A 57,406-nucleotide genomic window follows, 5' to 3' on the forward strand; every position below is an offset into this window, starting at 1 on the left:
GCCCCGAACGGACGGCCCGGCGGTGACGCCCGGCCTCCGTCCGGTCGGCCGTCCGGCCGGAAAGTGCGGACGATCGGAGCGGGTGCCGAGCGCCTCCCCGGGACGGGTTCGTCACATCGCCCCGAACGGACGGCCCGGCGGTGACGCCCGGCCTCCGTCCGGTCGGCCGTCCGGAGAACCGGAGAACGTGAGCAGCGCCACGGCGGGCACCGCGGACAACCGCGGACTCGGAGGAGAGCAGCGCCGCCCCGTGTCCGACGCGCAGGGGCGCGGCGGCTCGGTCGTCAGGAGCGGCCCGGACGTCTCCGCGGACACGCGGAAGGCGGAAGCCACCGGGTCGGCGGCGCCACCGGGGTGGAACCGGTCGTCGGCGAGGCACGGCCCCGGCCCGGGGGAAGCCGAACAGGAGACCCGGTTCGACGGCCTGACCAGCGGAGTTGCCGTGTTCGAGGGCTGGGCCGTCCAGGGGGCCGGGCAGGGCCGGAGGTCGCGTAGCACGCCACGGCGAGCGGGCGGCCGGCCGGAAACGGAACCGGTCCGCGCCGGCGAGCCCCCCACCGGCCGCCGCGAGGCCCGCCGACCGGCGTCCTCAGGGCAGGCACCGCTGGATCAGCCGCCGGATCAGGCGCCCCCGCCCTCGCCGACGGGCAGCAGGAAGCCCTCCTCCACGAGGAGCCGGATCGCCTGGGGGGTGCGGTCCCGCAGCAGCACCGGGTCCTCGCCCGTCAACTGCCCGATCGCGTCCAGGATCCGGCCCGCGCTGAGCGAACCGTCGCAGACGCCCGCGAAGCCGGCCCCGACGTGGTCCACCCTGGTCGCGCGCCGCATGCCGCGGTTCTGACGCAGCACCACGTGCTCCGGGTCCTCCGCGCCCGGAAGCCCGACCTGCTCCTGCACGACCTCGGGGGCGAGGACGAAGTGCTCGGCGAGCAGGGCGGCGTCGTCCCGGGTCCGCAGATAGTCCCGGCGCTCGAAGTGGGCCCGTACGGCGTCGCCCAGCGGCTGCTCGACCGGGTGCGGCCATTCCTCCAGCACGATCGACGGCTCCACGGCGCCGGAGGCCACGGCGGCGTTCTTGCGCAGGGTGATCCAGCCGAAGCCGACGGCCTTGGTCCCGCGGGCCTCGAACTCGTCCAGCCACGCCTCGTACAGCTCGGTGTACCGCCGCGGATCCTCGCGGTGGTCGCCGCTGTCCCGCAGCCACAGCTCGGCGTACTGGGTGATGTCCTGGACCTCGCGCTGCACGATCCACGCGTCACAGCCGCGCGGCACCCAGGATCGCAGCCGGTCCTGCCACTCCTCCCCCTCGACGTGCTGCCAGTTGGCGAGGAACTGGGCGTATCCCCCGTCGTTGAGGCGCTCCCCGGCCTCCTGCACGAGCGTGCGGCACAGGTCGTCGCCGCCCATCCCGCCGTCGCGGTAGGTCAGCCGGGCGCCGGGGGAGATGACGAACGGCGGGTTGGAGACGATCAGGTCGTACGTGTCGCCGTCGACGGGCTCGAAGAGGGAGCCCTGGAGCAGTTCGGCCTCGCGCGCGCCGGAGAGGGCGAGCGTGAGCCGGGTGAAGTCGAGGGCGCGCGGGTTCAGGTCGGTCGCGGTGACCAGGGTGGCGTGCTGGGAGGCGTGCAGGGCCTGGATCCCGGAGCCGGTACCGAGGTCGAGCGCGGAGGCGACCGGCGTACGGACGGTGATTCCGGCGAGCGTCGTGGAGGCGCCGCCGACGCCGAGGACGACCCCTTCGTCCTTCCTGCCGATGCCGCCGGCGCCGCCGACCGCGCAGCCCAGGTCGGAGACGATGAACCAGTCCTCGCCCTCGGGCCCGCCGTACGGCCGTACGTCGACGGTCGCCCGGATCCCGCCGTCCGCCTCCTCGATCCAGCCGTCGGCCAGCGCCTCCTTCAGCGGCAGCGCGGCGGCGGCCCGCTCGCCGGGGACGGAGCCCTGGAGCAGGAAGAGCCGCACGAGCGTCTCCAGCGGGGAGTCGCCGCGGGTGGCGCGCAGCGCGGGCACGGTCTCGCTGCGGGCGAGGGCGGCGTAGGCGGGGGCGCCGAGGAGCTCGAGCAGCCCGTCGGCGGTGAAGTCGGCGGCGAGCAGCGCCTCGCGCAGTCGGGCGGCGTGCGCGGGCACCGGAAGGCTGGTGGTCAGGCTGGTCGTACTCACCCGCCCATTGTGACCGCCCCCACCGACAATCCTCACGCCCGGCGGCACGCGCGTGGCGCTTCCCGGTCCCTGACTCGCGGCCGACGACCGGGGGCGGGAGCCGCTCGGGACCGCCGGTCGCGGTGGCACCCGGGAGAACGGCCGGGCGCGGCACCGGACATGCGGGAGCCGATCCGGAACGGAGCCGGTACCGGCCCGGACATGAGCGAGCCGGGCCGGAACGGGGCGGGTACAGCCCCCGCGTTCCGGCCCGGCTCGACTCCGTCGGACCTCCGCGCTGCCGGACCTCCGCGCCGCCGGGCCTCCGCGCTGCCGGACCTTCGGACATCTGCGGTCCTTCGCGCTGCCGGACCTTCGAACGTCACCGGTCCTCCGCGCTCGGCTCCCCGCTCTCGCCGCTCCCCGCTCTCGCCGCTCCGCGCTCTCGCTACTCCGCGCTCTTGCTCGCGGTCGCCGACGGCTTGGCCGTCGTCGCCGCCGTGGCGGCCGGCTTCGAGGGCTTCGAGCCTGGCTTCGCGGCCGGCGTCGAGGGCTTCGCCTTCTGGCAGCCGGGCTGCTTCGCCATCGCCGTGCCCAGCTCACCGCCCTGCAGCTTCGCCAGCGCGTCCTGGTCCATCTTCTCGATCTTCTTCAGACCGTCGGCGACGCCCTGCAGCCCGTCCGCGAACTTCTGCTGGTTGTTCGGGTCGAGCGCGTCGACCTGCTTCTTCAGTCCCTCGTACGCCACCGCGGTCGCGTTGAGTTCCTTGATCGCGTCCTGCTGGACCTTCTCGCCGTTGTCGACGGGCGGCGCACCGGCCCCTTCGATGGCCTTGGCGAGCGCCCGGTCGGCGTCGGCGATGTCCTGGAACGCCTTCGAGTCGGCGGCCTGGATGTCGGCGGGCTTTCCGTCCGCCGCCGTCGAGATGATCAGCTGCTGGGCGTCGGCCCGCTTCTGGATCTGGGGCTTCGCCTGGTCGCAGACCGTCTTGGCCCAGTCGTTTACCTTGTCGCCGTCGTCGCTGCACCCGGACAGCGCGAGTACCAGTACCGCGCCGCCGGACAGTGCGGCCGCAAGCTTCTTGTTCACCGGATCGGTCCCTTCCAAGGCTCTCGGCCCCGGAACATACACGCCAAGCGGGCGACATCCACCTTTCGTGGTACCGGTTCATCCCGTATTGCAGCCTTTTGCACCAAGGGAGACACGCCTCACGTCCGCACGCCAAAAGGCGGACGGCACGTCAGGACATGCCGCCCGCCTTCTCCTTGACCAGGTATTACGGAACGAGGGGCGCGCTCGAAGGGGTGTCCGACCGGTCTCCGGCGTTGTCTTCGTCACCCATCGCCACCGAACGCCGCTTGGAGACGTAGACCGCGCCGACGATGACGGCGATCGCGAGGACCGCGATCAGCGTCCGCAGTCCGGCGCTCGCGTCGTCGCCGAAGCTGAACTGCACCACGGCCGGCGCGATCAGCAGGGCGACCAGGTTCATCACCTTCAGCAGGGGATTGATCGCAGGTCCCGCGGTGTCCTTGAACGGGTCGCCGACGGTGTCCCCGATGACGGTCGCGGCATGGGCGTCGCTGCCCTTGCCGCCGTGGTGGCCGTCCTCGACGAGTTTCTTGGCGTTGTCCCACGCCCCGCCGGAGTTGGCCAGGAAGACGGCCATCAGCGCACCCGTGCTGATGGCCCCCGCGAGGTAGGCGCCGAGGGCGCCGACGCCGAGGGAGAAGCCGACCGCGATCGGGGCCAGCACGGCGAGCAGCCCGGGCGTGGCGAGTTCGCGCAGCGCGTCCTTGGTGCAGATGTCGACGACGCGCCCGTACTCGGGCTGCTCGGAGTAGTCCATGATCCCCGGGTGTTCGCGGAACTGCCTCCGCACCTCGTAGACGACCGCTCCCGCCGACCTGGACACGGCGTTGATCGCGAGTCCGGAGAACAGGAACACGACCGCGGCACCGAGGATCAGCCCGAAGAGGTTGTTGGGCTGGGAGATGTCCATGACGAGGTTCGTCTCGGTGGCCCTGGCCCCGACCTCGGCGACCGACGTGGCGATCGCGTCCCGGTAGGAGCCGAAGAGGGCGGCGGCCGCCAGGACGGCGGTCGCGATGGCGATGCCCTTGGTGATCGCCTTGGTGGTGTTGCCGACGGCGTCGAGGTCGGTGAGGACCTGCGCGCCCGCGCCCTGGACGTCGCCGGACATCTCGGCGATGCCCTGGGCGTTGTCCGAGACCGGGCCGAAGGTGTCCATGGCGACGATCACGCCGACGGTCGTGAGCAGCCCGGTGCCGGCCAGGGCGACCGCGAAGAGCGCCAGCATGATGGAGGTGCCGCCGAGCAGGAAGGCGCCGTAGACGCCGAGCCCGATGAGCAGGGCGGTGTAGACGGCGGACTCCAGACCGATGGAGACGCCCGCGAGGACGACGGTGGCGGGGCCGGTCAGCGAGGACTTGCCGATGTCCCTGACGGGGCGCCGGGAGGTCTCGGTGAAGTAGCCGGTGAGCTGCTGGATGAGCGCGGCCAGGACGATGCCGATGGCGACGGCGACGAGCGCGAGGACCCGCGGGTCGCCTTCGTGGGCCTGGATCCCGGGCTCCGTGACGCCCTTGAGGTCGGCGTAGGAGGAGGGCAGGTAGACGAAGACGGCGACGGCGACGAGTGCGAGGGAGATCACCGCGGAGATGAAGAATCCGCGGTTGATGGCGCTCATTCCGCTGCGGTCGGCGCGCCGCGGGGCGACCGCGAAGATGCCGATCATCGCGGTTACCACGCCGATCGCCGGGACGATCAGCGGAAAGGCGAGGCCGAGGTCGCCGAAGGCCGCCTTGCCGAGGATGAGGGCGGCGACCAGCGTCACCGCGTACGACTCGAAGAGGTCGGCGGCCATGCCGGCGCAGTCTCCGACGTTGTCGCCCACGTTGTCGGCGATGGTGGCGGCGTTGCGCGGGTCGTCCTCGGGGATGCCCTGCTCGACCTTGCCGACGAGGTCGGCGCCGACGTCGGCGGCCTTGGTGAAGATGCCGCCGCCGACACGCATGAACATGGCGATGAGGGCGGCGCCCAGGCCGAAGCCCTCCAGGACCTTGGGCGCGTCGGCGGCGTAGACCAGGACGACGCAGGAGGCGCCGAGCAGGCCGAGGCCCACGGTGAACATGCCGACCACTCCGCCCGTACGGAAAGCGATCTTCATCGCCTTGTGCGAGACGGCCGTCAGATCCTTTTCCGGTTCGCCCGGCGCCGGGGTGGCCTCACGCGCGGCGGCGGCCACGCGCACATTCGCCCGTACGGCGAGCCGCATACCGATGTATCCGGTGGTCGCGGAGAAAAGCGCACCCACCAGGAAGAAGAGGGAGCGCCCGGCGCGCTGCGACCAGTCGTCGGCCGGGAGCAGCATCAGCAGGAAGAACACGACGACGGCGAAGATCGCCAGAGTGCGCAGCTGCCGCGCGAGATAGGCATTCGCGCCTTCCTGTACGGCGGCCGCGATCTTCTTCATCGCGTCGGTGCCCTCACCTGCGGAGAGCACCTGGCGGACCAGGAGCTGGGCGACGAGCAGGGCCGCGAGCGCGACGGCCGCGATGACGATCACGATCGTCCGGTTTCCGTCGGTGAGTACCGCTGCGGCGAGAGAAGTGGGGTGTCCGGCCAGTTCTGGGTTGAAGAGCCCCGCCATTCGTCCTCCTTGACGTTGCGAGCTCAAGATGTGGACGGATTGTAGGGAGCGGAACCCGATCAAAACAGGGCGCCGCAAATGGAATTCCCCATTGCCTCACTCTTCCCCACCGGAAGCAGTAATGGGGCAAAAGCATGAACACATGATCCATGATCTAGAGAAATGAAAAGAGGCCCTGCTCAGCAGGGCCTCTTTTTCGGTTCTCGCCGCTTCAGGGAAGCACGGCCGTCGCGGTCGTCGGCCAGCTCATGCGGATCACTCCGCCCTGCTCGCCGGCGCTCACCTCGACGTCGTCGACGAGCCCGCGGATGACCGCGAGGCCCATCTCGTCCTCGCCGTCCGGGTCCTCGAACTCCTCGACCGGCGCCTCCGACCGCGCGCCGGGGACACCGGCGGCGTCGGCCGCCGCCACCCCCGCGCCCGGCACCTCGTCGCCGACCTCGATGGAGAAGCTCTTCTCCTCCTCGGTCAGCACGACGCGGACGGGGGTGGTCACACCATGGCCGCGGTGCAGCCCGACCGCCCGGGAGCACGCCTCGCCGACGGCGAGTCTGACCTCGTCGAGAACCGCCTCGTCGACCCCGGCCCGGCGCGCCACCGCGGCCGCCACCAAGCGGGCCGTGCGGACGTGCTCGGGCTGGGCGCTGAAGCGGAGTTCAACGGTGGCCATGCGGTCCCCCTAGGAACGATGGACGGGCAACTCGGAGGACCGGGCCTGGCCGGCCCGGCTCTCCTCGACCTTCTTCCGACCTCAGTCGGTGGCGTTGACGGCCTCGTCGACCGTGGTGTGGATGGGGAACACCTTGGTCAGGCCGGTGATCCGGAAAATCTTGAGAATGCGCTCCTGGTTGCAGACCAGGCGCAGCGAGCCCTCATGCGCGCGCACGCGCTTCAGGCCACCCACCAGCACGCCGAGGCCGGTCGAGTCGAGGAAGTCCACGCCCTCCATGTCGACAACCAGGTGGTAGCTGCCGTCGTTCACCAACTCGACCAACTGCTCGCGCAGCTTGGGCGCGGTATACACATCAATCTCGCCACCGACCTCGACGACCGTACGGTCGCCACTCGGGCCGGACACATTGCGAGTCGACAGGGACAGGTCCACGGATCCTCCAGCACCTTGCTATCGAGCGGTCGCCCCTCGGGTCTCCCGGGCGGAGTCGGGGGACGGATCGCCAGCCGCGATGGCATTCAATCACTTACCAGCAGCCATGCACGACGCCTTGGGAGCATTGTCCGTCACGCCAGTGACACACTCGGTGCCGATGGCCAAGAATCACCGCCCCAGTGGACCCGCTGAAAGCACGGGCAGTCGCCCGTCTCCCGGCGTGGTCCTCGACCGGCTCACCCAGGGCGAGAGCCGGGCAGCGCGCATCACTCATACGGAGCACTTGCCCGCCCGGGCGGGTCGCCATGCCGTCTGGCCGCATCGCATCCGTACGGAAGTGATCAGCGCGATCCAGGCGGCCGGCATCGAGCACCCCTGGGCCCACCAGGCAGAGGCCGCCGAGCGGGCCCTGGACGGCGAATCCGTGGTGATCGCCACCGGCACGGCGTCGGGCAAGTCCCTGGCCTACCTCACCCCGGTCCTCTCCGCCCTCCTGGACGGCTCCGAGGCCGCGAACGGGCGCGGCACCACCGCCCTCTACCTCGCCCCCACCAAGGCCCTCGCAGCCGACCAGCGGCGCGCCGTACGAGAGCTGGCCGCCCCGCTCGGCAACCGGATCCGGCCTGCCGTCTACGACGGCGACACGCCGGTCGAGGAACGCGAGTGGGTCCGCCAGTACGCGAACTACGTCCTGACCAACCCCGACATGCTGCACCGGGGCATACTTCCCGGCCACCCCAGGTGGTCCTCCTTCCTGCGCTCCCTGCGCTACGTCGTGATCGACGAGTGCCACACCTACCGGGGCGTCTTCGGCTCCCACGTCGCCCAGGTGCTGCGCCGGCTGCGCCGCGTCTGCGCCCGCTACGGCGCGGACCCCGTCTTCCTCCTCGCCTCCGCGACCTCCGCCGAGCCCGCCGTGGCGGCCGGACGGCTGACCGGACTGCCGGTCTCGGAGGTCTCCGACGACGCCTCCCCGCGCGGCGAGCTGGTCTTCGCCCTCTGGGAGCCCCCGCTGACGGAGCTCCACGGCGAACAGGGCGCCCCGGTGCGCCGCACGGCCACCGCCGAGACGGCGGACCTGCTGACCGACCTGGCCGTGCAGGGCGTCCGCTCCGTCGCCTTCGTCCGCTCCCGGCGCGGCGCGGAGCTGATCTCCGTCATCGCCCAGGAACGCCTCGCCGAGGTCGACCGCTCCCTGGCCCGCCGGGTGGCCGCCTACCGGGGCGGCTACCTGCCCGAGGAGCGCCGTGCCCTGGAACGCGCCCTGCACTCCGGGGAGCTCCTCGGCCTGGCCGCCACGACCGCCCTGGAGCTCGGCGTGGACGTCTCCGGCCTCGACGCCGTCCTGATCGCCGGCTACCCCGGCACCCGCGCCTCCCTGTGGCAGCAGGCGGGCCGGGCCGGGCGCTCCGGGGAAGGCGCCCTGGCGATCCTTGTCGCCCGCGACGACCCGCTGGACACCTTCCTGGTCCACCACCCCGAGGCGCTCTTCCGGCAGCCGGTCGAGTCGACCGTCCTGGACCCCGACAACCCCTACGTGCTCGCCCCCCATCTGTGCGCGGCCGCCGCGGAGCTTCCGCTGACCGACTCCGACCTGGCGCTCTTCGGTCCGGCCGCCCCCGACCTGCTGCCCCAGCTGGAGGCCGCCGGGCTGCTGCGCCGGCGTACCGGCGGCTGGTACTGGACCCGCAGGGAGCGGGCCGCCGATCTGACCGACATCCGCGGCGGCGGCGGCAGCCCGGTGCAGATCGTGGAGGCCGCCACCGGCCGCCTCCTCGGCACGGTCGACGAGGCCGCCTCCCACACCGCCGTCCACGACGGCGCCGTCCACCTCCACCAGGGCCGCACCTACCTGGTGAAGCACCTGGACCTGAAGGACTCGGTGGCGCTGGTCGAGGAGGCCTCCCCGCCGTACTCGACGACCGCCCGCGACACCACCGCCATCTCCGTCCTGGAGACCGACACCGAGATCCCCTGGGGCGCGGGCCGGCTCTGCTTCGGCTCCGTCGAAGTCACCAACCAGGTCGTCTCCTTCCTGCGCCGCCGTCTGATCACCGGCGAGGTGCTCGGCGAGACCAAGCTCGACCTGCCGCCCCGCACCCTGCGCACCCGGGCCGTGTGGTGGACGGTCACCGAGGACCAGCTCGACGCCGCCCGGATCAACCCGGAGATCCTCGGCGGCGCCCTGCACGCCGCGGAGCACGCCTCGATCGGCATGCTGCCGCTCTTCGCCACCTGCGACCGCTGGGACATCGGCGGGGTCTCGGTCCCGCTGCACCCCGACACCCTGCTGCCGACCGTCTTCGTGTACGACGGCCATCCGGGTGGCGCGGGCTTCGCCGAGCGGGCCTTCCACACCGCTCGGGAGTGGCTGACGGCCACCCGCGAGGCGATCGCCTCCTGCGAGTGCGAGGCCGGCTGCCCGTCCTGCATCCAGTCCCCCAAGTGCGGCAACGGCAACGACCCGCTCCACAAGCGCGGTGCCGTCCGGCTCCTCACGGAACTGCTCCGGGAAGCCCCGGCAGCGCCTCCGGGGGCCCCGCCCGCGCCCTGACCGACGGGGCGTACGGCCCCAGCCGCGCCGACGCCGTCACGTCGGCGACGTCGCCCCGCACCGAGCAGCGCAGGATCTCGGCCCCCTGGGCGGCCGCCACCCGGGCCGCGGCGGCGCAGGCTGCCTCCTCGCCCCACAGCGCCCGGTCGGCAGCGGCGAGGGCTGCCAGATCCGCGGCCCCGCCCGCCCGGTGCCGCGCCGCCACCGCCTGGCCCAGGGCCAGCACGGCCCCGAACACGACGCACAGGACACAGGCCGCGAACGCGGTCCACACGGTCGCCACCCCCCGATCGCCCCCGGCGGGGCCACACCGCCCGCACCCCGGGCCCCTCGCCATGCGAGCCGCCCATACGCGGCCGGCGCCGGAGGCCCCCCGGCCGAGCACGAGGTCCCGCACCCCGCGGGCCACCGACCACCGGCCGGCATGCACCGGACCCCGCCGCCCTTCGACGAGGCCCCTCATCGCGCGGGCCACCGACCACCGGCCGGCATGCACCGGACCCCGCCGCCCTTCCACGAGGCCCCTCACGACGCACCCCGCACCGGTGTGTCTCTCCCCGGGGCCATAGGCCGTGCCGTCCTGCCGGTGGTGTCCCCGGTGGTGTCCGGGAAGGCGTCCTGGAGCGTGTCCTCGGCGAGCGCCGCGGCTTCGGCGTGCAGCGTGAGGCCCATCCCGCCCGGCCCGGGGGCCGGCGCCCGCACGGTCACCCGCCACAGCTCCCCGGAGCGCGCCACGGCCACCGTGGCGCCTTCCGGGGCCGCTGCCCGGGCGGCGGTCTCGGCCACCGCCACCGGCTCGGAGCGGGCTACGGCCCGTGCCCCGGCCCTCGCCGCGTCCACGCACTGGATCTGCGCCGCGGCCGCGGCGAGCGCCCAGACCAGAGCCACGGTGAAGGCCACCAAGGCGGGCAGGGCCATCGCCGCCTCCACCGTCACCGACCCCCGGTCCTGGCACTCGTCACGGTCCAAGCCGCGGTCCCGGTCACGGTCACGCGAGAGGCACCCGCCCCCGCGCCGGTCACGGTCACGCGAGAGGCACCCGCCCCCGCACCGGTCCCGGTCACGCAAGAGGCACCCGCCCCCGCGCCGCTCCTCCCGGCCCTTCCCGGGCCTCTGGTCCTCCAGGGACTTCCGCCCCTGCGGCCAGTCCCCGCCCAGGAACTCCCGGTGCTTCACGGAGCCCCGGTCAGAACGGCGCATCGAGCGCCTTCCCGACCACCGACTCCAGCGCCGCCGAGACCGATCCGCTGGTCACGATCTTGTACAGCACGGCGGCGAAGGCCGCCGCCGCGATCGTCCCCATCGCGTACTCGGACGTGGTCATCCCCGCGTCCGAACGGGCGGCCTTCCGGGCCCGCCACCAGGTCCGAAGGGCCGTCATGCCCGGCCCGCTCTCGCCGTTCCTCGTGTTCTTCATGCCAACCCCCGTGGGTGTGTGTAGTGGGATGTGTTCGTTGTTCTGCGATGCGTTGGCTGTTCTTCGTGTGCGGCGGAGGCACGCGTCGCCCCTCAGCTCCGCAGCAGCCCGGTCGCGAGGCCGACCACGACCGGGGCCACGCCCACCGCCAGGAAGGCGGGCAGGAAGCAGAGGCCCACGGGCGCGGTGATCAGGACCTGGGCCCGCTGCGCCCGCGTCGCCGCCCGTCGGGCGTGTTCGGCCCGCAGTCCGGCCGCCTGCCTCGCGATCGCCTCGGCGGCGGGCGCGCCGGAGGAACCGGCCCGTTCCAGGCAGCGGGCCAGTCCTCCCGCCCCGGGTATCGCGCCGAACCTCCGCCACACCTCGGCCGGTTCACCACCCAGCCGCAGTTCGGCGGCCGTCCGTGCCAGCCGCTCGCCCACCGGCCCGCCCAGCGAGCGTCCGACGGCCTCCGCCGCCTCCCCCGGCCCCGCACCGGCCGAGGCGCAGGCCGCCAGCAGATCCGCGGCGAGCGGAAGTTGCCGCACCACCTCCTCGGCCTCGTCCGCGGTGGCCGCGCGACGGGCCGACCACCTTCGCGCCCCGTAGGCCGCCCCGAGCGCCACCAGGCAGCCGACGCCGCCGCCGAACAACGCGTATCCGAGGCCGGCGGCAGCGAGCGGTGCGGCCCACGTCCGCGACCAGGTCGGAAGGCCCGTCCTTCGCGGCCGTCCGGTGGCGAACCCGGCCCCCAGGAGCGCAGCGAGCCGCTTCCGCGTCCGCCGTCCGCGCCGCCGCTCGGCGAGGGCCGTACCCGACCCGACGAGCGCCCCGGCCACCAGGAGCGCCGCCCCCAGCCTGTGGACGAACCCTCCGAACTCCCCCGCGACCAGTACTCCCGCCCACGGCCCCGCCATGTCCGTCACCCCTCCTCACCACCCCGGACGATCCGCCCGGCCCAGCAGAGGCCGGCCGTCTCCAGGGCCGCGCCCGCGGCCAGGCAGCCCCAGCCCACCGGTGTGTGCAGCAGCACGTGCAGCGGTCGGGCGCCCAGTGCCGTGCCGAGCGCGATGCCGACGAGCGGCAGGACCGCGAGGACGGCCACCGTCGCCCAGGCGCCCGCCAGCTGTGCCCTCATCCGCTCCCGCTGGTCCCGGCGCTCCCGCAACGCGGACTCCAGCCGGTCGAGCCCGGCGGCCAGGCCCGCCCCGCCGTCCACGGCCACCTGCCAGCAGGCCGCCATCCCGGCCAGGCCGTCCGCGCCGTCCTGTCGGGCCGCCTCGCGCAGGGCCGCGGGCACGTCCCCGCCGAACCGGGCCGCCGCGAGGAGCGCGGCCTCCTCACGCGGGCCCAGCGCCCCGGCCGCCCCTGTCTCGCCGAGCGCCGAGACGAGCGCCTGGGCCGGCTGCCGACCGGCCCTCAGCTCACCGGCTACCGCGCCGCACAGGGCCACCGCCCCGTCGGACCGCTCCTCCCGCCGTCCGCGCAGCGCCGCCGCGCGCAGTCTTCGCCCGACCAGCGGCACCGCGACGGCCCCCGCCGCCAGCGGCAGCGGTGATTCCCCGAGGAGCGCGACGACCGCCGCCGCCGGCAGACAGAGCCACTCGCGCCGCTCACGCAGCAGGCCCCACCAGCGTGGACCTACGCTCCGCCACGCCCCCGTGCCGCCGCCCGGAGCCGCCTCCCGATGGCCGGCGCCCTCGCTCCCCGACGCCCCGATGCCGGCGAGCACCGCGATCACCCGGCGCCGCCCCCGCTCGCGTTCGTGCAGCCGCCACAGCACGACCACCGCGCACAGGGCGGCCGCCACCTGGGCCGGCACCCCTGGGTCCCTCACCACCGCTCGCCCCCGATCAGCGACCGCAGCCGCCCCCAGCCCCGCTCCCGCTCGAACCCGTCCGCGTCCCAGCGCAGCGCGGGCACCGTCACCACCAGGCCCTCCCGGTCACGCTCGAGGACGTGGACCTCGGCGATCCGCCTCCGGCCCGTCCTGTCCCGCACGAGATGGAGCACCGCCGACAGCCCGGCGCCCAACTGGCTGTGCAGCGCCGCCCGGTCGAGTCCCGCCGCCGTCCCCAGCGCCTCCAGCCGGGCCGGGACGTCCGCCGCCGTGTTGGCATGGACGGTGCCGCAGCCGCCCTCGTGCCCGGTGTTCAGGGCGGCCAGCAGATCGACCGCCTCGCCGCCCCTGACCTCACCGACCACGAGCCGGTCGGGCCGCATCCGCAGCGCCTGGCGCACCAGGTCCCGCAGTGTCACCAGGCCCGCGCCCTCCTGGTTCGCCGGCCGTGCCTCCAGGCGCACCACATGGGGGTGGTCGGGCCTCAGCTCGGCCGAGTCCTCGGCCAGGACGATGCGCTCCCCCGCCCCCACCAGCCCGAGCAGGGTCGACAGCAGCGTGGTCTTCCCCGAGCCCGTGCCGCCGCTGATCAGGTAGGAGACCCGCGCCTCGATCAGCGCCCGCAGCACCCGCTCCCCGCCGGGCGGGACCGTGCCCGCCGCCGTCAGTTCCGCCACGGAGAAGGCTCTCGGGCGCACGACCCGGAGGGACAGGCACGTCGAGCCGACCGCGACCGGCGGCAGCACGGCATGCATCCGGGTGCCGTCCGGCAGCCGGGCGTCCACCCAGGGCCTGGCGTCGTCCAGACGGCGGCCCGCCACCGCGGCGAGGCGCTGCGCCAGGCGTCGTACCGCCGCCGCGTCCGCGAAGGAGACGCCGGTGAGCTCGAGACCGGCTCCCCGGTCGACCCACACCCGGTCCGGCGCCGAGACCAGCACGTCGGTGACCTCGGGATCGGTGAGCAGCGGCTCCAGCGGTCCCGTGCCGACCAGTTCGCAGCGCAAGGCCTCGGCCGCTCCCAGGACTTCGGTGTCGCCGAGCAGCCGCCCCTGGGCACGCAGCGCCGCCGCCACCCTCGCCGGTGTCGGCTCGGCACCGCTCTCGGCGAGCCGCTGCCGGACGGCGTCCAACAGTCCGGCGCCACTCACGGGCCGGCCCTCGCCGCTCACGCCGCGCCCTCCGTCGCCAGCGCCCGCTCCCAGAACTCCCCGCAGAACCGGCTCAGCGGTCCGCGGGTCCCGGCCCCGGGCGGGGAGCCGGCGTCGAGGGCGGCCGCGAGGTCCGGGTCATGGGGGCACTCGCCGGCGAGCGGCAGCCGCAGCGCGTCCGCCACCCACCGCGCGTCCAGCCCCGCGGCGTACGGCCCGCGCGCGACCACGCGCAGGTCCCTCAGCACCATCCCGGCCAGGGAGGCGACCCGGTGGGCCGCCGCGACGGCCCGCAGCTCCCCGGGGACGACCATCAGGCCGAGATCGATCTGGGCCAGTGCCTCGGTCACCGCCTCGTCGAGCCTGCGCGGCAGGTCCACGACGACCACCCCGCCTCGGCGGCGGGCCGCCGCGAGGACGGAGCGCATCGCCTCGGGCGGCACGAGGACGGAGTCGCCGCGGTCCCAGCTGAGGACCCGCAGGCCCCGCACCGACGGCAGCGATTCCTCCAGGGCTCCGCCGGCCACCCGCCCCTTCGAGGCGGCGAAGTCGGGCCAGCGCCGGCCCTCGGTCCGCTCGCCCCCGAGCAGGATGTCGAGACCGCCGCCGAGAGGGTCGCCGTCGACGAGCAGCGTGCGGCGCCCCGCTCCGGCAGCCGCGAGCGCGAGGGCGCAGGCGAGTGTCGACGCGCCCGCACCGCCGCGGCCGCCGATGACGCCGACGGTCAGGGCCTGCCGTCCCGCTTCCTCGACCCCGTCAGCGATCCGGTCGGCCAGCCAGCTCTCCGCGTCGGGCAGCCGCAGCACGCACTCCGCGCCGATCTCGACGGCCCGCCGCCAGACGTCGGGGTCGTCCCGGTCCCTGCCGACCAGGATCACGCCCTGGCGGCGCGCGGCGGCCCGGCAGCGGTCGGCGGCGTCCTCTCCGACGAGGACGAGGGGGGCGTCGGACCAGTCCGCGCGCCGCTCCGGCACCGTGTGGTGCACCTCGGGCTCGGCTCCGGCCGCGGCGCACAGCCGGAGCAGGTCGTCGAGGAGCGCGAGGTCCTCGGTCACGATCAGCGGCCCGGCCCGCCGCTCCTGGCCGGCCGGCCCGTCCCCGTCGGCCGGGGACCGCGAGGTCCTCACGGCCCGCGAGGTCCTCGATGTCCGGTGCGCGATGGATCCCGTCACGTGCCACTCCCCCTGTCGATGTGATCCCGTCCGCGTCGATCGCGGGAACGGGATAGATCGGTGATTCCCGTCGTCCGCGAACATCGCGGCTGGAATCACCGTGGGGCAGTGCCGGAAATCTTGGGGATCTCACTCAAAAACTGTGGATAACTCCGTCGCTGTGAATATCACCATGACCCCTCCGGGGGCTTCCCGGAGAGCAGCGCCTCGATTACTTTGAGTGACGGAAACAGGGCGTGGTGACTTCACGGCCGAAGGGCCGAGGAGAGGGGGAAGGGATGACCGCCCAAGGGACGAAAACGCGTCCGGACATGCGACGACCCCCGCCGGGGGGGAGAGCGGGGGTCGTCTCTCCGGCCGACTCGGGGGGGGAGGAGCCGGACCGGGTTAGCACGGTCGCGAACGATCCGTGACTTCCATGGTGTACCCGAGAGCCTTCTCAGGCAAACCCACACGCCCGAGCGTACGCCGAATGGCGGGCACCTATGCTCAGGCTCGTGGAAAACCACTCGTTGCCGCGCACAGCCGCCTTCTTTGACCTGGACAAGACGGTCATTGCGAAGTCGTCGACGCTGACCTTCAGCAAGTCCTTCTACCAAGGCGGGCTGATCAACCGCCGCGCCGTCCTGCGGACGGCCTACATCCAGTTCGTCTACCTCGTGGGCGGCGCCGACCACGATCAGATGGAGCGGATGCGCGAATATCTTTCCGCGCTCTGCAAAGGCTGGAACGTCTCGCAGGTCAAGGAGCTTGTCGCCGAGACCCTGCACGACCTGATCGACCCGCTCATCTACGACGAGGCGGCGTCCCTCATCGAGGAACACCACGCCGCGGGGCGGGACGTCGTGATCGTCTCGACCTCCGGGGCCGAGGTCGTGGAGCCGATCGGCGAGCTGCTCGGCGCCGACCGGGTCGTCGCCACCCGGATGGTCGTCGGCGACGACGGCTGCTTCACCGGCGAGGTGGAGTACTACGCCTACGGACCCACCAAGGCGGAGGCGATCCGGGAGCTCGCGGAGTCGGAGGGGTACGACCTCTCACGCTGCTTCGCCTACAGCGATTCGGCGACCGACGTTCCGATGCTGGAGGCCGTCGGCCACCCCTACGCGGTCAACCCGGACCGGACCCTGCGCCGCGAGGCCACCGCCAGGGACTGGCCGGTGCTGCTGTTCGAGAAGCCCGTCCGGCTCAAGCAGCGCCTTCCCGGCTTCAGGATGCCGCCACGGCCGGCGCTCGTCGCCGCCGCGGCCGTGGGCGCGGCCGCGGCGACCGCCGGTCTCGTCTGGTACGCCAGCCGTCGGCGGCAGGCCGCACTTGCCGATCGCTTTGCCCGAATTTGATCCGGAAGTAAAGAAGTGGAGTCACCACTTTCCCTTCCCCTCCGACAGGAGTAGAAAGGAATCAGGCCCGCGAGACCTGGGACATCCGAGAGGATGACCCGTTGAGCAAGAAGGCCCCACGGACCCAGCACCGAAGTCGGGCACCCACGCGACGTCGACCCGTCGATTACGGGCCAGCCGCACCAGGCGTAGGGCGAAGATCCCCGCCTGATGGGCACATATCGAGGACGCTTGGTAACTCGGCCGACGTGCCAGCGGCGGTACCTGAACGGGTACCGCCGCAACCCTTTCCGGACTCAGGCGGCACCGCGCTGGAGCGCCTCGCAGACCGCCGTCGACTCCCGTACGCCCAGCTCGACCGCCCGCCCGCAGTGGGCGATCCATCCGGCCACACCCTCCGGCGTACCGGACAGATAGCCCTCGAAGGCCGCCACATAGGCCGCGCGGCCCTGCTCCGCGTGCCCGACCTCGGCCGGGCAGATCGACTTCGGGTCCAGGCCGCTGCCGACCAGCACGATCCGCTCGGCGGCGCGCGCGACCAGCCCGTTGCAGGACGTGAACGGGCGCAGCGCGAGGAGTTCGCCGTGCACCACGGCCGCCGTCACCAGGGCCGGAGCCGTGCCTCCGGCGATGATCAGTTCCGAGAGTCCGTCGAGCCGGCCCGCGACCTCCGCGGGGTCCGGCAGGGGCGCCTCGATCAGCGGTTCGTCCACGGCCTCACCCGCCAGCCGGGGCCTGCCGACCGCGTCGGCCGCCCCGTCCCGCTCCCCGCCCGGGCGCTCGGCGGCGTACCCGCGCCCCGCGTGCCCCACGGCGACCAGGTGCAGGCGGGCGAGGACCCGCAGCGGAGACTGCCGCCAGATGGAGAGCAGCTGACCGCCCTCCGCGCTCAGGCGCAGGGCCGCGCCCACCGTGCGCGCCTCGGCGTCGCCGCTGAAGTCGGTGCGTCGCCGGACCTCTTCCAGGGCCCATTCGGCTCCGGACAGCGCGGCCGAGCCGCGCGCACCGCGCAGCGCCGCTTCGGAGGTGATCTCGTTGCTGCGGCGCCGCATCACACGGTGGCCGTAGACGCGGTCCACGGCCTTGCGTACGGAGTCCACCGAGTCGGCGACACCCGGCAGGGAGCCGAGGGCGGCCAAGGGGTCAGAGGCGTGCGTACTCATAGGTAGCGAGGCTACGCGCCCATGACCCCCGCCCCACGTTCGAGTGGTCTTCTTCACGCCTCTTGACCACAACGCGCGACCGTGCCACTACCCTAGGTGAACATGAAGATCGCTTTCGTAGGGAAGGGCGGCAGCGGGAAGACGACGCTGTCCTCGCTGTTCATCCGCCACCTCGCCGCCAATGAAGCCCATGTCGTCGCGGTGGACGCCGACATCAACCAGCACCTCGGGGCCGCGCTCGGACTCGACGAGACCGAGGCGGCGACCCTGCCCGCGATGGGAGCGCACCTGCCGTTGATCAAGGAGTACCTGCGGGGCTGCAATCCGCGGATCGCCTCCGCCGCCACGATGATCAAGACGACGCCGCCCGGAGAGGGCTCGCGGTTGCTGCGGGTCCGCGAGGACAACCCGGTGTACGAGGCGTGCGCCCGGACCGTCCGGCTGGACGACGGGGACATCCGGCTGATGGCGACCGGGCCGTTCACCGAGTCGGACCTCGGGGTGGCCTGCTACCACTCCAAGGTCGGCGCGGTGGAGCTGTGCCTCAACCACCTGGTCGACGGCCAGGACGAGTACGTCGTGGTGGACATGACGGCGGGGTCCGACTCGTTCGCCTCGGGGATGTTCACCCGCTTCGACATGACCTTCCTGGTCGCCGAGCCGACCCGCAAGGGCGTCTCGGTCTACCGCCAGTACAAGGAGTACGCGAGGGACTTCGGGGTCGCGCTCAAGGTCGTCGGCAACAAGGTGCAGGGCCCCGACGACCTGGACTTCCTGCGGGACGAGGTGGGGGACGACCTGCTGGTGACGGTCGGGCACTCGGACTGGGTCCGCGCGATGGAGAAGGGCCGCCCCCCGCGCTTCGAGCTGCTGGAGGCGGACAACCGGATGGCGCTGCAGGCCCTCCAGGACGCGGCGGACGACTCGTACGCCCATCGCGACTGGGAGCGCTACACGCGCCAGATGGTCCACTTCCACCTGCGGAACGCGGAGAGCTGGGGGAACGAGAAGACGGGGGCCGACCTGGCCGCGCAGGTCGACCCCGGGTTCGTGCTGAGCGAGGCCCTGGGCGCCGCTCAGCCCGTGTGACGGCCGGCGGGCCCGCCGTTCACCGGCGACGTGCCGCCAGTCAGCCCGCCTGAGGCCCGGCCTGCTTGACGTTCTGCTTCGCCGGGGGGATCGGCTGGGGGCCCAGGAAGGTCGCCCAGCCGCCCGGCGGGGCCTCGCCGACCTTCAGGGTCCGCAGCTTGGCGAGGACCGCCGGATCCTGCGCGTCCAGCCAGTCCGCGAGCTGCCGGAAGGACACGCACTTCACGTCCTTCTGGACGCAGACGGTGGCGATCGTCTCCTCGATGGCACGCATGTACGTGCCGCCGTTCCACGACTCGAAGTGGTTGCCGATGATCAGCGGCGCCCGGTTGCCGTTGTACGAGCGGTTGAACGCCTGGACCAGCCCGTCCCTCATCTGGTTGCCCCAGTACTGGTGCATGGACGGGTCGCCCTGGGTCTTCCCGCCGGACTGGTTGACCAGGAAGTTGTAATCCATGGACAGCGTCTGGAAGGCGCGGCCCGGGACCGGGACCAGCTGCATCGACAGGTCCCACAGGCCGTGGTCCTTCTTCGGCCAGATCTGGTCGTTGACGCCGCTGGTGTCGTAGCGGAAGCCCATCTGGCTCGCCGCCTGCACGAAGTTCTTGCGACCCTCCAGGCACGGCGTGCGGGCGCCGACCAGCTCCTTCTCGTAGTCGAAGGGAAGCGGCTGCTCGGTGGTCAGGCCGGAGTTCGTCTTCCAGTTCTTCACGAAGGACTTGGCCTGGCTGATCTCGCTCTTCCAGTCCTCCACGGACCAGTTGCCGACGCCGCTCTCCGGGCCGCAGAAGTGCCCGTTGAAGTGCGTGCCGACCTCGTTGCCCTCCTGCCAGGCACCGCGCAGCTCACGGACGGTGGCGCGGATGCCCTCGGTGTCGTTGAAACCGATGTCCGAGCGGCCCGCGGCGTGCTGCGGGGGTTCGTAGAGCTTGCTCTTCTCCTGCGGCAGCAGGTACACGCCGCTCAGGAAGTACGTCATGGTCGCGTTGTACTTCTTCCCGACCTTGCGGAAGTGGGAGAAGAGCTTCTGGCTGTCCTCGCCGGCGCCGTCCCACGAGAACACCACGAACTGCGGGGGCTTCTGGCCCGGCTTCATCCGCTGCCACGTGGCCTGGTTCGGCTGGGCACCGGTGAAGGCGGTGGAGCCGTCACCGATCAGGCGCACGGCGCTCTGGGGAGCAGCGGCCTGCCCCTCCCTGGCGCCCGGGGCGCCACTGGGGCCGGCCCCTTCGGAGCCCGAGCATCCGGCGAGGCCGGTGATCAGGGCGGTGGCGAGGGCGCCGACGGCGAGCGTCCTCCTGTGGACAGTGGTCCTTCTCCCGGCGGTCCTGCTCCCGGCGGCGTTCATCCGCCCACCTCTCCTCGGTTCCGTGCGAGCGTCCTCTGCGAGCGACGTCAACGTCGCACCACCGCCGCCGGAGAGATGAAACGACAAGCGGCAAAGCGCCGACTCATCACCCGAATCGGTGAAACATTGCCCTGTTTGCCCCGAAATTAATGCCCCAGTCTTTACTCTCCATTACGATCCATTTACCGAGCGTTGGCACTCGCTTCGAGTCCCAGCGCCCGGCATCCCGCCACTGCACGCCGTGACCCACGGCCGCGACCCCGACGTTCGTGCCGCACGAGCCGCGACCGCGCCGCCCCGGAGGAGACGGGAACATGACCCTCTGCACACCCGACCGCACCACACCGCCGCCACGCTTCCAGCGACCCCACAGCCCGCCCGGCGGCCGCCGCTTCCGCATCGCGGGCGCCGATCTCTCCGCCTCGATCGCCGTCTTCCTGATCGCGCTGCCCCTCTCCCTGGGCATCGCGCTCGCCACCGGAGCGCCCCTCCAGGCCGGCCTGGTGGCCGCCGCCGTCGGCGGTCTCGTCGCCGGCTGGTTCGGCGGCGCCCCGCTCCAGGTCAGCGGCCCCGCCGCCGGCCTCACCGTCGTCACCGCCGAACTGATCCAGATCTACGGATGGCGCACCACCTGCGCCATCACCGTCCTCGCCGGCCTGGCCCAACTCGGCCTCGCCGCGCTGCGGGTGGCCCGCTCGGCGCTCGCCGTCTCGCCCGCGATCGTGCACGGCATGCTGGCCGGAATCGGTGTGACCATCGCGGTCGCCCAGCTCCACATCGTGCTCGGCGGCAGCCCCCAGAGCTCCGTCCTGGACAACGTGATCGGTCTGCCCGACCAGTTGGCGGACCTCCACCCGGCGGCGCTCACGATCAGCGCGCTCACCGTCGCCGTGCTGCTGCTCTGGCCCCGGCTGCCCGGACGCGCCGGACGGATCCTGCGGAAGATCCCCGCCGCGCTCGCCGCGGTGACCACGGCCACCGTCGGAGCGGCGCTCGCGGGACTGGCCGTCCCGCGCGTCGACCTGCCCGCCTGGCGCAGCCACGCCCTGCCCGAGCTGCCCCAGGGCCCCTTCCTCGGCATCGCGGCCGGCGTCCTGACCATCACGCTGGTCACCAGCGTGCAGTCGCTGCTCTCGGCCGTCGCCGTCGACAAGCTCGTCGCCGGCCGCGCCGACCACGGCCACGGAGTGCCCCGCTCGCGCCTCGACCGCGAACTCGCCGGCCAGGGAGCGGCGAACGTGGTCTCGGGGGCGCTCGGCGGACTGCCGGTCGCGGGCGTCGCCGTCCGCAGCGCCGCCAACGTCTCGGCGGGTGCGGTCAGTCGCGACTCGACGATGCTGCACGGCCTGTGGGTCGTGCTCGCCTCGCTCTTCCTCGTCCCCGTCCTCGACCTGATCCCGCTGCCGGCGCTCGCCGCGCTCGTCATGGTCGTCGGCATCCAGATGGTGAGCATCACCCACATCCGCAGCGTCACCCGGCACCGCGAAGTCCTCGTGTACGGCGTCACCCTGGGCGGGGTGGGACTCATCGGCATCCTGGAAGGCGTCGCGCTCGGGATCGCCGTGGCCATCGCGGTCGCCATGGGCCGCCTGGCCAAGACCCGCGTCACCGGCGAGGAGAAGGACAGCGGCCACTTCGTCCGCGTACGAGGGCAGTTGACGTTCCTCGCCGTCCCGCGGCTGAGCCGGGTGCTCCACCAGATGCCCCGGGGCAGCCACGTCGTGGTCGAGCTCGACGGATCCTTCATGGACCACGCCGCCTACGAGACGCTCCACGACTGGCAGGCCGCCCACGTCCGGGGCGGCGGCACGGTGGAGATCACCGGCCCCCGCGGGGTCCGCATCACCGAACCCACCTCCGAGGCCCACGCCTGCTGCCGCCCCTGGACCCCCTGGCGCAACCACCACTGCGGCGAACACCCGACGGAGGAGACCCCGAGCACCAACGGGCACCACCTGGCCAGCGGCATCGGCAAGTTCCAGCGCAACACCGCGCCCCTCGTGCGCGACGAGCTGGCCCGCCTCGCCCGCGAGGGCCAGCGGCCCTCCCAGCTCTTCCTCACCTGCGCCGACTCCCGGCTCGTCACCAGCATGATCACCTCCAGCGGGCCGGGCGACCTGTTCACCGTGCGGAACGTCGGCAATCTCGTCCCGCTGCCCGGCGAGGAGAACGGCGACGATTCGGTGGCGGCGGCCATCGAGTACGCGGTGGACATCCTGCGCGTCGACTCGATCACCGTGTGCGGGCACTCCGGCTGCGGGGCGATGCAGGCCCTGCTCGGCAGCAGGCCGGACGGCCCGCAGACGCCCCTGCGGCGCTGGCTGCGCCACGGCCTGCCAAGCCTGGAGCGGATGACGAACCGCCGCCACGCCTGGGCCCGGATCTCCGGACGGCTGCCCGCCGACGCCGTGGAGCAGCTCTGCCTGACCAACGTCGTCCAGCAGCTGGAGCACCTGCGGGCGTACGAACCGGTGGCGCGGCGGTTGGCCGACGGCACCCTGACCCTGCACGGCATGTACTTCCACGTCGGGGAGGCGCAGGCGTATCTGCTGGCCGACTCCGAGGAGCCGCACGGCTACGACGACGTCTTCGACCGGGTCCTGCCCACCGCGGCACAGGAAGTGCGCGCGTCCTGAACCATCCGTCCCGCCCGCCCGTGAGAGTGTGTGGCCCCTTCTTTCCGCCGCCCGGGAAGGAGGGGCCACCGCACGCCTGCCGACTCATAGGTCTAAACCAATTGTCTGGAGACTCTTGTCACCCGGGCTCCTGACTGATGAGCTAGGACGCGGGACACATAGGCACATAGGACGCCCTGGGAAAGGGAGATGTCGTGAGCAACGAAAGCCTGGCCAACCTGCTCAAGGAAGAGCGGCGGTTCGCGCCGCCGGTCGAGCTGGCCGCGCACGCCAACGTGACGGCGAAGGCGTACGAGCAGGCCGCGGCGGACAGGCTTGGCTTCTGGGCCGAGCAGGCGAGGCGGCTCACCTGGGCCACCGAGCCGACCGAGACCCTCGACTGGTCGAACCCGCCGTTCGCCAAGTGGTTCGCCGACGGCGAGCTGAACGTGGCCTACAACTGCGTCGACCGTCATGTCGAGGCCGGCAACGGCGACCGGGTCGCGATCCACTTCGAGGGCGAGCCCGGCGACAGCCGGGCCATCACCTACGCCGAGCTGAAGGACGAGGTCTCCCGGGCGGCCAACGCGCTCACCGAACTGGGCGTCACCAAGGGCGACCGGGTCGCGATCTACCTCCCGATGATCCCCGAGGCCGTCGTCTCGATGCTGGCCTGCGCCCGCATCGGCGCCGCGCACTCCGTGGTCTTCGGCGGCTTCTCCGCCGACGCCATCGCCACCCGCGTCCAGGACGCCGACGCCAAGCTCGTCATCACCGCCGACGGCGGCTACCGCCGGGGCAAGCCGAGCGCCCTCAAGCCCGCCGTGGACGAGGCCCTCACCCGCACCGACAAGGTCGCCCACGTCCTCGTCGTGCGCCGCACCGGCCAGGACGTGGCCTGGACCGAGGGCCGCGACGTGTGGTGGCACGACACCGTCGCCCGCCAGTCCGCCGAGCACACCCCCCAGGCGTTCGAGGCCGAGCACCCGCTGTTCATCCTCTACACCTCCGGCACCACGGGTAAGCCCAAGGGCATCCTGCACACCTCCGGCGGCTACCTCACCCAGGCCGCCTACACCCACCACGCCGTCTTCGACCTCAAGCCCGAAACCGACGTCTACTGGTGCACCGCCGACATCGGCTGGGTCACCGGCCACTCCTACATCACCTACGGACCGCTCGCCAACGGCGCCACCCAGGTCATGTACGAGGGCACCCCCGACACCCCGCACCAGGGCCGCTTCTGGGAGATCATCCAGAAGTACGGCGTCACCATCCTCTACACCGCGCCCACCGCGATCCGCACCTTCATGAAGTGGGGCGACGACATCCCCGCCGCGTTCGACCTGTCCAGCCTCCGTGTCCTGGGCTCGGTCGGCGAACCCATCAACCCCGAGGCCTGGGTCTGGTACCGCGAACACATCGGCGCCGGAAAGACGCCCATCGTGGACACCTGGTGGCAGACCGAGACCGGCGCCATGATGATCTCCCCGCTGCCCGGCGTCACCGAGACCAAGCCCGGCTCGGCCCAGCGCCCGCTGCCCGGCATCTGCGCCACCGTCGTCGACGACGAGGCGAGGGAGGTCCCCGACGGCGGCGGCGGCTACCTCGTCCTCACGGAGCCGTGGCCCTCCATGCTGCGCACCATCTGGGGTGACGACCAGCGGTTCCTCGACACCTACTGGTCCCGCTTCGAGGGCAAGTACTTCGCCGGCGACGGCGCGAAGAAGGACGAGGACGGTGACATCTGGCTGCTCGGCCGGGTCGACGACGTCATGCTCGTCTCCGGTCACAACATCTCCACCACCGAGGTCGAATCCGCCCTCGTCTCCCACCCGTCCGTCGCCGAGGCCGCGGTCGTCGGCGCCGCCGACGAGACCACCGGCCAGGCGATCGTCGCCTTCGTCATCCTGCGCGGCTCGGCGAGCCAGGACGACTCCCTCGTCACCGACCTGCGCAACCACGTCGGCGCCACCCTCGGCCCGATCGCCAAGCCCAAGCGGATCCTCCCCGTGCAGGAACTCCCCAAGACCCGCTCCGGCAAGATCATGCGACGCCTCCTGCGCGACGTCGCCGAGAACCGCGAACTCGGAGACGTCACCACCCTCACCGACTCCTCCGTCATGGCCCTCATCCAGACCCAGCTCCCCACCGCCACCAGCGAGGACTGAGGACCGGTCACCCGAGCACGACGGCTCACGCGCGCGCCCGCCCCGGCCTCCCCGGGCGGGCGCGCGCTCGTAGGGCCGCCGCCTCCCGTGCGATGCGGCCAGGGTGCACGCCCCGGCTGCACCGCGGCGGTCTCGGCCGAACCCCGGCGCCCTCCGACGCGGCAACGGGCCGGGCCGGTCGTTCTTCCCTACAGTGACGATCACCGGACACTCCCCCGCGTCGTTAGGTACGGTAAGGAACGCGTCAGTGACGCGACAGGAATGACCTAGGTGCGCCGGGAAGTCTGGTCGGCATGTGGTTCGTGCTGCCCAACCGACCGGAGGTCTCCCCCCGTGCCCACTCCCGAGCCCGCCCCCGGCGACCGCAAGTTCCTCGGCCTGCTGCCGCTCCCCGAGCGGCGGATCGTCGCCGACGCGCTGCGGGCGGAGACCGTCGGCGGTGTGCTGCTGCTCGTCGCCGCCGTCGCCGCGCTCGTCTGGGCCAACACCCCGATCGGCGACAGCTACACGTCCGTCCAGAACTTCCACCTGGGCCCCGCCGCCCTCGGGCTCGACCTCTCCCTCCAGCACTGGGCGGCCGACGGCCTCCTCGCGGTGTTCTTCTTCGTCGCCGGCATCGAGCTCAAGCGCGAACTCGTCGCCGGCGAACTGCGCGACCCCAAGGCCGCCGCCCTCCCCGTGATCGCCGCGCTCTGCGGCATGGCCGCCCCCGCGCTCGTCTACGCCCTGACGAACGCCCTCGGGGGCGGCTCGATGGACGGCTGGGCCGTCCCCACCGCCACCGACATCGCCTTCGCGCTCGCCGTCCTGGCCGTCATCGGCACGTCCCTGCCGTCCGCGCTGCGGGCGTTCCTGCTGACCCTCGCCGTCGTCGACGACCTGTTCGCGATCCTGATCATCGCGGTCTTCTTCACCAGCGACCTCAACTTCGCCGCGCTCGGCGGCGCCGTCGCCTGCCTCGCCGTGTTCTGGCTGCTGCTGCGCAAGGAGATCCGCGGCTGGTACGTCTACGTCCCGCTCGCCCTCGTCATCTGGGGCCTGATGTACAACAGCGGAGTCCACGCCACCATCGCCGGTGTCGCCATGGGCCTCATGCTGCGCTGCACCCGGCGGGAAGGCGAGGAGCACTCGCCCGGCGAACACGTCGAGCACCTGGTCCGGCCGCTCTCCGCCGCTCTGGCCGTGCCGCTGTTCGCCCTGCTCTCGGCCGGAGTCGCCGTCACCGGGAAGTCGCTCGGCGACGTCTTCACCCAGCCCGTCACCCTCGGAGTCGTCCTCGGCCTGGTGGTCGGCAAGTCGGTCGGCATCTTCGGCGGCACCTGGCTCGCCGCCCGGTTCACGAGTGCGCAGCTCAACCGCGACCTCGCCTGGGCGGACGTCTTCGCCGTCTCCAGCCTCGCCGGAATCGGCTTCACCGTCTCCCTCCTCATCGGCGAACTGGCCTTCGAGGGCGACGCGGCCCAGACCGCCGAGGTGAAGGCCGCCGTCCTGATCGGTTCGCTGATCGCGGCCGTCTGCGCGACGGTTCTGCTCAAACTGCGGGTACGGAAGTACGAGGCGCTGCTCGCCGACGAGGAGCGCGACGAGGACGAGGACGGCATCCCCGACGTGTACGAGGAGGACAACCCGGAGTACCACCTCCGGATGGCCGCGATCCACGAGAAGAAGGCCGCCGAGCATCGCGAGAAGGCGCGACTGGCGGGGGCACCGCGCGATGACGCCGACCGTCCGGCATGATCTGAGGTCGGACCGTCAAGAGAAAAGGGAGCAGCGATGAGCGACCCGGTCAACGGAGCCGAGCGCAGCCTCGGCCAGCTGGTCGCCTCGGCGACCGCCGAGATGTCCGCACTGGTGCACGACGAGATCGCCCTGGCCAAGGCCGAGATCCGGCAGGACGTCAAGCGCGGCGCGATCGGCGGCGCCGCCGGCGGGACCGCGGCCACGGTGCTGCTGTTCTCGCTGCCCATGCTGAGTTTCGCGCTCGCCTATGGCATCCAGTCATGGAGCGGCTGGCACATCTCGGTCTGCTTCCTGCTCTCCTTCGCGGCGAACGTGCTGCTCGCGGGGCTGCTCGGGCTGATCGCCTACGGCAAGTTCAAGAAGGTGAAGCCCCCGGAGAAGTCGATCGCCTCGGCCAAGAAGACGGCCGCCGTCCTGCAGAACGCCAAGCCGCACCCCCGGCCCGAGCGGCCGGCGCTGCCGGTGACGGTCCAGGACAAGGCCGTCGTTGTGGGACGCTCGTCTGCATGACCGCCCCCCAGAGCAGCGCCGGCAACGGCAACGGCAGCAGCACCGGCAGTCCCGTACGGATCGACGGACCCTGGACCCATCGCGATGTGGCCGCCAACGGCGCGCGTTTCCACATCGCGGAAATGGGTGACGGGCCGCTCGTGCTGCTGCTGCACGGCTTCCCGCAGTTCTGGTGGACCTGGCGCCACCAGCTGCCGGCGCTCGCCGACGCCGGATTCCGCGCGGTCGCGATGGACCTGCGGGGCGTGGGCGGCAGCGACCGCACACCGCGGGGTTACGACCCCGCCAACCTGGCGCTCGACGTCACCGGTGTCATCCGCTCCCTCGGTGAGCCGGACGCCGCCCTGGTCGGACACGACCTCGGCGGCTACCTCGCCTGGACGGCGGCGGTCATGCGCCCGAAGCTGGTGCGCCGGCTCGCCGTCTCCTCGATGCCGCACCCGCGCCGCTGGCGTTCGGCGATGCTCTCCGACTTCGCGCAGTCACGGGCCGGCTCGTACGTCTGGGGCTTCCAGCGGCCCTGGCTGCCGGAGCGTCAGCTGGTCGCGGACGACGGGGCCTTGGTCGGCAGGCTGATCCAGGAGTGGTCGGGCCCCGGCCTGCCGGACGACGAGGCGATCGAGGTGTACCGGCGGGCGATGTGCATCCCGTCCACGGCGCACTGTTCGATCGAGCCGTACCGCTGGATGGTGCGCTCGCTGGCGCGGCCCGACGGGATCCAGTTCAACCGGCGTATGAAGCGCCCGGTGCGGGTACCGACCCTGCACCTGCACGGCTCGACGGACCCGGCGATGCGGACGCGCAGCGCCGCGGGATCCGGCGAGTACGTGGAAGCGCCCTACCGCTGGCGGCTCTTCGACGGACTGGGCCACTTCCCGCACGAGGAGGACCCGGTGGCGTTCTCGACGGAGCTGATCAACTGGCTCAAGGACCCCGAGCCGGACCGCTGAGCCGACGCCCGTCCGTGCGAACGCAGTTCCGTCGCTCGAACGGCCAATTGCCGGGCGCATACTCCAATTGGCGGGTCCCAGGGCGGTTACCGACCTTGGGCCCCGGGCAGACGTCGAAGTATGGGCTGGACGCACGACTACGGTGACACAGCACGCAACCGCCGCTCGGCCGCTGGGCCGAGCTCTCTGGAGAGGGGTGGCCCGCAGGACCAGGGTCACTCCCATGCCGCGCAGGACGACATCGGCATCCCGCGCATCCTGCGCCGCCGGGCCCGCTGGGTCTCGGCCCGGCTCCGCCACACGCGCGACTGACCGTACGCGCCCTCTCGATTACAGCGCGCAGCCCTGACTGTCCACCTGCTGGTTCGCGGCCCGACCCTGGGCGATGTCCTCGCGGATCTCGTCGACGGTCAGGGCGTAGCCGGTGTTCACGTCGTCCAGTGAGCGGGCGAAGATCACACCGGAGACCTCGCCGTCCGCGGTGAGCAGCGGGCCGCCGGAGTTGCCCTGCCGCACCGTCGCGTACAGGGAGTACACGTCCCTGCGCACCTCGCCGCGCTGGTAGATGTCCGGCCCGTTGGCGTTGATGCGTCCTCGGACGCGCGCCGAGCGGACGTCGTAGGAGCCGTTCTCGGGGAAGCCCGCGACGATCGCGTTGTCGCCGCTGCGGGCGTCGTCCTCGGTGAAGCGCAGGGGCTCGGCGTCGAGGTCCGGTACGTCCAGGACGGCGATGTCGCGCTCCCAGTCGTAGAGCACGACCTTCGCGTCGTACAGCCGGCCCTCGCCCCCTATCTGCACGGTGGGCTCGTCGACACCGCCGACGACGTGGGCGTTGGTCATGACGCGGCGGTCGGAGAAGACGAAGCCGGTGCCTTCGAGCACCTTGCCGCAGCTCTGTGCCGTACCGACGACCTTGACGATCGACTGCTGGACGCGGGCGGCGACCGGGCTGCCCGCGAGCGCCGGGTCCGGGGGCCGGACCTCGGTGATCGGCTCGTTGGCGAACGGGCTGAAGACCTGCGGGAAGCCGTTCTGGGCGAGCGTGGAGGTGAAGTCGGCGAACCAGGTGGACGCCTGATCGGGCATCACCCGCTCGACGCCGAGCAGCACCTTGGAGCTGCGCACCTCCTTGCCCAGGGTGGGCATCGAGGTGCGGGCGAGCGCGGAGCCGAGCAGCCAGGCGACGAGCAGCATCGCGACGACGTTGACGAGCGCGCCGCCGGTGGCGTCCAGGGCGCGCGCGGGCGACCACGTGATGTGCCGGCGCAGCTTGTTCCCCAGGTGGGTCGTGAAGGCCTGGCCGACCGAGGCGCAGACGATGACCACGACCACGAAGAGGACGGTCGCCGTGGTGCTGACCGGAGAGTTGTCCGTCAGCTGCTTCCAGAGGACGGGGAGCAGGAAGACGGCGACGAGGCCGCCGCCGAGGAACCCGATCACCGACAGGATGCCGACCACGAAACCCTGGCGGTAACCGATGATCGCGAACCACACGGCGGCGAGCAGCAGCAGGATGTCCAGCACGTTCACCGTCAATAGCCTCGCAGATTCGTCTTCGGTCGCCTGGGTCAGCCTGTCATGACCGCCAGTCGAGCGGGAGCTGCTTGGCCCGGTCCCACGGTCTCTCCCAGCCGGCGTAGTGCAGGATCCTGTCGATCACTCCGGCGGTGAAACCCCAGACCAGAGCCGATGCGACCTGGAACGCGGGGCCTTGGTGGCCGCTGGGATGGACGGTGGTGGCGCGGTTCGCCGGATCCGTGAGATCCGCCACGGGGACGGTGAAGACCCGGGCGGTCTCGGCCGGGTCTACCACGCCGACCGGGCTGGGGACGCGCCACCAGCCGAGGACGGGGGTGACGACGAACCGGCTGACCGGGATGTAGAGCTGGGGCAGTACGCCGAAGATCTGGACACCGGAGGGGTCGAGTCCGGTCTCCTCCTCGGCCTCGCGCAGGGCGGCCCGCAGCAGACCTCCGTCGGCCGGGTCACCGTCCTCGGGGTCGAGGGCTCCGCCGGGGAAGGACGGCTGCCCGGCGTGCGAGCGCAGGCTTCCGGAGCGCTCCATCAGGAGCAGCTCGGGCCCCCGCTCGCCCTCGCCGAAGAGGATCAGCACGGCGGACTGGCGTCCCGCGCCGTTCGCGGGCGGCAGGAAGCGGCTCAGCTGCTCGGGCCGGACCGTGCGGGCGGCCCGCTCGACGGGGCCCAGCCACGCCGGAAGCCCGGCCCGGCTGAGCAGCCCTCCGGTCCCGACACCGTGTGTCGGATCGGCCGCTGTCTCTTCGTCAGTGCGCGTCATAGGCACCCCCGTGTTCCCAACGCGATCGGAGCATGGCTTCGTTCCCTCCGGGCCCGGTCAGGTGTCCGCCCCCGGGGCGACGCCGGCGGCGGGCGGGGCGGGGCGGCCCGGATAGTCCGGCGGCGGGTTGAGCCGCTGGCCGGGAAAACCGCCCTTCTCGTACTTCAGGAGCTTCTCCGCCTTCTCGGGGTCGGTCTCGCCCTCGCCGTACGCCGGGCAGAGCGAGGCGATCGGACAGGCGCCGCAGGCGGGTTTACGGGCGTGGCAGATCCGGCGGCCGTGGAAGATCACCCGGTGGGAGAGCATCGTCCACTCGCTCTTGGGGAAGATCTCCGCGATCTCCGCCTCGATCTTGACCGGGTCGTCCTGCTCCGTCCACCGCCAGCGCCGGGCGAGGCGCATGAAGTGGGTGTCGACCGTGATGCCGGGCACCCCGAAGGCGTTGCCCAGGACGACGAAGGCGGTCTTGCGGCCCACACCCGGCAGCTTCACCAGATCGTCGAGGCGGCCGGGGACCTCGCCGCCGAAGTCGTCCCGCAGGGCGGTGGCCAGGCCCATGATCGATTTGGTCTTGGCCCGGAAGAAGCCGGTCGGGCGGATGAGCTCCTCGACCTCCTCGGGGACGGCGGCCGCGAGGTCCTCGGGTGTGGGATAGCGGGCGAAGAGGGCGGGGGTGGTCTGGTTGACCCGCAGGTCGGTGGTCTGGGCGGAGAGGACCGTGGCGACGAGCAGTTCGAAGGGGTCGCGGAAGTCCAGCTCGGGGTGGGCGTACGGATAGACGTCGGCCAGCTCCCGGTTGATCTTCCGGGCCCGCCGGACCATGCCGAGCCGGGATTCCGCCCGCGCAGCCGCCGGGGCCCTCTTGCCGGCCGCCGTGGGCCTGCTCGCGGCTGTCGGGGACTTCTCGCGGGCCGCCGGAGCCTTCTTCGAGCCCGAGCCCGCCGTGGCCCTCTTCGACGGCGCGGGCGCTCCCGCCGGGGCCGAGGCGGCCTTCTTCGAGGTCGCGGAAGGCTTCTTCGAGGCCGCCCGGGTCGTCCTGGAGGCCGTCGGAGACTTCTTCTCCGCCGCCTTCATCGGGCTTTTCGTCGCATTTGCCCGATTGGTCCCACCCTGTTCGCCCACAGCGGAATCACCCTTCGCGGACACTCTCCCAGCCCCCTTGGCCTGCGCTCTCACCGGCGAGTTGGACACCCGGCCAGCCTAAGGGCCACCGCCGACATCCGCCCCGGGCACGGCCGATCACGACCCAATCGGGCCCCTGGCGTACGGACGGGCGGTTCGGTACGTCAAACTTGTTGTGATTGATCGCACTGTTTTGTGCGTCCGGCATCATGGGATCAAGGTCCCCTGAGCAGGTCGACATAGGAGAGAACTCGTGGACGACGTTCTGCGGCGCGCCCCGCTCTTCGCGGCGCTCGATGACGAGCAGGCCGCGGAGCTGCGCGCCTCGATGAGTGAAGCGACGCTCGCCCGTGGCGACGCGCTGTTCCACGAGGGAGACCCCGGCGACCGCCTGTACGTGGTCACCGAGGGCAAGGTGAAGCTCCACCGCACCTCACCCGACGGCCGCGAGAACATGCTGGCCGTCCTCGGCCCCGGCGAGCTGATCGGCGAGCTGTCGCTCTTCGACCCGGGCCCGCGCACCGCCACCGCCACGGCGCTGACCGAGGTGAAGCTGCTCGGTCTGGGCCACGGCGACCTCCAGCCCTGGCTGAACGCCCGCCCCGAGGTGGCCACCGCCCTGCTGCGCGCGGTCGCCCGCCGGCTGCGCAAGACCAACGACCAGATGTCCGACCTGGTCTTCTCGGACGTTCCCGGCCGTGTCGCCCGGGCGCTCCTCGACCTCTCGCGCCGCTTCGGCGTGCAGTCGGAGGAGGGCATCCACGTCGTCCACGACCTGACCCAGGAGGAGCTGGCCCAGCTGGTCGGCGCCTCCCGCGAGACGGTCAACAAGGCGCTCGCGGACTTCGCCCAGCGCGGCTGGCTGCGCCTGGAGGCGCGCGCGGTGATCCTGCTCGACGTGGAGCGCCTCGCCAAGCGCTCGCGGTAAGCGGAGACGTACACCGGCGTACGCGGCGGGCAGGCGCGCGGGGTGGCGCAGGGCTGCGGTACACCTCGCCGTGTGCGCGGCACGGGCTCACCGAGCCCCGTACGCCGTGCTCCGTACCCCATTCGTACGAGAGGGGCCGCCCCGGTCGAAACCGGGGCGGCCCTTTCCGTGTGCCGGGCCCGGCGCGCGAGGGCTCGCGCGCCGGGACGGTCCTACCTCTTCGTGCCGTCCACGATCAGCGGGTTCCCGCCGGCGCTGCCGCACGGCACCGCGTACACCGGGTTCTTCGCCGCGGCCTCCTTGTACGCGTCGATGCACTGGTTCATCAGGACCTTGTCCGTCAGCGACTCGTTCAGGATCTTGTTGGCCCGCGCGATGCCCTCGGCCTCGATACGGCGACGGTCGGCCTCGGCCTTCGCCGTACGGGCGGCCTCGGTGGCGCGCTCGGTGGCCTGCTGCTGCTGGATCTTGCGGTCGATCTGGCCCTGGAGCGCGTCCGACGGCTTCACGTTGCGCAGGTTGACCGTGGTGACGGCGATCCCTCGGGGGGCGAGACGCTCCTTGATCAGCTCGCCGATCTCGGCGTTGATCTTCTCGCGCTCACTGGCGTAGCCCTGCTCGCTGGTGTGACGGGCGAAGACGTTGCGGACGATCTCACGGCTGTCCGGGTAGACCAGCCGCTGCTGGATGGCGTCCTCGCTGCCGGCGAGGCGGTAGAGCTCCACCGACTTGGCCGGGGTCACCGCCCACTTCACGGTCACCTCGGCGTACATGACACCGCCCTGCGAGGAGCGGACCTCGACCACGTCCTTGTCGGACAGGTTGAGGTCGACCGGACGGGTCGAGAAGGTCGTGACGTCGGTGAACGGGGACTTGATGTGCATCCCGGACGTCATGGGCGAGCCGACCTTGCCGAAGGCGACCGGGACACCGACCTCGTACGCGCTGATGACGTACACCATGGAGCCCAGCAGCGAGAAGACACCGGCGATGAGGGCGCCGAGGGCGCCGAGCTTCAGTCCGGTCGTGCCCTGGGCACGACCGACGAAGAAGAGCACCACCGCCGCGATGAGCAGCAGGATGGATATGACGAACACGGGCTTACCCCCCGAGAGCTACGGCCACAAGTAAGCGGAGCGTAAGGCACGAACCGAAGATCGTTCCCGGGGGTGGCGCGGAAGGCCGTGCCTCAGATCAGGCCGTGCTCCCTGAGGTACTCGAGCTGCGCCCGTACGGACAGCTCGGCCGCCGGCCACAGGGAGCGGTCCACGTCCGCGTACACGTGCGCGACGACCTCCGCGGCGGTCGTACGGCCGTTCTCGACGGCCGTCTCCACCTGCGCGAGCCGGTTGGCGCGGTGGGCGAGATAGAACTCCACCGCCCCCTGGGCGTCCTGGAGCACCGGTCCGTGACCCGGGAGGACCGTGTGGACCCCGTCGTCCACGGTGAGCGAGCGCAGCCGGCGCAGCGAGTCGAGGTAGTCGCCGAGCCGCCCGTCGGGGTGGGCGACGATCGTGGTGCCCCGGCCGAGGATCGTGTCGCCCGTCAGGACGGCCCGGTCGGCGGGAAGATGGAACGAGAGCGAGTCCGAGGTGTGGCCCGGCGTCGGCACCACCCGCAGCTCCAGACCCCCGACGTCGATCACGTCCCTGGCCCCGAGCCCCTCGTCACCGAGCCGCAGCGCCGGGTCGAGGGCGCGCACGCGCGTCCCCGTCAGTTCGGCGAACCGGCTCGCGCCCTCGGCGTGGTCCGGGTGGCCGTGGGTGAGCAGCGTCAGCCCGACCCTCTTGCCGAGCTTCTCCGCGGTGTCCACGACGTGCCGCAGATGCCCGTCGTCGAGCGGGCCGGGATCGATGACGACGGCGACGTCGGAGTCCGGCTCGGCGACGATCCAGGTGTTGGTGCCGTCCAGGGTCATCGCGGAGGGGTTCGGCGCGAGCACGTTGTAGGCGCGCGCCGTAGCGCGCCCGGAGAGGGCCCCGCCCCTCGGCTGGCCGGGCAGCGCCGCCGCGTCCGTCATCGGGCATCGCCCCCGCCGCTCGGCATGTGCTTGGTGAACTCGTCGTGGCCGGGCCAGCTCAGGATCAGCTCGTCACCGTCGAGGCGGGCCTGCGCCAGGACGGGAGTCAGATCCTGGTCCGCCGCCGCCTCCAGGGCCTCGGCCGCCGTGGAGAAGCGCTCCAGGGCCCGCAGGGTGGAGATCGTCGGCGGCATCATCGTCAGCTCGCCCCGGTCGTAGCCCGCCGCCGCGTCGGCCGGACGGATCCAGACCGTCCGGTCCGCCTCGGTGGAGGCGTTCCGGGTGCGCTGGCCGGCCGGCAGCACGGCCACGAAGAACCAGGTGTCGTACCGGCGGGATTCGAACTCCGGGGTGATCCAGCGCGCCCACGCGCCCAGCAGGTCGGACCGCAGCACCAGGCCGCGCCGGTCGAGGAAGTCGGCGAAGGACAGCTCGCGGGCCACCAGCGCCGCACGGTCCCTCTCCCAGTCGTCGCCGGTCGTGTCGCCGACGACCGAGTCCGCCGTCCGTCCGGCGAGCAGCACGCCCGCCTCCTCGTACGTCTCCCGGACCGCCGCGCACACGACGGCCTGGGCCTGCGCGGGGTCGGGGAGCCCCAGCCGCTCGGCCCAGGTCTCCCGCGACGGCCCGGCCCAGCGCACCGGGTGCTCGTCCCGCGGGTCGACCCCGCCACCGGGGTAGGCGTACGCACCGCCCGCGAAGGCCATGGAGGCGCGCCGCCGCAGCATGTGGACGCTGGGCCCCTGCCCCTCGGCCCCGTCGCGCAGCAACAGGACGGTGGCGGCCCGTCTGAGTGCCACGGGCACGAGCTCGCCCGCGACGAAAGCGCGGATGCGGTCGGGCCATTCCGGTGGGTACCACTGACCATTCGCCATGGCCGGATGGTATGCCGGGCGCCGGGGATGCACGAGAGCCGATCCCCCCGGGGGCGGTGGAACCGGCTCTTCACCGATGTCCGGCGGGTACGGGCCTGGTGGCGACGTACCGGGAACGCACCGTCGTGGCGAGGCGCGGACGACGTCACCGGGAAGCGGCGCCGTACCGCCGGGCCGCGTGTCAGTCCTGGAGTTCCACCTGGATCTCGACCTCCACGGGGGCGTCCAGCGGCAGCACCGCCACGCCGACCGCGCTGCGCGCGTGCACGCCCTTGTCGCCGAGGACGGCGCCGAGCAGCTCGCTGGCGCCGTTGAGCACGGCGGGCTGGCCGGTGAAGTCGGCGGCGGAGGCGACGAAGCCCACGACCTTCACGACCCGCTTGATCCGGTCCAGGTCACCGGCGACCGACTTCACGGCCGCGAGCGCGTTCAGCGCACAGGTGGCCGCGAGCTCCTTGGCCTCCTCGGCGGTGACCTCGGCGCCGACCTTGCCCGTCACCGGAAGCTTGCCGTCCACCATCGGGAGCTGGCCCGAGGTGTAGACGTACGCACCGGACCGCACGGCCGGCTGGTACGCGGCCAGCGGCGGGACGACGGCGGGCAGGGTCAGGCCCAGCTCGGCCAGCTTGGCCTCCACGGCCCCGCTCAAGGCTTCTCCCGCTTCAGGTAGGCCACGAGCTGCTCGGGGTTGTTCGGCCCGGGCACGACCTGGACGAGCTCCCAGCCGTCCTCGCCCCAGGTGTCCAGAATCTGCTTCGTCGCGTGCACCAGAAGCGGCACAGTCGCGTACTCCCACTTGGTCATGGAGCCGACTGTATCCGCTGCCCCGCCGGGCTCCCCGTCCCGGCGTCCCCGAGCCGGGCCGGCCGGCGGGGCGTGGCGGGGGCCCGCGGGCACCTGGAAGGGGTCCGGCGGGCTCCTTCGCGCGCCCAATACGCCCCGTGCGCGCCCGGGCCGTGGTGCCAGTGGTTAGGCTCGACGCGTGAGCAGGCTCCAGGTCGTCAGCGGCAAGGGTGGTACCGGTAAGACGACGGTCGCCGCCGCCCTCGCGCTCGCCCTCGCGACGGAGGGCAAGCGGACCCTTCTCGTCGAGGTCGAAGGCAGACAGGGCATCGCACAGCTCTTCGAGACGGAGGCCCTTCCGTACGAGGAACGCAAGATCGCCGTCGCCCCGGGCGGCGGCGAGGTCTTCGCGCTGGCCATCGACGCCGAACGCGCGCTCCTCGACTACCTCCAGATGTTCTACAAACTGGGCAGCGCGGGCCGGGCCCTGAAGAAGCTGGGCGCGATCGACTTCGCGACCACCATCGCCCCGGGCGTCCGGGACGTGCTGCTGACCGGCAAGGCGTGCGAGGCGGTCCGACGGCGCGAGAAGCACGGCGGCCACACCTACGACCACGTCGTCATGGACGCGCCCCCGACCGGCCGGATCACCCGCTTCCTCAACGTCAACGACGAGGTGGCGGGCCTGGCCAGGATCGGCCCGATACACAACCAGGCGCAGGCCGTGATGCGGGTGCTCAAGTCGCCCGAGACGGCGGTGCACCTGGTGACGCTCCTGGAGGAGATGCCGGTCCAGGAGACCGCGGACGGCATCGCGGAGCTGCGGGACGCCGAGCTGCCGGTGGGCCACGTCATCGTGAACATGGTCCGCCCGCACGTCCTCGACGAGGCGGCGGTGCGGGCCGCGTCCGGGGATCACCGGGAAGCGGTCGCGAGGACCCTGGCCGCCGCGGGGGTCGGCGGCGGTACGAAGCTGGTCGGGCCGCTCCTCGAACAGGCGGCGCAGCACGCGCAGCGCGTGGAGCTGGAGCGCGAGCAGCGGGCGGTCCTCACCGGGCTCGGCGTGCCGGCGTACGAGCTCCCCTTCCTGGGGGACGGAGGGGACATCGCGGGCCTGTACCGGCTGGCGAAGGAACTGCGGAAGCAAGGGGCGGGGGCGTGACAGAGCCGGAGACGGAGGCGGCGAGGGTGAGCGACACGGACGCGGCGGCCGGGACGGCGGGCCTCGCGCCGTCGAACGGAATCGATTCCGCCCCCGCCCTGGAGCTGGATCCGCTCATCGACGACCGGGGAACCCGCATCATCGTCTGCTGCGGGGCCGGCGGCGTCGGCAAGACGACGACCGCGGCCGCCCTCGGGGTACGGGCCGCCGAGCGGGGCCGGAAGGTCGTCGTCCTGACGATCGATCCGGCACGGCGACTCGCCCAGTCGATGGGGATCGACTCGCTCGACAACATCCCCCGCAGGGTCGACGGCATCAAGGGGTCCGACGGCGGGGAACTGCACGCCATGATGCTCGACATGAAGCGGACCTTCGACGAGATCGTCGAGGCGCACGCGGACGCCGAGCGGGCCAGGGCGATCCTGGAGAACCCCTTCTACCAGTCCCTGTCGGCCGGTTTCGCCGGTACGCAGGAGTACATGGCGATGGAGAAGCTCGGGCAGCTGCGTGCCCGTGACGAGTGGGACCTGATCGTCGTCGACACCCCGCCCTCGCGCTCGGCGCTCGACTTCCTGGACGCGCCGAAGCGGCTGGGGTCCTTCCTGGACGGGAAGTTCATCAAGCTCCTCATCGCGCCCGCGAAGATGGGCGGCCGGGCGGGGATGAAGTTCCTCAACGTCGGCATGTCGATGATGACCGGGACGCTGGGGAAGCTGCTGGGGGGTCAGTTCCTCAGGGACGTGCAGACGTTCGTGGGGGCCATGGACACGATGTTCGGCGGCTTCCGGACCCGGGCGGACGCGACGTACAAGCTGCTCCAGGCGCCGGGGACGGCCTTCCTCGTGGTCGCGACGCCGGAGCGGGACGCGCTGCGGGAGGCCGCGTACTTCGTGGAGCGGCTGGCCGCCGAGGAGATGCCCCTGGCCGGCCTGGTCCTCAACCGCGTGCACGGCAGCGGCGCCGCCCGGCTGTCGGCCGAGCGGGCGCGGGCCGCCGCGGAAAATCTTGAGGAGGGGCGCATTGTGGATCAGGGGGCCGGGAAGACTGGTGTTCGTGGCTCCCGGGTGAATTCCCCCGAGCCGTCGCCCCTCGCCACCGCCGCCGCACCAGCGCAGCACTCGCAGGACGAGCACGTCGAGCACCAGGCTGACCCCACAGCCGCGTACGAGGCCGCCCCCACGGCCGAGCACCGGGCCGACCCCACGGCCGAGCACGACCCCGACGTCGAGGACATTCGGCAGCTGACCGCGGGACTGCTGCGTCTGCACGCCGAGCGCATGCAGGTGCTCGCACGCGAGCAGCGCACCCGCGATCGTTTCGCGGCGCTCCACCCCGAGGTGGCGGTCGCCGAAGTGGCGGCCCTGCCCGGCGACGTGCACGATCTCGCGGGGCTGCGCGCCATCGGTGATCGGCTCACGGCGGGGCGCGTTCCCCCCGCGTAGTCCGGCTTCCGGATCCGCGGGTGAGCGGCCGGACCGGGGTCGCCCCACCCGCCGCGCACCCGGTGCGCCGCGAACGGGCCCGCCACCGCCGCGTCCCCGCACCCGTACGTCTCGTCGGTGGCGCGGGAGCCGTCTCACCGGCCCTGTACGTCTCGTCGGTGGCGCGGAAGCTGCCCTACCGGCCCCCCGTACGTCTCGTACGTGGCGCGGGAGCTACCCCACCGCCGCGTACGCCTCGTACGTCGCGTCGTCCTCCATCGCCACGGGCAGCAGGCCCGCGCCGCGCTCGTACTCCGTACGCGCCGTCTCGAGCAGTCGCCGCCACGAGGTGACGGTCGGCCGCCGGCGCAGCAGTGCACGGCGCTCGCGCTCCGTCATGCCGCCCCACACGCCGAACTCCACGCGGTTGTCGAGGGCGTCGGCCAGGCACTCGGTCCGCACCGGGCATCCGGTGCACACCGCCTTCGCCCTGTTCTGCGCCGCGCCCTGCACGAAAAGTTCATCCGGATCGGTAGTGCGGCAGGCCGCCTGCGCACTCCAGTCAGCTACCCAGCCCATACCGGCGCCGTCCTCTCCCGAATCGAGGCTCCCCCACGGCGGTAGCGGCATATTCACCGCTGCCAGTTGGTGACGTTACGGAAGGTGGGCACAGCGCAACACCCCCTTCGGGCCCAATCTTGAATGGCCCGAACGGACTATGCGTACGCGGCAGATCACCCAGAGGAGTGACCCGAGGACATGCGGGCCCAAAGCGGCATACCGGTACAGTTCATTCTTCTCTGCCGGAGTCACTTGGGGCGCCGGGTGTCGCATGGGGCGGAATCGGGCATGGCTCTCCACGCTCGGGTTCGTGGGGTGCGCAAGGCCGATGTCACGCCCGGGTCTTGAGGCAGAACCACACCGCCGTGACAGTCGAGAGCAGCTTAGGCCAACGCCTGTGCGCCTGTCCGGCGAATCGGCACGAAGCCGCGGGGCCGCGGGAGACCTCTCACCCGACCGGGCCGACGGCCCCTCCGTACCTCGCCCGGCCTTCCGGGCCGCACTCCGCCGCGCGCCCCTCGGGCCCCGGCCGCACTCCGCCGCGCGCCCCCTCCGGCACCGCGGTGTCGCGTCCTCCCGACACGCCCGTCACCCCCGCCGCCGCCGTTCGGATGTCACGGTCTGGTACTCGAACGCTCCGAGGGGCCCCCGCTCCCGCTGAACGCCGCCATCGACGGATTAGGCTGCCCCTCATGGCAAACAAGCGCTCCGGCGGAGGTCTGACCCGGACCCAGCAGGCCGCCAAGTTCCTGGGTGTCAGTGTGCTCTCCGGAGCCGTACTGGCGGGCATTGCCCTGCCCGCGGCCGGAGCACTCGGACTGGCCGCCAAGGGCACGGTCGAGGGGTTCGACGAGATCCCGTCCAACCTGAAGACCCCTCCCCTGAGTCAGCGCACCACGATCCTCGACTCCGAGGGCGGTGCCATCGCCACCGTGTACTCGCGCGACCGCAAGGTCGTGCCCCTGGAGAAGATCTCCCCGTACATGCAGAAGGCGATCGTCGCCATCGAGGACTCGCGCTTCTACGAGCACGGCGCCGTCGACCTCAAGGGCGTGCTGCGCGCGATCAACCGCAACGCCCAGTCGGGCGGCGTGGCCCAGGGCGCCTCCACGCTCACGCAGCAGTACGTCAAGAACGTCTTCGTGGAGGAGGCCGGTGACGACCCCGAGAAGGTCGCCCAGGCCACCCAGCAGACCATCGGCCGCAAGGTGCGCGAACTGAAGTACGCGATCCAGGTCGAGGAGGAGCTGGGGAAGAAGAAGATCCTCGAGAACTACCTCAACATCACCTTCTTCGGGCAGCAGGCGTACGGCATCGAGGCGGCCTCCCAGCGGTACTTCTCCAAGCCCGCCGCGGACCTCAAGCTGGAGGAGGCCGCGATGATGGCCGGCCTCGTCCAGTCGCCGAGCCGCTACGACCCGGTCAACGACGTCCAGGAGGCCACCAAGCGGCGCAACATCGTGCTACAGCGCATGGCCGACGTGAAGGACGTCAGCCAGGCGGAGGCGGACCGCGCCATGGCCACGCCGATCAAGCTGAAGGTGAAGGCGCCGAAGAACGGCTGCATCACCGCGGTCGACGGCGCCGGGTTCTTCTGCGACTACGTCCGCAAGACGATCCTGAGCGACCCGGTCTTCGGCAAGACGTCCGAGGAGCGGCAGAAGCTCTGGAACCTCGGCGGTCTGACCATCCGGACCACGCTCGACCCGCGGGCGCAGGAGGCGGCCAACGAGGCCGCCGTCGCCAAGATCTACGAGGACGACAAGGTCGCCGCCTCCGTCGTCCAGGTCCAGCCGGGCAGCGGCAAGATCCTGTCGATGGGTCAGTCCCGTCCGTACGGCCTGGACCAGAAGCAGCACCAGACCACGCTCAACCTGGCCGTCGGCAGCAAGATGGGCGGCACGACCTACGGCTTCCAGGTCGGCTCGACCTTCAAGCCGATCACGGCCGCGGCGGCGCTGGAGAAGGGGCTGAGCCCGGCGCAGTCCTTCGCCACGCCGTGGAAGATCACGCTGCCGATGAGCTCCTACAACACCTGCGCCGGCGGCCCGGCCGGGTCCGGCGACTGGGTCCTGCAGAACGAGCTCGAGTCCGAGGCCGGCAGCTGGGACATGACGAGCGCGCTCGGCAAGTCCATCAACACGTACTTCGCCAAGCTGGAGCAGCTGACCGGCCTCTGCGAGACGATCGAGATGGCCAAGAAGATGGGGTACGAGCGGGAGCTCGGCAAGAAGCTCAAGGAGCTTCCGTCGATCACCCTCGGCGGTCAGGAGGCCACCCCGCTGGACATGGCGGCCGTGTACGCCACCTTCGCCAACCGGGGCGAGTACTGCACCCCGGTCGCCATCGAGTCGATCACGACGGCGACCGGGCAGAAGCTGAAGGTGCCGCGGAGCGAGTGCTCGCGGGCGATGAGCGAGCGGACCGCGGACCTCATCAACCAGATGCTGAAGGGCGTCGTCGAGGACGGCACCGGCACGAAGGCCGGTCTGAGCGACCGCGACAACGCCGGCAAGACGGGTACGACCAACGACCGCAAGGACGCCTGGTTCGTCGGCTACACGCCGAACCTGTCCACGGCGGTCTGGGTCGGTGACGACGTCGGCGAGAAGACGTCGATGTACGACATCACCATCGGCGGCGAGGTCTACGACAAGGTCTGCGGTGGCTGTCTGCCGGGCCCCATCTGGAAGATCGCGATGACGGGCGCGCTGAGCGCCTCCGAGACGCCGCAGTTCGCCCCCATCTCCGTACCGCGTGGCGAGAAGCCCGAGGACAAGGAGAAGGGCAAGCCCCGGCAGCCGGGCGGCGACAACAAGCCGGGCGACGGCGGCCGCGACGACGACGACATCTTCCCGGGGATCACCCTCCCGCCGGACCTGATCGGCGGCGGCAACGGTCGCGGCGGCAATGGCGGCGGCCGGTAGCCAGGCGGCCGACGGCCACGGACATGAGGAAGGGCGCCCCCGGGAGGGGGCGCCCTTCCTCATCTGCGGCGGCGGGGTCACGCGGCGGGGCCGCACGTGCGGGGTGCTCCCCGCCGGGGGCGCGCATGCGGCTCGTGGGCCGGGCAGGACGGTCCGGGCGCCACGCGCCGGGGTCCGGGGACCACGCGGTCCGGGGATCACGGGCCGGGCGTCCGGCACGGGTCGCCACGCGCTCGACCCGCGCGGCCCCGTTCGACGGGATCAGCCCGCGAGGAGCTTCTTGACGGTGGCGGCGACGCGGCCGCCCTCGGCGCGGCCCGCGACCTTCGGGTTGACGATCTTCATGACGGCGCCCATCGCGCGGGGCCCCTCGGCGCCCGCGCCGGCGGCCTCGGCGACGGCCGCGGCGACGATCTGCTCCAGCTCGTCGTCGCCGAGCTGCTGCGGCAGGTAGGCGTCGAGGAGGACGCCCTCCGCCTTCTCCCGCTCGGCGGACTCGGCACGACCGCCCGCGGCGAAGGCGTCCGCGGCCTCGCGGCGCTTCTTCGCCTCCTTGGCGATCACCTTCTGCACCTCGTCGTCGGAGAGCTCGCGCTTGGTCTTGCCGGCGACCTCCTCCTTGGTGATCGCGGAGAGGGTGAGCCGGAGCGTCGAGGAGCGCAGCTCGTCGCGCTCCCTGATGGCGGCGTTGAGGTCTTCCTGCAGCTTGGCCTTGAGCGTGGTCATGGGTGCAAGTGTGTCAGGTGGGACGCGCCGGACGCCCCCGCATTAACGCCCCGGCACGCGCTCACCCCGTGCGCGACCGCTCCGGCGCCGGTCCCGAGCCGCCCGGCCGCCGCCCGGGGGCGGTCGACCGCCTCCCGACTGCCGCCCGCGCGGCGACCGCGCGCGATCCGTCTGCGACGATGGGGAGATGCGCGCACGGTACGGGATCCCCCTGAAGATCACGGCAGGTCTCACGGCGACGGCGGCGGCCGGAGTCGTCTACGCGGCGGGTTTCGAGGCCCGCTCGTTCCGCCTCCGGCGGGTGACCGTCCCCGTACTGCCGCGGGGCATGCGGGATCTGCGGGTCCTTCAGGTCTCCGACATCCACATGGTGTGCGGTCAGCGCAAGAAGCGGGCCTGGCTCCAGTCGCTGGCCGGGCTGCGCCCCGACTTCGTCGTCAACACCGGCGACAACCTCTCCGACACGGAGGCGGTGCCGGAGGTCGTGGACGCGCTCGGCCCGCTCATGGAGTTCCCGGGCGTGTACGTCTTCGGCTCCAACGACTACTACGGGCCTCGGCTGCGCAACCCCGCCCGCTACCTCCTGGAGAAGGCCCAGGGGCGCCACGGCCTCAACGGCAACGCCCCCGTGGTCGGAGCGGTCCACAACCCGTGGGAGGGCATGCGCGACGCCTTCGACGCGGCGGGCTGGGTGAACCTCACCAACACCCGCGGCCGGCTCAAGCTGTCCGACCTGGAGCTGGCCTTCACCGGCCTGGACGACCCGCACATCAAGCGGGACCGCTACGAGCGGGTGGCCGGCGGGCCCGACACCTCGGCCGACTTCTCGATGGCCGTGGTCCATGCCCCGTACCTGCGCACGCTCGACTCCTTCACCGCGGACGGCTACGAACTGGTCCTGGCGGGCCACACGCACGGCGGCCAGCTCTGCATCCCCTTCTACGGCGCTCTGGTGACCAACTGCGACCTGGACACGGACCGGGTCAAGGGCCTGTCCACGCACACCGTGGCGGAGCGGACCTCCTTCCTCCACGTCTCGGCGGGATGCGGGACCAACCGGTTCACCCCGGTCCGCTTCGCCTGCCCGCCGGAGGCGACGCTGCTGACGCTGACGGCGCGCGCCTGAGCGATTCGTCCCCTTACGGGGGTCAGCCTCTACGGTGGTGGGCATGCTCACGCCCAAGACCGCAGCCGTGCCCGCCTCCGCCGTCCTGCCCGCCGTGCGCCGGCCGGTCGCCGCGGCCTTCCGCGCGCTGATCGCGCTGGCCGCCGCAACCGGCGTGGTGATCGAATGCGTCCTCGGCAGCGTCCCCGTCGTCCTGAGCTTCTTCACGATCTGGTCGAACATCGCGGTCGCGGTCGTCTTCGCGCTCTCGGCCCTGCGCGCCTGGAACGGCCGCCCCCCGCTGCCCGCGCTGTGGACCGGCGGGGTGCTGCTGTGCATCGGCGTGGTCGGCCTGGTCTTCCACCTGGTCCTGGCGAACGAGTCCAGCGCGTTCAACCAGGCCGCGGAGATCGCCGGACTCAGGGGCGGGAAGGCCGTCGCCAACCAGCTGCTCCACACGGTCACCCCGATCGGCGCGGCGCTCGACTGGCTCGTACTGACCCTCCCCGGCGCACTGCGGTGGCGCCACGCGGCCCAGTGGCTCGCCGCCCCGGCCGCCTACCTCGCCTTCGCCCTGACCCGCGGCGCCCTCCTCTCCCCGGACGCCCGCACCCGCTACACGTACCCCTTCCTCGACGTCGCCGAGCACGGCTACGCGAGCGTCCTGCTCAACGCCGCGGTCCTCGGGCTCGTCTTCTACGCCGTCGGGCTGCTGATCGTCGGCCTGGACCGCGTCCGACCTGCGGTGCGACTCCGCGAAAACCGGATTTCGTCTCAGAGCGCGGGTGGGCTAAAGTAATCGATGTCGCCGCGACGTGAAGAACTGAGCAGTGACATCGGGGTGTAGCGCAGCTTGGCAGCGCGCTTCGTTCGGGACGAAGAGGTCGTGGGTTCAAATCCCGCCACCCCGACAGCTGAAACACCAGGTCAGGGGCCTGATCCGCGAGAGCGGGTCAGGCCCCTGACTCGTTTCCGCCTCGCTGCTGGAGCCCGACCGCGGGAGGCGGCACGGTGCTCGTCCCCCGCTTGTTCCAAGGTCGTATCGAGGGGAGCCTCGGCATCGGGCTCATGATCGGTTCGCTCTACTCTGGAGTGTTCCTGTCAGGTTGGTGACCGACGAAAGGCTGGGTCTCAGGTGCTGGTCGCGGACCGATATCGGCTCCGGATGTGTATCGGGCGTGGCGGCATGGGCGAGGTGTGGCACGCCACGGACGAGGTCCTCGGCCGGTCAGTCGCCGTGAAGCTGATGCTGGGGCACGAGGCCGACCCGTCGGCGGGCGAGCGGTTCCGGCTGGAGGCGCAGACCGCCGCCCGGCTGAGCCATCCCCATGTCGTGGGCGTCTTCGACTTCGGTACGTGGGACGGAAAGCTGTACCTCGTCATGGAGTTGGTCGACGGGCCGAGCCTCGCCACGGACTCCGGCGCCCCCGCGGTGCTGCCCCCGGAGCGGGTCGCCGTCATCGCCGCGCACGCCGCCGCCGGGCTCGCCGCGGCGCACCGGGAGGGCGTGGTGCACCGGGACATCAAGCCCGGGAACCTGCTCGTCGACGCCGGCGGGGCCGTGAAGCTCGCCGACTTCGGCATCGCCCGGTTCGTCGACGATCCGTCGGCGGCGCTGACGACCACGGGGCAGATCGTCGGCACCGGCCTCTACCTCGCCCCGGAGCGCGCGCTCGGGCAGCCGGCCTCGTCGGCGTCCGACGTGTACTCGCTCGGCTGCGTGCTGTACCAACTCCTCACGGGGCGGCCCCCGTTCCAGGGCGACACGGCGACGGCCCTGCTGTACCAGCACATCGACACCCCTCCGGCTCCGCCCCGGCAGCTCGGGGTGGGGCTGCCGGCCGCCTTCGAGGCGTACCTCCTCTCGATGCTGGCCAAGCAGCCGGAACAGCGGCCCGCCGCGCGGGACATCGCCGACTGGTTCGCCTCCGGCGCCTGGCGCGAACACCCCCAGCCCCACCCCCGGCCGCACGCGCAGCCCCACGCCCCGTCCCACCCCCGGCCGCACGCGCAGGCGCCTGCGCGGCACCAGCGCGCGCCCCTCCAGCAGGCCCCGCACCAGAGCGGGCCGTACCCCGCCCGGGCGCCCCGGCCCGCCCCCGCCCGGACCGCGCCTCAGGGCGGGCTCCAGGGGGGTGCGCAGGCGAGACCGGTGGGCGGGCCGCAGGCACGGCGGCAGGCCGCGCGACGGGGCGAGAGCGGACTCGCCGAGCTCTCCCGGCGCCGCCCCCGCAAGACGGCCGCGGCCGCAGGCGGGATCGCGTTCGTCGTCTTCCTCCTCATCGGCATGGCCTGGCTCTCGCCGGACGGCAGCGAGGCGGAGACGCCGGTGGCCGACCCGACGGTGACCGCACCCCGATGACCGTGTCCCGGTGGCCCGCCTGACCCGAACGGGCGCTGCCGGCTGGCCCGGACGGGCGGTTTCCGTTCCGCTGGGAGACATGGACACCAGGCAGATAGCACGGGCCGCCGTACCCGCCGCCGTCGCGCTCGTCCTCGCTGGTGGCGGGCCGACGGCCGCCGCAGCCGATCATCCCGTTCCGCAGCCGGCCCCGGCCGGAGTCCGGTCCGAGCCGCGGGGCGAGGGCGTCGACGAGTCGGGCCCGTCCGGAGCGGCGCTCGGCCTCGGTGCCGCCGCGCTGGCCGCCGCGGTCGCCACCACCGTCGTACGCAACCGGGGGATCAGGGCCGTCATCAGCCGGCCAGGCCCACCGCCGCCCCCAGCAGGACCAGGATCAGGCAGATCCCCAGATTGACCTTGCCGTGGTGCAGGAAGACCGCCGCGAACTCCCGGATGGTCGCGGTCGGCCAGAAGTAGGCGGCCGTGGGGGAACCGACGACCTGGCCCTCCACCCCGGCCCGACGCGCCATCAGCGCGGCGCGGAAGGCGTGGAAGTTGTTGGTGACGATCACGCACCGCGCACCCGGGTCCATCTCGTCCATCAGCCGCTTGCTGAAGGCCATGTTCTCCTCGGTCGTCTCCGAGCGGTCCTCCCGGACGATCCGGTCCTCGGGGAAGCCCCGCTCCACCAGATAGTCCGCCATGGCGTGGGACTCCGGTACGCCCTCGTCCGGGCCCTGCCCGCCCGAGACGATCAGGACCGGCGGCCTCCCGCCCCGCGCGGCGAGGGCGTCGTACACCTCGCGTCCGCGCTCCAGCCGGCTCGCGAGCAGCGGCGGGACGCGCGTACCGCCGATCAGGCCGGATCCGAGGACGACGACGAAGCCGGCGTCCCGGCGCACCCGCATACGGCCGTAGAGGTAGGCGTAGCCGACGAAGCACACGAAGAGGAACGAGACGTACGCCATGACCACCAGCGCCGTCCCGACGGCGATGCCCAGCGGCCTCGAACGCGTCGCCACGGCGACGATCATCAGGCCTATCAGCCCGTATATGCCCAGGCCGGCGAGGAGCGAGAGCAGGTTGGAGGGGTGCCTTCCCTCCTTGCGGACCATCTTCACGCCGTTCGCGCACAGCAGCCCGGCGAGGACGACCGGGCCGAGGCAGAGCACGAGCAGCACGACGACCATCACCGTCTCGGCCACACCGGGTGGCGCCGCGTCGATCTCGGCGAACAGGCCGAGGCAGAGGAAGGTGACGGCGAGGCCGAGGTACACGGCGTTGCCGAACCGCCGGCGGTCGCGGAGCACGCCGATGCCGAAGAGCAGGAGGAAGGCGGCGGCCACGACGAATGCGGTCATGACGGAATCGTAGACAGTCGCGCCGACAACGCCCCCGCGCCGACCGGCCGTTCCGAGGCCGGGGCGCGAGCCGCCGACGGCCTACGGAAGGCCGCGGCCCGCGGCCGCCGCGGAGGTTGTCCACAGATCGCGGGCGAGCGGACCGTTCGTCGGTGGCGCAGCGCATGATGGGAGCCATGACGGAGAGCAGCGATTTCACCGAGATCCCCCGCTGGGAGCAGCGTTTCCGGGCGCCGCGCGTGTCCCTGCCCGAGTGGGCGGAGGAGGCGCCGGACCGGTCCCTGTTCGTGTCCAACGCCACGGGCACGTACGAGCTGTACGCCTGGGACCGGGCGCGCGGCACACAGCGGCAGGTCACGGACCGGCCGAACGGGACGACGGACGGCACGCTGTCCCCGGACGGCCGGTGGATCTGGTGGTTCTCGGACAAGGACGGGGACGAGTTCGGTGTGTGGATGCGCCAGCCGTTCGAGGGGGGCGCCGACGAGCCCGCCGTGCCCGGTCTCGCCCCCTCCTATCCGGCGGGGCTCGCGATCGGCCGGGACGGCACGCTCGTCGTGGGCCGCTCCACGGACGAGGAGGGTTCGACGATCCACCTCGTGCGGGGCGGGCGGGAGCCGGTGGAGATCTACCGGCACCGGGAGTCGGCGGGTGTGGGCGACCTCTCGCACGACGGGTCGCTGATCGTGGTCGAGCACACGGAGCACGGCGACGCCATGCACTCCGCGCTGCGCGTCCTGCGGGCGGAGGACGCGTCGGTCCTGGCCGAGCTCGACGACACCAGGGGCGGCACGGAGGAGCTGGGGCTCGCGGTCCTCGGTTTCGCGCCGGTGCACGGCGACACCCGGCTGCTCGTCGGGCACCAGCGGCGGGGGCGGTGGGAGCCGCTGCTGTGGGACGTGGCGACGGGCGAGGAGCGGGATCTCCGGCTCGATCTGCCGGGGGACGTCACGGCGGAGTGGTATCCGGACGGCTCGGGGCTGCTGATCGCGCACGGCTACGAGGCGCGGAGCGAGCTGTGGCGGTACGACATCGCGACGGGGGCTCTGGTGGGGGTGGAGACCCCGGCGGGGTCGGTGTCGGGTGCCACGGCCCGTCCCGACGGCAGTGTGGAGTACCTCTGGTCGTCGGCGGCCCGCCCGCCGGTGGTGCGTTCGACGACGGGCGAGGTCGTCCTGGACCCGCCCGGCCCGAAGGCCCCGGACTCGGTGCCGGTGGAGGACGTGTGGGTGGAGGGCCCGGGCGGCCGCATCCACGCCCTCGTCCAGCGGCCGGCCGACGGCGAGGGACCGTTCCCGACGGTGTTCGAGGTGCACGGCGGCCCGACCTGGCACGACAGCGACGCCTTCGCCTCGGGCCCGGCGGCCTGGCTGGACCACGGGTACGCGGTGGTCCGGGTCAACTACCGGGGCTCGACGGGGTACGGCCGGGCGTGGACGGACGCGCTGAAGCACCGGGTCGGGCTGATCGAGCTGGAGGACATCGCGGCGGTCCGTGAGTGGGCTGTGGCGTCGGGGCTCGCGGACCCGGCGAGGCTGGTCCTGTCGGGCGGCTCCTGGGGCGGCTATCTGACCCTGCTGGGGCTCGGCACCCAGCCGGACTCCTGGTCGGTGGGGCTCGCCGCCGTCCCCGTCGCGGACTACGTCACCGCGTACGCGGACGAGATGGAGGCCTTGAAGGCGCTGGACCGCACGCTCTTCGGGGGCTCGCCCGAGGAGGTGCCGGACCGGTTCGAGGCCTCGTCCCCGCTGACGTACGTCGACAAGGTCACGGCGCCGGTGTACATCTCGGCGGGCGTCAACGACCCCCGGTGCCCGATCCGCCAGATCGACAACTACGTCGAGCGGCTCGCGGCGCGGGGGGCGGTCCACGAGGTGTACCGGTACGACGCGGGGCACGGCTCCCTGGTGGTGGAGGAGCGGATCAAGCAGGTGCGGCTGGAGCTGGACTTCGCCGCGCGTCACCTGGGGACCCGGCCGGTCGCGGGGTGACGGGGCTGCGTACCGTGGAGGGGTGTACCGGTTCCTGAGAACGCCCCGCTGGTGGGGGATCAACGTCTTCGTCCTGCTGGCGATCCCGTTCTGCCTGTTCATGGGCGTGTGGCAGCTGGGTAAGTTCGAGGACCGCGTCGACACCCATCAGGAGGCGGAGCGGGCCCCGGACCCGGCGGCGCTGCGGACCGAGCCGCTGGAGCGGCTGCTCCCGGTGGACAAGGAGACCTCGGGCCGGCACGCGAGGGCGAGCGGCCGGTTCGGCGAGCAGTTCCTGGTCCCGGACCGTGAGCTGGACGGCCGCCGCGGCAGTTACGTCCTGACGATGCTGAAGACGGACGGCGGCAAGTCCCTGCCGGTCGTACGGGGCTGGCTGCCGGCCGGGGCGAAGGCGCCGGCCCCGCCGTCGGGCGAGGTCACCGTGGTGGGCGCCCTCCAGGCATCCGAGAGCGCCGGTACCCGGGGCGTGCACGCGGCGGGCGGTCTGCCGGAGGGCCAGCTCGGCATGATCAGCGCGGGCGCCCTGCTGAACATGGTCAGCGATGACGTCTACGACGCGTGGGTGACGCTCACCGTGTCCCCCGCCGGCCTGACGCCGGTCCCGGCCACCGCCGCGGCGGGCACGTCCCTGGACCTGAAGGCCTTCCAGAACCTGGGCTACACCGCGGAGTGGTTCGTCTTCGCCGGCTTCGTCGTCTTCATGTGGTTCCGTCTGCTGCGCCGCGAGGCGGAAGCCCAGCGCGACGAGGAACTGGGTCTTGCCTGAGGGCTCTCCCTTGGGGAGTGTCCGGAAAGTACCGGCGCTCGCCCGAAGGGCGGGGAGGCCGCAGCCCGGGCGAGACTTCCCGGACGCGATCCGGGCCCTTGGACCGCGTCAGGAGGCGTCGATGACGCCCGTGCGGTAGATGGTCCCCGCGCAGGCGTTGGGGATCGTCGCCGCGGCGGAGGGGCCGCCGGGCTCGGCGGTGTGGCTGACCGCGACACTGCCTTCGGCGGGGGTGCCGTCCTCCGCGCCGAGCTGGGTCGCCGCTTCGTTGTTCGTGGTGTCCGTGCCCGTCGATCCGGTGGACCCGGCCGAGGTGCCGCCGGCGTCCGACGGGGTGGTCGGGTCGGGCGAGGTGCCCGTGGTCGGGCAGGTCTCGGCGGGGACCCAGGCGAACTTCACCTCGTAGGCGTTGTCCGGCTTCAGGACCAGCGCCTGCGCTTCCTGCGCGGGGTCGGGCAGACCGCTCGCCGCGTCCCCGGCCGCGTGGGCGACGACCGTGATCCTGGACGGGTCGGCGGCCCCCCTGGCCTCGAAGCCCACGCTGCCGGCGCCGCTGACCACGCAGTCGCTGCCGGAGATGTTGGCGATGCGGAAGGTGCCGTACACCTTGCCGTCGGCGTCGGGCGCGCCGGCCTGGACCGAGCTGACGCCGAGCTGACCGGCCTCGCAGACGCGGGCGGAGTCCGACTCGGCGTCGGCGGCGGGCGGGGAGCCGGGGACCGTGCCGCCCGTCTCGCCGGTGGCCGAGGTCTCGGGCTCGCCGGCCCCCGCGACCTCGCCCTGGCTGGGAGTCGTGGCGCCGGTCGGTGTGCCCGGGCCCTTCTCGCCGCCCTCGACGCCGGTCTCGGAGCCGGTGCCGCCTTGGGCCTGCTCGCCGTGGCCGGCGTTGACGGCCTTGTCGGATGCGGTCCCTCCGGACGTGGCGACGTGCACGAACGCCGGGACGGCCGTACCGATCAGGACCACGGCGGCGGCGATGCCGACGACGGCCTGCCGCTTGCGGGCGCGGCGCGCGGGCACCGCGCGCCGCAGGTGGTCGAGGGCGCCGTCGGTGGGTTCGATGTCGGCGACGGCGCTGTGGAGCAGCTGCCGCAGCGCGCGTTCCTCGCCGCCGAAGGGGCCGTCGCCCCCGAAGAGGTCGTCGGCCTGCGCCTTGTCGGGCCCGTCGTTCACAATCCCGTGTCCCATGTCGTCGCGATCACCGTCGGGCAGCTCATTCGTACCGCCGGGCTGCCGGCTTGCGGGCTCCGAGCCACCCGGGGGCAGACCGTGCTGTGGCAGACCGTGCCGTGACGGGCCGCCCGGTCGCGGATCACCCGGTCGCATGCCGTCGGAGTGCGTGTCGCCGGAACTCATGCCGTCGCCTCCATCGCGACGCGCAGCGCGGCGATGCCACGCGACCCGTACGCCTTCACCGACCCCAGGGATATGCCCAGGGTCTCGGCGACCTGGGCCTCCGTCATGTCGGCGAAGTACCGCAGGACCAGCACCTCGCGCTGCCGCCGCTGCAGCCCGCGCATGGCCTTGATGAGCGCGTCGCGCTCCAGCTGGTCGTACGCGCCCTCCTCCGCGCTCGCCATGTCCGGCATCGGCTTGGAGAGGAGCTTGAGTCCGAGGATGCGGCGGCGCAGCGCGGAGCGGGAGAGGTTGACGACCGTCTGGCGGAGGTAGGCGAGCGTCTTCTCGGGGTCGCGGACGCGGTTGCGCGCCGAATGGACCCGGATGAACGCCTCCTGGACGACGTCCTCGCAGGAGGCCGTGTCGTCGAGGAGCAGGGCGGCGAGCCCGAGCAGCGAGCGGTAGTGGGCGCGGTAGGTCTCCGTCAGGTGGTCGACGGTGGTCCCGGCGGCCACATCGTCAGCGCTCTCGCGCGGCGCGGGGATGCCGATCACTCCGGTCGTCCGGCTTCTGGTGGGCATGGGGGCGATCACCGGCATGCCGCCGGCCGGCCGCGGCCGCCGGAGCGGGCGCACCACCGTGCCGCGTACGGGGACGACGACCGTGCCCCGTGCCGGGGCGACCGCCGCGCCGCGGAGCGGGACGATCCCTGAGATGTCCAGTACCTCTGCCACGCCTGTTGGACACGCTTCCCCCCGTCAGGGTTGTACGCGTACGCCACCGTTTTCGACGGTGTGCCGTTTGCCGTCATGCGCACCCGTTCTTCCCCAATGCCCCGAATTCGCAGCACGTCGCAGCACGCTCGCGAGGCACCGCAGGGGCGCACGCGAAGACGCGTCCCGCCCGGACTACGGTTGCAGAATGGGGGGAAGGTAATCCTCGAACATCGCATCGGCCCAGTTCAAGAGCCATCTGCTGACGCCTTGATCACAGGACGTTCACAGATTCTACGAAAATACGCGGTCACCCGACGCCGATTTCCGGACGCTCTCGGACCTCGTGGCGGATGACCGATTCGGCGATCTGGAGGGCGTTGAGGGCCCCGCCCTTGCGGAGGTTGTCCCCGCAGACGAAGAACTCCAGCGCCCGCTCGTCGTCCATCGAGCGGCGCACCCGCCCCACCCACGTGGGATCCGTGCCCACGACGTCGGCGGGCGTGGGGAAGTCACCGGCGGCCGGATCGTCGTACAGCACCACACCCGGCGAGGTCGCCAGGATCTCGTGGGCGCGGGCGACGGTGACGGGACGCTCGAAACGCGCGTGGACGGAGACCGAGTGGGCGGTCACCACCGGCACGCGCACGCACGTGGCGGCGACGGGCAGCCCGGCGAGGCCGAGGATCTTGCGTGTCTCGTCGCGGATGCGCAGCTCCTCGGAGGACCAGCCGTCCTCCATGGGCACGCCCGACCAGGGAATGACGTTGAGCGCGACGGGCCCCGGGAAGGGACCGCTGCCGTCACCCACGGCGCGCCGTACGTCGCCGGGGTGGGTGCCCAGTTCGGTCCCGGCCACCAGGGACAGCTGCTCGCGCAGGGCTGCGACGCCCGCCCGCCCGCCGCCGCTCGCCGCCTGCTGCGCGGTCACCACCAGCTCGCTGACCCCGAACTCGGCGTGCAGGGCGCCCACGGCGACGATCAGCGCCAGCGTGGAGCAGCCGGGTCCGGCGATGATCCCGCGGGGTCGTACCCGTACGGCGTGGGGATTGATCTCCGGCACCACCAGGGGGACGTCCGGGTCCAGCTCGGAACGCGGCCGAGGTGTCGACGACCACCACGCCCTTGGCCGCGGCGATCGGCGCCCAGCGGGCCGCGATGTCCTCGGGTACGAGGAAGAGGGCGAGGTCGGCGCCTTCCAGCGCCTCCTCGCTCAGCGCGAGGACCTCGGTCTCCTCCCCGCGCACGGCCAGCTTGCGGCCGGCCGAGCGGGGGGAGGCGACGAGGCGGATCTCGCCCCAGACGTCGGCGTGCTGCGACAGGAGCTGGAGCATCACCGCGCCGACGGCTCCGGTCGCTCCCACGACCGCGAGCGTCGGTTTGCCGCTCATCGGCGGCCCGTCGACGGCCCGCCGGAACCGGCTGGGGCCGATTCCGAGGCCGGCCCCGGCGCCGATTCCGTGCGCGCGGCCGTCAGAGGCGCCGTGTGCGCGCGGAGGTACCGGGACACCGGTTCGTCACCGACCGGTGCCGCCGTAGACCACGGCCTCGTCCGAGTCGCTGTCGAGACCGAAGGCGGTGTGGACCGCCGTCACGGCCTCGTTCACGTCGTCCGCGCGGGTGACGACCGAGATGCGGATCTCGGAGGTCGAGATCAGCTCGATGTTCACGCCCGCGTCGGACAGCGCCTGGAAGAAGGAGGCGGTGACGCCCGGGTTCGTCTTCATACCGGCGCCGACCAGGGAGATCTTGCCGATCTGGTCGTCGTAGCGCAGCGACTCGAAGCCGATCGCGCCCTTCGCCTTCTCCAGGGCGTCGATGGCCTTGCGGCCCTCGGCCTTGGGGAGGGTGAAGGAGATGTCCGTCAGGCCGGTGGAGGCGGCGGACACGTTCTGGACGATCATGTCGATGTTGATCTCGGCGTCCGCGATCGCCCGGAAGATGGCCGCGGCCTCGCCCGGCTTGTCCGGCACGCCGACGACGGTGATCTTCGCCTCGGAGGTGTCGTGGGCGACGCCCGAGATGATGGCCTGCTCCACCTTGCGGTCCCCTTGCGGCTCGTTGCTGACCCATGTGCCCTGAAGCCCCGAGAAGGACGAGCGGACGTGGATCGGGATGTTGTAGCGGCGTGCGTACTCGACGCACCGGTGCAGCAGCACCTTGGAGCCGGAGGCGGCGAGCTCCAGCATGTCCTCGAAGGAGATCCAGTCGATCTTCTTCGCCTTCTTGACGACCCGCGGGTCGGCCGTGAAGACACCGTCGACGTCGGTGTAGATCTCGCAGACCTCGGCGTCGAGGGCGGCGGCCAGCGCCACGGCGGTGGTGTCGGACCCGCCGCGCCCCAGGGTGGTGATGTCCTTCTTGTCCTGGGACACACCCTGGAAGCCGGCGACGATCGCGATGTTGCCCTCGTCGAGGGCGGTACGGATCCGGCCCGGCGTGACATCGATGATGCGCGCTTTGTTGTGGACCGAGTCGGTGATGACGCCGGCCTGGCTGCCCGTGAACGACTGGGCCTCGTGGCCCAGGTTTTTGATCGCCATGGCCAGCAGCGCCATGGAGATCCGCTCTCCGGCGGTCAGCAGCATGTCGAACTCACGCCCGGCAGGGATCGGGGATACCTGCTCGGCGAGATCGATCAACTCGTCCGTCGTGTCGCCCATCGCGGAAACCACGACGACCACCTGGTGGCCGTTCTTCTTGGCGTCCACGATTCGCTTGGCGACGCGCTTGATGCCTTCGGCATCGGCAACGGAGGAGCCTCCGTACTTCTGCACGACAAGGCCCACGTGCGCTCCTCGCTCAGTGTCTGCCGCAGTCATCACTGCGGTCGGCTCAGTTTAACGAGCAGCTCGGAATCACCGACCCTATATCACATCCTGAGATGTCCCGCTCAGGTAGTGATCACGGCCGTCGGCCCGGGCTGCCCGTGGACGACTCCCTGCCCCGGGCGCGGCGCGCTACGCGGACTTGTGGGCGGGGTCACAGGCCGAAGCCGCGGTCCGGGGGCCTGGGCGAGCGGCACGCCGCTATTTCTTCACCACGCGCACGCCGATGCCCAGCGGGCCGCCGATCTCCGCCGCCATGACGCGGCCGGCCTCCTCCGCGAGGTCGTCCTCCGTCAGGTCCTCGTCCGTGTCGAGGCCGTCCAGCTCCGCCAGCGGCTGGTCGAGGCGGACGTGGGAGACCAGGGACTGGAGGGCGCGCAGGGTGCCGGAGGCCGTCGGACCCCAGTTGGAGAAGTACGAGAACTGCCACCACCACAGCGCCTCGCTCGTCCGGCCCGCCCGGTAGTGGGCCAGGCCGTGCCGCAGGTCCGTGACGATGTCGGCGAGGTTGTCGGAGATCCGGCAGGGCACCGGCGCCTTGCGGGGCTCGTAGGGGTCGAAGACCTCGGAGAAGACGTCCACCGGCTCCAGGAGCATGGCGAACCTCATGCGCAGGTCGTCGACGTCCACGTCCGGGCCCGTGTCGGGCTCGTACCGCTCGTCCGGGACGATGTCCTCGTGCGCCCCGAGCCGCCCGCCCGCGAGCAGCAGCTGCGAGATCTCCAGGAGCAGGAACGGGACCGCGCTGTCGGGCTCGTCGCCCTTGGCCACTTCCGTCGTGGCCACGATGAACGACTCGATCGAGTCGGCGATCTGGACCGCGAAGTCGTCCGGGTCCTGCGTGATGGAGTGCAGCGTGGCGTCAGACATCGAGGGTGCCTCCCTTGAGCTCACGGACGAGCGCACGGGCCGTGTCGGCCCTGTCGTCATACATCTAGCAGGCGCCGCCCCTCGAAGGCACGGCCCAGGGTGACCTCGTCGGCGTACTCCAGGTCGCCGCCGACCGGCAGGCCGCTCGCGAGGCGCGTGACCTTCAGTCCCATGGGCTTGATCATCCGCGCCAGGTACGTCGCGGTGGCCTCGCCCTCCAGGTTCGGGTCGGTCGCCAGGATCAGCTCGGTGATCGTGCCGTCCGCGAGCCGCGTGAGCAGCTCACGGATACGGAGATCGTCCGGGCCGACGCCCTCGATCGGGCTGATCGCGCCGCCGAGCACGTGGTAGCGCCCACGGAACTCGCGCGTCCGCTCGATCGCCACGACGTCCTTCGGCTCCTCGACCACGCAGATGACCGTCTGGTCCCGGCGCGGGTCGCGGCAGATGTTGCACTGCTCCTGCTGTGCCACGTTGCCGCAGACCGCGCAGAACCTGACCTTCTCCTTCACTTCGAGCAGCGCGTGCGCGAGCCGGCGCACGTCGGTGGGCTCGGCCTGGAGGATGTGGAAGGCGATCCGCTGCGCGCTCTTGGGACCGACGCCGGGCAGCCTGCCCAGTTCGTCGATGAGGTCCTGAACCACGCCTTCGTACAACGGAACGCCCTTCTCGGGTCTGCTTGATTCTTACGGTAGTAGCTGCGGGGGCGGCTTAGAAGTGCGGGCGCGGAAGCCGCGGCCCCGCAAGGGCTTCAGAAGGGCTCGGAGGGGCGCGCGAGGGCTCAGAAACCGAGGCCCGGCATGCCGCCCAGGCCCTGCGTGAGCGGGCCCAGCTTGGCCTGCTGGAGCTCCTGGGCGTTGTCGTTGGCGGCCTTGACCGCGGCCACGACGAGGTCGGCCAGCGTCTCGGTGTCCTCCGGGTCGACGGCCTTGGGGTCGATCACCAGGCCGCGCAGCTCGCCCGAGCCGTTCACGGTCGCCTTGACGAGACCACCGCCCGCCTGCCCCTCGACCTCGGTCGCGGCGAGCTCCTCCTGAGCACGCGCGAGGTCCTGCTGCATCTTCTGGGCCTGCTGGAGGAGCTGCTGCATGTTGGGCTGGCCACCACCGGGAATCACGGTCACTCCTGGCATTTCGACGGATACGAAGGGCATCCGGACGACTGATGTTCGGTAGGCCGAGCCTACGTGGTCCCCGCCCGGGACGCCGCCACAACTCTTTCGAGTGAGAAACTGCGGGCTCCTCTACCTGATCACAACCCTCTTGCGGGCGGAAAACCCGGGATTCCGGGCCCACAGCCCACCATTCGGCGGTAG

49 protein-coding genes, 1 tRNA gene and 1 pseudogene are annotated in these 57,406 nt (G+C 72.2%); 19 read left to right on the forward strand and 32 right to left on the reverse strand.

Translation table 11 applies throughout. The annotated features are described in order from the left end of the window. Positions 1 to 621: 621 nt before the first annotated feature. The 5 genes from AB0K65_RS00615 to AB0K65_RS00635 form a co-directional block, all read right to left on the reverse strand. Positions 622 to 2,160, reverse strand: coding sequence for a methyltransferase (locus tag AB0K65_RS00615; protein WP_365712816.1), 1,539 nt, complete (start codon positions 2,158 to 2,160; stop codon positions 622 to 624). A 427-nt stretch (positions 2,161 to 2,587) separates the two neighbouring features. Further along, the gene (locus AB0K65_RS00620; protein WP_365712818.1) at positions 2,588 to 3,229 is read right to left on the reverse strand and encodes a small secreted protein; all 642 of its coding nucleotides are present in this window, start codon (positions 3,227 to 3,229) and stop codon (positions 2,588 to 2,590) included. 187 nt (positions 3,230 to 3,416) lie between these two features. After that, entirely contained in the window at positions 3,417 to 5,813 is a 2,397-nt protein-coding gene (locus AB0K65_RS00625) for a sodium-translocating pyrophosphatase (RefSeq protein ID WP_365712820.1), read from the reverse strand. Positions 5,814 to 6,024: 211 nt separating this feature from the next. Next, the gene (locus AB0K65_RS00630) at positions 6,025 to 6,483 is read right to left on the reverse strand and encodes an ATP-binding protein (protein ID WP_365712822.1); all 459 of its coding nucleotides are present in this window, start codon (positions 6,481 to 6,483) and stop codon (positions 6,025 to 6,027) included. Positions 6,484 to 6,564: 81 nt separating this feature from the next. Then, entirely contained in the window at positions 6,565 to 6,918 is a 354-nt protein-coding gene (locus AB0K65_RS00635; RefSeq protein WP_137988538.1) for an STAS domain-containing protein, read from the reverse strand. A 79-nt stretch (positions 6,919 to 6,997) separates the two neighbouring features. Here AB0K65_RS00635 and AB0K65_RS00640 point away from each other — a divergent pair, with 79 nt between their 5' ends. Continuing rightward, the gene (locus AB0K65_RS00640; RefSeq protein WP_365712825.1) at positions 6,998 to 9,475 is read left to right on the forward strand and encodes a DEAD/DEAH box helicase; all 2,478 of its coding nucleotides are present in this window, start codon (positions 6,998 to 7,000) and stop codon (positions 9,473 to 9,475) included. Here the strand turns inward: AB0K65_RS00640 and AB0K65_RS00645 are convergent. The 7 genes from AB0K65_RS00645 to ssd form a co-directional block, all read right to left on the reverse strand. Next, the gene (locus AB0K65_RS00645; RefSeq protein WP_365712827.1) at positions 9,417 to 9,812 is read right to left on the reverse strand and encodes an Rv3654c family TadE-like protein; all 396 of its coding nucleotides are present in this window, start codon (positions 9,810 to 9,812) and stop codon (positions 9,417 to 9,419) included. The genes AB0K65_RS00640 and AB0K65_RS00645 overlap by 59 nt on opposite strands. 188 nt (positions 9,813 to 10,000) lie before the next feature. Next, positions 10,001 to 10,444, reverse strand: coding sequence for a TadE family type IV pilus minor pilin (locus AB0K65_RS00650; RefSeq protein WP_365712829.1), 444 nt, complete (start codon positions 10,442 to 10,444; stop codon positions 10,001 to 10,003). A 217-nt stretch (positions 10,445 to 10,661) separates the two neighbouring features. Next, positions 10,662 to 10,856, reverse strand: coding sequence for a DUF4244 domain-containing protein (locus AB0K65_RS00655; protein ID WP_365713606.1), 195 nt, complete (start codon positions 10,854 to 10,856; stop codon positions 10,662 to 10,664). Positions 10,857 to 10,984: 128 nt separating this feature from the next. Then, positions 10,985 to 11,788 (reverse strand): type II secretion system F family protein, encoded by an 804-nt coding sequence (locus AB0K65_RS00660; RefSeq protein ID WP_365713608.1) that lies wholly within the window; start codon positions 11,786 to 11,788, stop codon positions 10,985 to 10,987. Between the two features lie 5 nt (positions 11,789 to 11,793). Further along, positions 11,794 to 12,693 carry a type II secretion system F family protein gene (locus AB0K65_RS00665; protein WP_365712830.1) on the reverse strand — a complete coding sequence of 300 codons (900 nt, stop codon included), beginning with the start codon at positions 12,691 to 12,693 and terminating at the stop codon, positions 11,794 to 11,796. Between the two features lie 11 nt (positions 12,694 to 12,704). Continuing rightward, entirely contained in the window at positions 12,705 to 13,880 is a 1,176-nt protein-coding gene (locus AB0K65_RS00670) for a TadA family conjugal transfer-associated ATPase (protein ID WP_365712831.1), read from the reverse strand. Further along, positions 13,877 to 14,986: a septum site-determining protein Ssd gene (gene ssd / locus AB0K65_RS00675; protein ID WP_365712833.1), complete on the reverse strand. Its 1,110-nt coding sequence runs from the start codon at positions 14,984 to 14,986 to the stop codon at positions 13,877 to 13,879. The genes AB0K65_RS00670 and ssd overlap by 4 nt, the downstream gene beginning before the upstream one ends. A gap of 530 nt (positions 14,987 to 15,516) precedes the next feature. Between ssd and AB0K65_RS00680 the strand changes: the two genes are divergently transcribed. Beyond that, positions 15,517 to 16,371, forward strand: coding sequence for an HAD-IB family hydrolase (locus AB0K65_RS00680; RefSeq protein ID WP_365712835.1), 855 nt, complete (start codon positions 15,517 to 15,519; stop codon positions 16,369 to 16,371). Between the two features lie 296 nt (positions 16,372 to 16,667). On the opposite strand, the gene AB0K65_RS00685 is transcribed toward AB0K65_RS00680, so the two are convergent. Beyond that, positions 16,668 to 17,534 carry an oxidoreductase gene (locus tag AB0K65_RS00685; RefSeq protein ID WP_365712837.1) on the reverse strand — a complete coding sequence of 289 codons (867 nt, stop codon included), beginning with the start codon at positions 17,532 to 17,534 and terminating at the stop codon, positions 16,668 to 16,670. A 102-nt stretch (positions 17,535 to 17,636) separates the two neighbouring features. Between AB0K65_RS00685 and AB0K65_RS00690 the strand changes: the two genes are divergently transcribed. Next, positions 17,637 to 18,623, forward strand: a complete 987-nt coding sequence (locus AB0K65_RS00690) for an ATP-binding protein (RefSeq protein WP_365712839.1) — start codon at positions 17,637 to 17,639, stop codon at positions 18,621 to 18,623. 40 nt (positions 18,624 to 18,663) lie between these two features. On the opposite strand, the gene AB0K65_RS00695 is transcribed toward AB0K65_RS00690, so the two are convergent. Next, positions 18,664 to 19,971: a hypothetical protein gene (locus tag AB0K65_RS00695; protein WP_365712841.1), complete on the reverse strand. Its 1,308-nt coding sequence runs from the start codon at positions 19,969 to 19,971 to the stop codon at positions 18,664 to 18,666. 314 nt (positions 19,972 to 20,285) lie between these two features. Here AB0K65_RS00695 and AB0K65_RS00700 point away from each other — a divergent pair, with 314 nt between their 5' ends. From AB0K65_RS00700 to AB0K65_RS00725, 6 genes are all read left to right on the forward strand, one after another. After that, positions 20,286 to 22,607: a SulP family inorganic anion transporter gene (locus AB0K65_RS00700; protein WP_365712843.1), complete on the forward strand. Its 2,322-nt coding sequence runs from the start codon at positions 20,286 to 20,288 to the stop codon at positions 22,605 to 22,607. A 194-nt stretch (positions 22,608 to 22,801) separates the two neighbouring features. Next, a complete protein-coding gene (acs, locus tag AB0K65_RS00705) occupies positions 22,802 to 24,757 on the forward strand; it encodes an acetate--CoA ligase (RefSeq protein WP_365712845.1) in 1,956 nt (651 codons plus the stop codon). 333 nt (positions 24,758 to 25,090) lie between these two features. Continuing rightward, positions 25,091 to 26,494 (forward strand): Na+/H+ antiporter NhaA, encoded by a 1,404-nt coding sequence (nhaA, locus tag AB0K65_RS00710; RefSeq protein WP_365712847.1) that lies wholly within the window; start codon positions 25,091 to 25,093, stop codon positions 26,492 to 26,494. A gap of 36 nt (positions 26,495 to 26,530) precedes the next feature. Further along, positions 26,531 to 27,007, forward strand: a complete 477-nt coding sequence (locus tag AB0K65_RS00715; RefSeq protein ID WP_365712849.1) for a phage holin family protein — start codon at positions 26,531 to 26,533, stop codon at positions 27,005 to 27,007. Next, positions 27,004 to 27,957, forward strand: coding sequence for an alpha/beta hydrolase (locus tag AB0K65_RS00720; protein WP_365712852.1), 954 nt, complete (start codon positions 27,004 to 27,006; stop codon positions 27,955 to 27,957). Before AB0K65_RS00715 ends, AB0K65_RS00720 begins: the two co-directional genes overlap by 4 nt. 120 nt (positions 27,958 to 28,077) lie before the next feature. Further along, positions 28,078 to 28,269, forward strand: coding sequence for a hypothetical protein (locus AB0K65_RS00725; protein WP_365712854.1), 192 nt, complete (start codon positions 28,078 to 28,080; stop codon positions 28,267 to 28,269). An 18-nt stretch (positions 28,270 to 28,287) separates the two neighbouring features. On the opposite strand, the gene AB0K65_RS00730 is transcribed toward AB0K65_RS00725, so the two are convergent. From AB0K65_RS00730 to nth, 3 genes are read right to left on the reverse strand one after another with little or no spacing between them, the layout of a single operon-like run. Then, positions 28,288 to 29,487, reverse strand: coding sequence for a MarP family serine protease (locus AB0K65_RS00730; protein ID WP_365712856.1), 1,200 nt, complete (start codon positions 29,485 to 29,487; stop codon positions 28,288 to 28,290). A 46-nt stretch (positions 29,488 to 29,533) separates the two neighbouring features. After that, a complete protein-coding gene (locus AB0K65_RS00735; RefSeq protein ID WP_365712858.1) occupies positions 29,534 to 30,253 on the reverse strand; it encodes a CoA pyrophosphatase in 720 nt (239 codons plus the stop codon). A gap of 57 nt (positions 30,254 to 30,310) precedes the next feature. Next, a complete protein-coding gene (gene nth, locus AB0K65_RS00740; protein WP_365712860.1) occupies positions 30,311 to 31,327 on the reverse strand; it encodes an endonuclease III in 1,017 nt (338 codons plus the stop codon). A gap of 301 nt (positions 31,328 to 31,628) precedes the next feature. Here nth and AB0K65_RS00745 point away from each other — a divergent pair, with 301 nt between their 5' ends. Then, positions 31,629 to 32,303 (forward strand): Crp/Fnr family transcriptional regulator, encoded by a 675-nt coding sequence (locus tag AB0K65_RS00745; RefSeq protein WP_015034542.1) that lies wholly within the window; start codon positions 31,629 to 31,631, stop codon positions 32,301 to 32,303. A gap of 212 nt (positions 32,304 to 32,515) precedes the next feature. Here AB0K65_RS00745 and AB0K65_RS00750 read toward each other — a convergent pair whose 3' ends face one another. From AB0K65_RS00750 to AB0K65_RS00770, 5 genes are all read right to left on the reverse strand, one after another. Continuing rightward, positions 32,516 to 33,400: a prohibitin family protein gene (locus tag AB0K65_RS00750; RefSeq protein ID WP_365712863.1), complete on the reverse strand. Its 885-nt coding sequence runs from the start codon at positions 33,398 to 33,400 to the stop codon at positions 32,516 to 32,518. A gap of 92 nt (positions 33,401 to 33,492) precedes the next feature. Continuing rightward, a complete protein-coding gene (locus tag AB0K65_RS00755) occupies positions 33,493 to 34,323 on the reverse strand; it encodes an MBL fold metallo-hydrolase (protein ID WP_365712865.1) in 831 nt (276 codons plus the stop codon). Then, positions 34,320 to 35,198, reverse strand: coding sequence for an NUDIX hydrolase (locus tag AB0K65_RS00760; protein WP_365712867.1), 879 nt, complete (start codon positions 35,196 to 35,198; stop codon positions 34,320 to 34,322). The genes AB0K65_RS00755 and AB0K65_RS00760 overlap by 4 nt, the downstream gene beginning before the upstream one ends. A gap of 181 nt (positions 35,199 to 35,379) precedes the next feature. Then, the gene (locus AB0K65_RS00765) at positions 35,380 to 35,847 is read right to left on the reverse strand and encodes a RidA family protein (RefSeq protein WP_365712869.1); all 468 of its coding nucleotides are present in this window, start codon (positions 35,845 to 35,847) and stop codon (positions 35,380 to 35,382) included. Then, positions 35,844 to 36,002, reverse strand: coding sequence for a DUF4177 domain-containing protein (locus AB0K65_RS00770; RefSeq protein ID WP_019992579.1), 159 nt, complete (start codon positions 36,000 to 36,002; stop codon positions 35,844 to 35,846). The genes AB0K65_RS00765 and AB0K65_RS00770 overlap by 4 nt, the downstream gene beginning before the upstream one ends. Positions 36,003 to 36,180: 178 nt before the next feature. Here AB0K65_RS00770 and AB0K65_RS00775 point away from each other — a divergent pair, with 178 nt between their 5' ends. Together AB0K65_RS00775 and AB0K65_RS00780 are read left to right on the forward strand one after the other, a co-directional pair. Continuing rightward, on the forward strand, positions 36,181 to 37,143 hold the full coding sequence (locus AB0K65_RS00775; protein ID WP_365712872.1) for an ArsA-related P-loop ATPase: 963 nt from the start codon (positions 36,181 to 36,183) through the stop codon (positions 37,141 to 37,143). An 80-nt stretch (positions 37,144 to 37,223) separates the two neighbouring features. Then, positions 37,224 to 38,585, forward strand: coding sequence for an ArsA family ATPase (locus AB0K65_RS00780; protein WP_365713610.1), 1,362 nt, complete (start codon positions 37,224 to 37,226; stop codon positions 38,583 to 38,585). 213 nt (positions 38,586 to 38,798) lie between these two features. Here AB0K65_RS00780 and AB0K65_RS00785 read toward each other — a convergent pair whose 3' ends face one another. Beyond that, the gene (locus AB0K65_RS00785) at positions 38,799 to 39,143 is read right to left on the reverse strand and encodes a WhiB family transcriptional regulator (protein ID WP_026058363.1); all 345 of its coding nucleotides are present in this window, start codon (positions 39,141 to 39,143) and stop codon (positions 38,799 to 38,801) included. A 674-nt stretch (positions 39,144 to 39,817) separates the two neighbouring features. On the opposite strand from AB0K65_RS00785, the gene AB0K65_RS00790 reads away from it, so the two are divergent. Further along, a complete protein-coding gene (locus AB0K65_RS00790; RefSeq protein ID WP_365712874.1) occupies positions 39,818 to 42,052 on the forward strand; it encodes a transglycosylase domain-containing protein in 2,235 nt (744 codons plus the stop codon). A 261-nt stretch (positions 42,053 to 42,313) separates the two neighbouring features. Here the strand turns inward: AB0K65_RS00790 and AB0K65_RS00795 are convergent, their stop codons facing one another. After that, positions 42,314 to 42,778, reverse strand: coding sequence for a GatB/YqeY domain-containing protein (locus AB0K65_RS00795; RefSeq protein WP_365712876.1), 465 nt, complete (start codon positions 42,776 to 42,778; stop codon positions 42,314 to 42,316). A gap of 187 nt (positions 42,779 to 42,965) precedes the next feature. On the opposite strand from AB0K65_RS00795, the gene AB0K65_RS00800 reads away from it, so the two are divergent. The 4 genes from AB0K65_RS00800 to AB0K65_RS00815 all read left to right on the forward strand — a co-directional run bounded on the left by AB0K65_RS00800 (position 42,966) and on the right by AB0K65_RS00815 (position 46,245). Further along, positions 42,966 to 43,904 (forward strand): metallophosphoesterase, encoded by a 939-nt coding sequence (locus AB0K65_RS00800; RefSeq protein WP_365712878.1) that lies wholly within the window; start codon positions 42,966 to 42,968, stop codon positions 43,902 to 43,904. A 43-nt stretch (positions 43,905 to 43,947) separates the two neighbouring features. Continuing rightward, positions 43,948 to 44,682 (forward strand): Pr6Pr family membrane protein, encoded by a 735-nt coding sequence (locus tag AB0K65_RS00805; RefSeq protein WP_365712880.1) that lies wholly within the window; start codon positions 43,948 to 43,950, stop codon positions 44,680 to 44,682. Positions 44,683 to 44,720: 38 nt separating this feature from the next. Then, positions 44,721 to 44,794, forward strand: a tRNA-Pro gene (locus tag AB0K65_RS00810). Positions 44,795 to 45,048: 254 nt separating this feature from the next. Continuing rightward, positions 45,049 to 46,245 (forward strand): protein kinase, encoded by a 1,197-nt coding sequence (locus AB0K65_RS00815; protein ID WP_365712882.1) that lies wholly within the window; start codon positions 45,049 to 45,051, stop codon positions 46,243 to 46,245. Between the two features lie 332 nt (positions 46,246 to 46,577). Here AB0K65_RS00815 and AB0K65_RS00820 read toward each other — a convergent pair whose 3' ends face one another. Continuing rightward, positions 46,578 to 47,585: a YdcF family protein gene (locus tag AB0K65_RS00820; RefSeq protein ID WP_365712884.1), complete on the reverse strand. Its 1,008-nt coding sequence runs from the start codon at positions 47,583 to 47,585 to the stop codon at positions 46,578 to 46,580. 167 nt (positions 47,586 to 47,752) lie between these two features. Here AB0K65_RS00820 and AB0K65_RS00825 point away from each other — a divergent pair, with 167 nt between their 5' ends. Together AB0K65_RS00825 and AB0K65_RS00830 are read left to right on the forward strand one after the other, a co-directional pair. Then, positions 47,753 to 49,576: a prolyl oligopeptidase family serine peptidase gene (locus AB0K65_RS00825; RefSeq protein ID WP_365713612.1), complete on the forward strand. Its 1,824-nt coding sequence runs from the start codon at positions 47,753 to 47,755 to the stop codon at positions 49,574 to 49,576. Positions 49,577 to 49,598: 22 nt separating this feature from the next. Further along, positions 49,599 to 50,342, forward strand: a complete 744-nt coding sequence (locus tag AB0K65_RS00830) for an SURF1 family protein (protein WP_365712885.1) — start codon at positions 49,599 to 49,601, stop codon at positions 50,340 to 50,342. Positions 50,343 to 50,450: 108 nt separating this feature from the next. Here the strand turns inward: AB0K65_RS00830 and AB0K65_RS00835 are convergent, their stop codons facing one another. From AB0K65_RS00835 to AB0K65_RS00865, 7 genes and pseudogenes are all read right to left on the reverse strand, one after another. Then, a complete protein-coding gene (locus AB0K65_RS00835) occupies positions 50,451 to 51,530 on the reverse strand; it encodes a hypothetical protein (RefSeq protein ID WP_365712887.1) in 1,080 nt (359 codons plus the stop codon). A 164-nt stretch (positions 51,531 to 51,694) separates the two neighbouring features. After that, complete coding sequence (locus AB0K65_RS00840; protein ID WP_365713614.1) at positions 51,695 to 52,279, reverse strand: SigE family RNA polymerase sigma factor; 585 nt, start codon at positions 52,277 to 52,279, stop codon at positions 51,695 to 51,697. A gap of 424 nt (positions 52,280 to 52,703) precedes the next feature. Beyond that, positions 52,704 to 53,784, reverse strand: a pseudogene (locus tag AB0K65_RS00845) (aspartate-semialdehyde dehydrogenase). Between the two features lie 126 nt (positions 53,785 to 53,910). Then, the gene (locus AB0K65_RS00850; RefSeq protein WP_365712889.1) at positions 53,911 to 55,182 is read right to left on the reverse strand and encodes an aspartate kinase; all 1,272 of its coding nucleotides are present in this window, start codon (positions 55,180 to 55,182) and stop codon (positions 53,911 to 53,913) included. A gap of 240 nt (positions 55,183 to 55,422) precedes the next feature. Next, the gene (locus tag AB0K65_RS00855) at positions 55,423 to 56,091 is read right to left on the reverse strand and encodes a DUF5063 domain-containing protein (RefSeq protein WP_365712891.1); all 669 of its coding nucleotides are present in this window, start codon (positions 56,089 to 56,091) and stop codon (positions 55,423 to 55,425) included. A gap of 56 nt (positions 56,092 to 56,147) precedes the next feature. Further along, the gene (gene recR, locus AB0K65_RS00860; protein ID WP_365712893.1) at positions 56,148 to 56,747 is read right to left on the reverse strand and encodes a recombination mediator RecR; all 600 of its coding nucleotides are present in this window, start codon (positions 56,745 to 56,747) and stop codon (positions 56,148 to 56,150) included. 125 nt (positions 56,748 to 56,872) lie between these two features. Then, entirely contained in the window at positions 56,873 to 57,208 is a 336-nt protein-coding gene (locus AB0K65_RS00865; RefSeq protein ID WP_365713616.1) for a YbaB/EbfC family nucleoid-associated protein, read from the reverse strand. Positions 57,209 to 57,406: the final 198 nt, after the last annotated feature.

This window comes from Streptomyces sp. NPDC053755 (assembly GCF_040677675.1).
Taxonomy (GTDB): Bacteria; Actinomycetota; Actinomycetes; order Streptomycetales; family Streptomycetaceae; genus Streptomyces.

Coding starts and splice junctions, on each gene's coding strand:
- AB0K65_RS00825 (WP_365713612.1), top strand. CDS start 47,753: ATGGGAGCCATGACGGAGAGCAGCGATTTCACCGAGATCCCCCGCTGG.
- AB0K65_RS00815 (WP_365712882.1), top strand. CDS start 45,049: ATGTGTATCGGGCGTGGCGGCATGGGCGAGGTGTGGCACGCCACGGAC.
- AB0K65_RS00820 (WP_365712884.1), bottom strand. CDS start 47,585: ATGACCGCATTCGTCGTGGCCGCCGCCTTCCTCCTGCTCTTCGGCATC.
- AB0K65_RS00715 (WP_365712849.1), top strand. CDS start 26,531: ATGAGCGACCCGGTCAACGGAGCCGAGCGCAGCCTCGGCCAGCTGGTC.
- AB0K65_RS00785 (WP_026058363.1), bottom strand. CDS start 39,143: ATGGGCTGGGTAGCTGACTGGAGTGCGCAGGCGGCCTGCCGCACTACC.
- AB0K65_RS00655 (WP_365713606.1), bottom strand. CDS start 10,856: ATGACGGCCCTTCGGACCTGGTGGCGGGCCCGGAAGGCCGCCCGTTCG.
- AB0K65_RS00760 (WP_365712867.1), bottom strand. CDS start 35,198: ATGGCGAATGGTCAGTGGTACCCACCGGAATGGCCCGACCGCATCCGC.
- AB0K65_RS00625 (WP_365712820.1), bottom strand. CDS start 5,813: ATGGCGGGGCTCTTCAACCCAGAACTGGCCGGACACCCCACTTCTCTC.
- AB0K65_RS00725 (WP_365712854.1), top strand. CDS start 28,078: ATGGGCTGGACGCACGACTACGGTGACACAGCACGCAACCGCCGCTCG.
- AB0K65_RS00800 (WP_365712878.1), top strand. CDS start 42,966: ATGCGCGCACGGTACGGGATCCCCCTGAAGATCACGGCAGGTCTCACG.
- AB0K65_RS00855 (WP_365712891.1), bottom strand. CDS start 56,091: ATGTCTGACGCCACGCTGCACTCCATCACGCAGGACCCGGACGACTTC.
- AB0K65_RS00680 (WP_365712835.1), top strand. CDS start 15,517: ATGCTCAGGCTCGTGGAAAACCACTCGTTGCCGCGCACAGCCGCCTTC.
- AB0K65_RS00690 (WP_365712839.1), top strand. CDS start 17,637: ATGAAGATCGCTTTCGTAGGGAAGGGCGGCAGCGGGAAGACGACGCTG.
- AB0K65_RS00700 (WP_365712843.1), top strand. CDS start 20,286: ATGACCCTCTGCACACCCGACCGCACCACACCGCCGCCACGCTTCCAG.
- AB0K65_RS00640 (WP_365712825.1), top strand. CDS start 6,998: ATGGCATTCAATCACTTACCAGCAGCCATGCACGACGCCTTGGGAGCA.
- AB0K65_RS00790 (WP_365712874.1), top strand. CDS start 39,818: ATGGCAAACAAGCGCTCCGGCGGAGGTCTGACCCGGACCCAGCAGGCC.
- AB0K65_RS00795 (WP_365712876.1), bottom strand. CDS start 42,778: ATGACCACGCTCAAGGCCAAGCTGCAGGAAGACCTCAACGCCGCCATC.
- AB0K65_RS00695 (WP_365712841.1), bottom strand. CDS start 19,971: ATGAACGCCGCCGGGAGCAGGACCGCCGGGAGAAGGACCACTGTCCAC.
- AB0K65_RS00755 (WP_365712865.1), bottom strand. CDS start 34,323: ATGACGGACGCGGCGGCGCTGCCCGGCCAGCCGAGGGGCGGGGCCCTC.
- AB0K65_RS00660 (WP_365713608.1), bottom strand. CDS start 11,788: ATGGCGGGGCCGTGGGCGGGAGTACTGGTCGCGGGGGAGTTCGGAGGG.
- nth (WP_365712860.1), bottom strand. CDS start 31,327: ATGAAGGCGGCGGAGAAGAAGTCTCCGACGGCCTCCAGGACGACCCGG.
- AB0K65_RS00805 (WP_365712880.1), top strand. CDS start 43,948: ATGCTCACGCCCAAGACCGCAGCCGTGCCCGCCTCCGCCGTCCTGCCC.
- AB0K65_RS00630 (WP_365712822.1), bottom strand. CDS start 6,483: ATGGCCACCGTTGAACTCCGCTTCAGCGCCCAGCCCGAGCACGTCCGC.
- AB0K65_RS00685 (WP_365712837.1), bottom strand. CDS start 17,534: ATGAGTACGCACGCCTCTGACCCCTTGGCCGCCCTCGGCTCCCTGCCG.
- AB0K65_RS00770 (WP_019992579.1), bottom strand. CDS start 36,002: ATGACCAAGTGGGAGTACGCGACTGTGCCGCTTCTGGTGCACGCGACG.
- AB0K65_RS00645 (WP_365712827.1), bottom strand. CDS start 9,812: ATGGCGAGGGGCCCGGGGTGCGGGCGGTGTGGCCCCGCCGGGGGCGAT.
- AB0K65_RS00835 (WP_365712887.1), bottom strand. CDS start 51,530: ATGGGACACGGGATTGTGAACGACGGGCCCGACAAGGCGCAGGCCGAC.
- AB0K65_RS00720 (WP_365712852.1), top strand. CDS start 27,004: ATGACCGCCCCCCAGAGCAGCGCCGGCAACGGCAACGGCAGCAGCACC.
- AB0K65_RS00735 (WP_365712858.1), bottom strand. CDS start 30,253: ATGACGCGCACTGACGAAGAGACAGCGGCCGATCCGACACACGGTGTC.
- AB0K65_RS00840 (WP_365713614.1), bottom strand. CDS start 52,279: ATGCCGGTGATCGCCCCCATGCCCACCAGAAGCCGGACGACCGGAGTG.